Genomic DNA, 57,469 nt, shown 5'->3' with positions numbered 1-57,469 from the left:
ACCAATGGCGGCGTCGTTCTCGATATATTGCACCTCATGCGAACGAGTGGCGGCCTGCTGGGGCTGGATGGGATCGATCCGGACATGGTCGGATCGATCCAGATTTGCGACGGGCTGGCAAAGCCGCCGGTCGATGCGCTTGACGAGGCGCTCAACCGGATGTTGCCGGGAACGGGGGAATTCCCGATCCGGGCCATGCTGGACTGGGCGCCGGCCGATCTGGTGATCGGCGTGGAAGCGCCACAGGCCGCCCTGTTCGGCAAGGTGCCGCCAGAAGAGCGCGCCCTGTCCATGTATGAGGCGGCTGCGCGCGCGGCTTGCGAACCCGGATCATAGTTGACCCGTACATATTGCGGGCTGGTCCGCCGGGCTGATCTGCGTTCAGAAAAGATCGGCCATCTGACGGATCGGATCCTTTCCGTCCCAGCCCCTGGCGGCCCGCTTTATCTGTTCATAGGCGTCGAAAATCTTCGCGGCGGGACCGACCATCTTGTTGGTTTCCAATATCTCCACGAAATGGCCCAGCCGTTCGCGCGCATCGACATAGCAGAAGCGGATACGGTCCTCCCCCGCGAGCGATACGCCCTTATAGGTCGCCATCTCGCCGGCCTGTTCATGACGGGCGACGATCGCATCATAATCCTCGTCACTTTTGACGTAGCTGTGGTGGAACAGTTCGCGTCGCCCGGCGATCCCCTCGGCATAGATGGAATGTCCACCCGCTGGCACCTGGAGCAGTTCGATCTGCAGATCCCCCTTGTACCCGAAGGCGACCTGTATCCTGTCATAATGCGCGGCCTTGCCCTGATAAGTCAGGTCGTAAAGCGGGAATTCGGCGAAATAGAACGGGCCGACGCCGTCCCTGGCGATCATGTCGAGCGCGGTAGCCTTTATGTCCTGCGTCGAATATGCGACTTGGGAAACTTCGGTCATCAATACCTCTCCTTGCTCCAGCAAAGGCAGAGTAGCAGCAGCCGTTCGCCGGTCTTAGTCCGGTGGGACGTTGGCTGCGCGATCCATGGGGATAAACCGGCATGATAGCTTGATGGTTGCGACTGAAGGAGATGAAGGTGTCGAAGAATGTGGGGAGTGTCCTGATCAAGGGCGGTCAGGTCATCGATGGCACGGGTGCGCCTGCATTCGCGGCGGACGTTCGCTTGGCGGACGGCCGCATTGTCGAGGTCGGGCCCGATCTGGCGGCGGGCGCATCCGAGGTGTACGACGCCTCGGGCTGTTATGTCAGCCCCGGCTTTATCGACACACACACCCATTATGACGGTTCGCTGTTCTGGGATCCGTCGTGCGATCCGATCCTGCAGCATGGCGTGACGACCGTCCTGATCGGCAACTGCTCGCTCGGCCTCGCCCCGGTGCGCAAGGAAAGCGTGTCCGATCTCGCCACGCTCTTCAGCTATATCGAGGATCTGCCGAAGGACACGTTCGAACAGGAAATTCCCTGGACCTGGGAAAATTTTGAAGAATATGCCGCCGAGATGCGGAGCCGCCGGTTCGGCGTCAATGTCGCGTCCCTGGTCAGCCACTCGCTGCTGCGCACCTTCGAACTGGGACAGGATGCCTGGACGCGCGCCTCGAACGACGAAGAGATCGGGCGGATCACCGCCAATTTCGATTCCGCCATGGCGGCAGGCGCCTTCGGCATTTCCAGTTCGCGGTTCGACCGCAATCCTGAGGGCGATCTGGTGCCCAGCTTCCATGCGGACAACAGCGAACTGGCTGGCATCTTCGGCATCGCGCAAAAGTACAAGGGCGTGTTCCAGGTGATCCCGGACATGGGGAGCCTGGATCAGCAGGAGAAGGACCTGCGGGAATATTGCGGTTATTCGATCAAGCATGGCGGCGTGCCGGTGCTGTCCAACGGCATCTATCAGCGCCCGGACGACCCCGATTACCATCCCCGGTTGATGAAGATGGCCAGGGAAGAGCGGGCGAAGGGCGCCAACTTCCATTTCCTGGCTTCGCCACGATCGATCGAACTGCTGGTGAACTTCCACCAGGCGATGGTCTTCATCTATGTGCCCAGCTGGAATGCCGTGGTGCAGCCGGGCATGGCGATCGAGGAAAAGCGGCGGCGCCTGGCCGATCCCGAATGGCGGGCGCAGGCGCGCGCGGACTGGGATTCAGTGAAGGAAGGCTTCCCGAGCGGCGGCATGATCCGCGGCTTCCGCATCGTCAAGGTCGGGAAAGCGGAATATGAGAATTATATCGGCAAGACGTTCGACGTCGTCCTGGACGAGCGCGAAGGTCATCCGTCCGACATTCTGGCTGACTGGGTGCTCGAAAATGATTTCGAACCCGAGTTCGTCTATCCCTTCACCAATACGGACGAGCGCATCGTCGGCGAGTTGCTGGCGGCGGACGAAAGCATCATCAGCGCGAGCGATGCCGGTGCGCATATCGGGATGTTCGACGGCGCGGGCGACACCACGCTCGTTCTCACCCGCCACGTGCGTGATCGCCCCGACATGACGCTGGAAAATGCCGTGAAGCGCATGTCGCGCGATCAGGCGCTCATCCTTGGACTGAAGGACCGCGGCGTCATCACGGAAGGCGCGATAGCCGACATCGCCGTCTTCGACCTCGACAAGCTGCACTGGGATGTCGAGAAGAAGGTGCAGGATGTTCCGGGCGGCAAGGCGCGGTTCCGCCGACCGGTGGGCGGCTTCCGCTACACCTTCGTCAATGGCGTCCTGGCGCAGCGGGACGGGGAACTGACCGGCGAACTGGCTGCCCGCTTCCTCGATGCGAGCGATCGCATCGCGGCCTGAACAAGCTGCGATGATGGCGGAACCTGAGCTTCCGCCATCTGCGCTTCGCTGCGCCCTTGGGCCGATGGCTGGCGGAGTCGTCTCTCCAGGCTGAAGAAGGGTGCGGAATGGACACAAGACTGGATGGCCAGGTCGCGATCGTGACGGGGGGCGCCTCCGGCATAGGTTTCGCGACGGTCCGAAGCCTGGCGGCATCCGGCGCTCGGGTCTGGATGGCGGATATCGACGAACCGGGAAGTCTCGGTGCGCAGGCCTCGCTGCGCCGGGATGGCCTGGATTGCGTCGTCAGGCCAGTCGACATGGGCGATCCCGTCAGCATCGCGGCCCTGGCGGGAGAGGTCATCGATGATGAGGGCGGCATCGACCTTGTCGTCAACAACGCCGTGCGGACGGACGGACGGGATGAACAGGTCGCGGATATAGACGCGGCATTATGGCAGGAGTTGCTGGCGGTCAATCTGATCGGGCCAGCGCTGTTGGCGCGCGCTGCCATACCCTCGATGATCAATCGCGGCGGCGGCGCCTTCGTCCATGTCGCGTCGGTTGGCGGCTTGCGCGGGGAAGATACCAGGACCTGTTACGGCACTGCAAAGGCGGGCCTGCTCGGCCTGTCGCGATCGATCGCGGTGCAATATGGCAAGCAGGGCATCAGGAGCAATTGCATCGCGCCCGGACTGGTGATGACGCCGGCGGCACAGACGGCATTTGATCCGGCAATGCTGGACATGCTGCGGCATCATCATATGACGGCGGAGCTTGGGACTGCTGACGGAATTGCTAAGGCGATCACCTTTCTCCTGTCGCCCGCCGCCGCTTTCCTGACCGGCCATGTCCTCGTGATGGACGGCGGCTTTTCGATTGCCACCCCCATTGTGCCGGCCTTCCGAAGCATGGGGCAGGACGGATGACGACCCCTCGCCCCTTTGTCATCGATGTGGAGCAGTCCACGCTCGACCGGATCGACCGCAAGCTCGCCGACAGCCGCATCGGCTATGCGCCACAGGACGACAGGGACTGGCGCTATGGCACCGACGCTTCCAGTCTTTGCGCCTTTGTCGATCATTGGCGCAACGATTATGACTGGCGGGCGCAGGAAGCGATGCTGAATCGCTGGCCGCAGGCGCTGGCCGAGGTGGATGGCGTGCTGCTGCATTTCTATCATATTCCCGCACCCGGCGGCGAGGCCGGACGACTGCCCATTCTGCTGATGCATGGCTGGCCGGGTTCGATCGTCGAGTTTCAGGCTGTCATCCCCCTTCTTCTGGATGCGGGCTATCCGCTCGTCGTGCCCTCCATTCCCGGCTTCGGATGGTCCGGCAAGCCGCCTCGTCCCTTGGGGGAAAAGGCCATGGCCGCGCTGATGCGCAGGCTGATGGTGGATGTTCTGGGATATCCCCACTTCCATGTGCAGGGCGGCGATTTCGGATCGCTGGTCGCGACGCAGCTAGGCATCTGGCATGCCGATGCCGTTGCCGCTCTCCACCTCAACTTCTACCTGCCCGACGGTCCCGGAACATCGGCCGATCCGGAACTGCAAGCCTATTGGCAACAGCTCGCATCGCTCACCTATCCCGAATCGGGCTATCTGCATCAGCAGGGGACGAAGCCGCAGACACTGGCGCTCGCACTGCACGACAATCCCCTCGGTTGGGCGGCCTGGACCCTGGAAAAATTTCATGGATGGAGCGACTGGCGGAGCACGGGAGCGAACGGTTTCCAGACCGATCAGCTGATCACCAACATGATGACCTATCTTGTCACGGACTCGGTGATTTCATCGATCTGGATGTATCACGGCTCGTCCCATGAACAGGGCAAGGAAGGGCGGGTCGAAGTGCCGACCGCGATTGCGCGTTTTCCAGGCGAATTTTACCCGTTGGCCGACCGATCGCTCGCCGCACGGCGCTATAATATCGTGCGCTGGACGGAAATGACTGCCGGCGGGCACTTCGCCGCGATGGAAGCGCCGGAGGCGTTTGCCTCCGATCTCATCGCCTTTCTGGACGGCCAGGATTGCTGACCCGGAATTTTTTTGCAGCTTTCGGGAATCCGGGCTGCGGTATGCTGGTGGCGGCGGCGTCACAGGCAAATGCGCATAGGATTTCTGTTCAACCACGATCAGATTCATCAGATCGCCCACAGCCTGCCCATTGCCATCGCGCTGGCAAAGGGGGGCTTTGCAGGCGAAATCATGGTCGCCACCACCAACGGTCAACTGGCCGCCGAAGTCAGGCGACTGGCCGGGGAATGGCTGGATTCGAAAATCCAGCATGTGGAACTTTCGCTCTCCCCCTCTACGGCCAGGATCAGCCGGCTGCTGGAACATGTCGTCCCGGCCTCCAAATTGCTGGTTTATCGCGACAATCTCGATTTCTTCCGCAGCCTTGATATTCTGGTCGTCGCGGAAAAAACATCGCTGCTGCTCAGGTCGCGCTATCGCCTGGACAATCTGTTCATCGTGCATACCCGCCACGGTGCGGGTGACCGGGCCATTGGTTTCGACAAGGCCAGCGCGCGCTTTGACCATGTCCTTTGTTCGGGCGAGAAGATCCGCCGCCGATTGATAACCGAAGCGCAGGTTGATCCGGACGCCATCAGCATCGTCGGCTATCCCAAGTTCGACATGATCCGCCAGGCTGGACGCAGCTATCATGTGGAGCGCGATCGGCCGACCGTGCTCTACAATCCGCATCCCTCGCCGCACCTTTCGTCCTGGTACAGGCATGGGCGGCAGGTGCTTGACCATTTCCAGCGCCATGACGATCGGGCCCTGCTGTTCGCGCCCCATGTCATGCTGTTTCAACGGCCGTTCGTGGTCACCATCGACAGGCTGACGATCAGCCGGGCGGGCGTGATCGAAAACCGCTATCTGCACGGGGACAACATCCACATCGACCTGGGCAGCCGCGCGTCCACGGACATGAGCTACACGACCGCTGCCGACATCTACCTGGGTGATGCGAGCAGCCAGATCTATGAATTCCTGCTTCGTCCGCGCCCTTGCATCTTCCTGAACAGCCACGCAATCCAATGGGAAGGGAATCCCAACTTCGCCCATTGGCAAGCCGGTGAAGTCATTTCCGATCCCGCAGCGCTGAGTTCCGCGCTCGACCGCGCGGACGCTCTGCACCACGAACGATACCGCGCCGTGCAGGAAAGGCTGTTCGCCGAGAGCTTCGACCTGAATGGCCGTCCCTCGTCCGAAAGGGCGGCGGAGGCGATCGCCATGCTGGCAGAGCGCCGAAGCACCGGTCGTGATCCCCTTTCGGCCGTTCGCGCGGCGTGACGGCGCTGCTGACCATCATCCTTCCCTTCTTCAATGAACAGGGATGGATCGGCCGCACGATCGACAGCCTTGTCGCGCAGAATGACGAGCGCTTCCTGCTGCTGCTGATCGACAACGGTTCGACGGATGGAGGCGCGGCCGAAGCGGCCATCCATATCGCGGCTCTGGGCGACCGCGCGAGAATTCTCTCCTGCCCCACACCGGGGAAAATCAATGCGCTGGCGGCCGGTCTAGCGCAGGTCGATACGCCGCTGGTCGCCACCTGCGACGCGGACACCATTTACCCGTCCGATTATGTAAGGCGCATCATCGCCCTGTTCGGCCATCATGACGGCGCCGCGGCGGTGATGGCGATCGACCTTTATGCGCCGGCAGAGGATATGCGTTCGCAGCGCCGCATCGCCTTCATCCTGCGCAAGGGCCGGCGCTTTGCGACCAAATGCCATGCCGGCGGCTATGCGCAGGCCTTCCGCACCGCGGCGCTGCGCGCCGGCGGCGGCTTCGACGCAGCGCGCTGGCCCTATGTGCTGGAAGATCATGAGATCGTCCATCGCATCATGCGCCATGGCCGCGTGGTCTACCATCCCGACCATGTCTGTTTCCCCTCGGAACGGCGCGTATCACGCGATGCCGTAAGCTGGACCAGGGCAGAGCGATTGCTCTATCGCTATTTGCCCGGCAGGGCGCTAGACTGGTATTTCTATCATTTCCTGGGGCGCCGCCTTGCCGCCCGCAACAGCATGGGCGTCGCCTTGCGGAACAAGGATTGGGCTTCGCCATCGGCATGACGGAACGCGTTGGAATTGCAGGGCGCATATTCAAGGGATTGGGACTTGTGCTCGGCGGAAAGGCGGGCGCGGGTGTCATCAGCCTGATTTACCTCGTCATCGCGGCCCGCGCCCTCGGGCCGCGCGACTATGGTATTCTGGTGCTGGTCCATGCTTATGTGACGGCGGTTTGCGGTATCGTCGAATTTCCTGCCTGGCAGGCGATCATTCGCTATGGCGCGGAGGCGACGGCGGACAATTCGCCCCATCGGCTCGCCAGGCTTCTGCGGTTCGGCACCACGGTCGAACTCGCCGGGGGTGCCGCAGCGATCTTGGTGGCGATGATATTGGCCCCGTTCGTCGGGCCGCATCTTGGCTGGCCACCCCAGACGGTCGCCTTCGCCATTCCCTATAGTTTCGCTGTGCTGGGGTCGGTGCGTTCGGTACCTGCCGGCTATCTGCAACTGATAGGCCGTTTCGACCTTATCGGGGTGCATAATCTGGTTCAGCCGACGATCCGACTGGCCGGCGCGCTGCTGGCGCTATTGACGGGATGGGGCATCGCCGGCTTTCTGGTCGCATGGCTGATCGCCGCGCTGGCCGAATTCGCGGTGCTCTGGGGCATGGGGTGGTGGTGTGCGCGCCGCCGTCTGGGGCCCGTCCTGCATCGTCCCGAAAGCGGCAGCGCGAGGACCGACAATCCCGGCATCTGGCGCTTCCTGGTCGCCAGCAATGCGGATGTCACACTGAACGAACTGGCCGGCCGCATAGCGCCGCTGATCGTCGGCTGGGTGCTTGGACCGGCCATGGCCGGGCTGTTCGCCATCGCCCAGCGCGCCACCGTGATCATCGCCCAACCCGCGCAGATATTGGGTAACACCGCCTATGCCGAACTGGCGCGCATGGTGGCGGCGGGCGAAGGCGGCGCTCCGTTGCGCAGGACATTGGTCCGGGTCGTGGGCATCGCCCTGGCCGCGGCGGCGCCCGTCGTCCTGATCGCCGCACTCTTCCCGACGCCGATCATCACGCTGCTGGGCGGGACGGCGTTCAAGGCGGCGGGCGGCATCATGGTCGTGCTGATCGCCGCGCGCATGATCGCGGTCATTGGGCCGCCGTGCAGCTCGGCCCTGTCCGCTATGGGATATCCCGCCCTGTCGATGAGCGCCAACCTGTTCGCCAGCATGATCTTTCTTCCGATACTGCCATGGTTGCTGAGCGAAGCTGGCCTGATGGGCGCCGGTTTGCAGGCGGTGGGGCAGGCGCTGCTGTCCAGCGCCCTGCTTTCAGGCCTGGTGTGGCGGCGGAGCCAGCTTCATTGAGCCGCCCGCGGATCGCCTATGTCATCAACTCCGTGGAGGGGGGAGGGGCAAGCCAGCCCGTTCCCGCCATAGCCCGCGTGCTCCGCGATGGCGGAGCGCAGGTGCGCCTGTTCGCGCTTACCCCCCGGGATCGCCGGGGCCTTCCCGCCATGGCGGCGGCGGGGCTGGATCCCGCCGTGCGCGAGGGCGGCCTGACGGACCATGTCGCCGCCGCGCTCTGGCTTCGGCGCGAACTGCGGGCCTGGGGCGCGACCCATATCTGGTCGTCGTTGAGCCGCGCGACGATCCTCAGCCTGATCCTTGGTCCGTCCATGGGCCTGCCGGTGATCTGCTGGCAGCATGCGGCCTTCCTCAAGCCCTGGAACCGGCGCCTCATGCGGCTGCTGTTGCGGCGCGCGACGTTGTGGGTAGGGGATTCCCGGTCCGTGACGGACCTGACCGCGGAACGGCTCGGGGTTCCGCTGGAGCGCCTGAGATGCTGGCCTATCTTCGCGGCCGATCCGGCAATGGTCGAGGCGCGGCCGTGGCAGCCGGGCGAATGGCTTCGCATCGGCAGCCTTGGCCGCCTGCATCCAGTTAAAGGCTATGACCTGCTGATCGCTGCGCTGGCCCGGTTGAAGGCTGGCGGCTTCACCCCCGCTACTCCCGTCCAGTTCGTGATTGGAGGCGAGGGCGCGGAACGGCAAAGACTTGAGGCCATGGCAGCGAGCGCGGCGCTCGACACCATCGCCTTTCCGGGCTTCGTTGATCAGCCGCACGCCTTTCTTTCGAACCTGCATGCTTATGTGCAACCCTCCCGGTCGGAGGGATTCTGCATCGCCGCGCATGAGGCATTGACGGCGGGGCTTCCCGTCCTGGCGTCGTCGGTGGGGGAACTGCCCTATTCCATCCGTCAGGATGCGACCGGCCTGATCGTTCCGCCCGGCGATGCCGACGCTCTGGCGCGGGCGCTCCAGACCATGCTGTCGCAGCCGGACGGGCTGCATGCGATGGGGCAGGCCGCGCGGGCCGACATGCTGGATCGCTTTTCCTGGGCGCAGTTTGCGGCTACGGGCGGCGCGATCCTGAACGAAATCGTCCCAGTTGACGCTGAACGTCCAGCGCCAGGCCCCGCAGCGATGCGTCGATCCGCTTGACGTCGAACAGGGTGATGTCGCCGCATGCCGTCAAGCTGTGCATGCCCTGGCTGTAGTCGCCGACGTCGGCGGGGGGTATCAGGGCATCGCCGGCCTCCGCCTCGAACCGCTGCTCATCCAGGCGATTGATCCACAGGGGCCTGAGTGCGCCGCCATAGGTGGCGGTGCAATCCTGCACCGGCAGCATGATCCTGTCGCCGAGCGTGACAGCGGTCCCGCCCGGACGGGAGGAACGGGGGTCGATCCGCACGGGATTGGCCGGGTGGGGAATCCATGGGCCGCACAGCCTGTCCGCCCAGGCGACATGAAGATGGGCCAGCTTCGTGGTTCTGGTCGTCGCTGGTGAATAGAACAGGTACCAGCGTCCGTCCCGCCGGAGGATGGTGGCGTCGACGGGCACGCAATCCAGTGCGATGCGGCATTCGGGCCGCCAGTCCAGAAGACCGCCATGATCGCGATAAAGCGTCAGGGCTCCCGACCGGTGCGCTTCGGGCAGCATCCAGACGGCGCCGTCTGCGGCAAAGACCTGCGGATAGGAGAGATGCCAAGGTTCGCTGAGGCAGGGGTTGCGATCCACAAGCTGCATATGTTCATCGAAAAGCAGCTTTTCTATTGTTCCGTGCCGGGAACGATAATCATATTGCTCAACGAACAGATGCAACCGCCCCTCTTCGTCGCGCAAGCCGAAAGGGTCGGCCAGAAACTGGAAGGACGGTTCCTCGGCAAGCCAGGTGACCGGCCCGTCCATCGCGCCGGTCACCAGAACATGTTCCAACGGGCGGGCGAGTATCCCGCATCTCCATATGTCCTTACGCCGGGGCATGATGGTCCATATCAATTGTATCGGGGGGCGTGAAGCCGACATGCTGGCATGGATTGCCCTGGCTTGGGGGATCACTCCATCGTCAAATGTCTGTTGTCTTGCAAAGTCTTCGGCAGATGTTGAAGCAATAATCGCAATATATGCATAGAGATTTCAGCTATTTATAAGATATAATATCCTATCATAAAATACTCATATCCATCATTGTCATAAATATGCCAAAAATGACGAATTACGCCTATATTAAATTTAGTTTAGATTGATCGACAATCTTGCGGCACGCCTCCCTTCTGATAGATGGGCCAAGTCCATCTTCAGGGAATGTTCAGCCGCCAATGCCGTTTTCCAACGTTGCGCCAGGCTCGCGGTTCGCGAGCCTGGCGGCATGCCTGTTTTGCGCAGCGATTCTGCATCCGCTTCCGGCGATTGCGGCTATTCCCGCGCAAGCAGAGACAGCCGCCGCGCCCATCAGCCTGGATGCCGCCCTGACCCTGGCGGACGAGGCGAATATCGACGTCATCCGTGCCCGTCTTGCGCTGAAAACCGCGCAGGCGAACCTCCGCATGGCCGATACGGCGCCCAATCCGGTGTTCAGCGTCAATTCTACGCAGATCCGGCCGTCGCAAATCGGGGTTGTTCCTTATGACCGGCTGGCCGACACGGTGGCCCGCGTCGACCTTCCGCTTGAGCGGGGGGGCAAGCGGCGCGCGCGAACGGCGGCGGCCAACGCGCTGATCGACGCGGCGCAGGATGATCTGGTCAGTGCGCGCCGTGACATGCGCGAGGCCGTGTATGACGCCTATTTCGACCTCAAGGCGGCCGAAGACCGCGTCCGGATATTGCAGACCATAGCCAGCAGCTATGCCGACAGCCTCGCCATTGCAGGCAAGCAGCAGCACGTCGGGGCTCTCTCCAGCGGGGATCTCGCCCGGCAGACGGTGGAGGCCGCCCGCGCCCGCACCGACGCGGCGCAGAGCGTCACCCAATGGCATGTCGCGCAACTCGCGCTGGGAACGCTGATTGGGCGAGAGGTGCAATCGGACATGCTGGCGACGACCGGCGACTGGCCCGCACCCGGCGGCATGAATGAACAGGCGGCCGATCTGATCGCTCTGCGTCGGCCGGATGTTCTCGCGGCGCAGGCCCGGACCATGGCGGCGAGGCGTGATGTCGATGGCGCGCGTGCGCTGCGCCATCCCGACGTGACGGTCGGGGTCCAGTATGAACGCGCCAGCGGTGCCCTGGGCGTCGGTGACTCGGTTGGTCTGGGCGTGTCCCTGCCCATCCCCGTCCGGAATCGCTATGTCGGAGAGGGAGAGGCTGCCGAGACCGCGCTGGTCCAGGCGGAAGCCGAGGAACGCAAGGCGATCTCGGTCGCCACGGCCGACATCCTGATTGCGCGACAGGCGCTCCAGGAAGCCGTCGATCGCCAGCGCGCGTTCGACACGACGCAGCTCCCCGCGGCCCGCAGGGCGGCGGAGGTGGCTGAGTTCGCCTATGGCCACGGCGCCACATCGTTGATGGAACTGCTGGACGCCCGCCGTTCGCTGCGCGCCGTCGAACTGGGCGCGATCGATGCGCAATCTGATGTGGCCAACGCCATTGCGCGGCTAAGCGCCGCTGAAACTACCGGAGACGATCGCTGATATGACGAGGAGTTTTCCTCTGCGCTCCGGCGCCTCGCTGGCTGTGCTGATGCTGCTTGCAGCCTGTGGCGCCGCCGATGCGCCGCCACCCAAGGCGCCGAAAAAATCGCCGGACATGATCAGCTATGCGCCGGGTTCGCCAGAACTGGATTCGTTGCAACTGGTAACGGCGTCGAGCGGTCCTTTGCCCGTTTCCGCCGATCTCAATGCCCGCATCGTCCTGGATGAAGCGCGCACCAGTCGCGTCGGCGCGCCCGTGGCGGGTCGCGTGACACGGGTGCTGGCGGATATCGGTCAGGCCGTTCGGGCGGGCCAGCCGCTCGCCTATCTCGATGCGCCCGATGTGGGCCAGTCGCGCGCAGACCTGCTGACGGCGCAGGCGCAGCGCAATCTGAAGGCGCGGGAAATGGAACGTTCGCGGATGCTCTTCGCGGGCGGCGCCATAGCTCGCCGCGACGTCGATGCGGCCGAGGCCGATGCTGCCTCCGCATCCGCCGAGTTGGAGCGCGCCAGCCTGCGGCTGCGCAATCTGGGCGGCGGGAGCGGCGATGCCTTGCCGCTCACAAGCTCGGTCGGCGGATATGTCATTGATCGGCAGATCAACCCTGGGCAGCAGATTTCAGCCGGGCAGAGCCCGCTCTACACGGTGTCCGATCCGCGTCATCTCTGGGTCAATGTCGATGTGCCCGAAGATTCCGTCGGCCGCGTGCGTGTTGGCGAACGGATCGAATTCGATGTTCCGGCCTATCCCGACCGCCACTTCAGCGGAACCGTCACCCAGATCGGTCTCGCGGTCGATCCCGCCACCCGCCGCGTCCAGGTACGCGCGGAAGCGGACAATCCCGACCTTGCGCTGAAACCCGAAATGTACGCCCGGGCGCGTCTGACGACGGATGACGGCCGTCGCGCGATCAAGGTGCCCAATGCCGCGATCTTCGAATCAGGGATGAAAAACTATGTCTTCCGTGCCGAAGGTGGGGGCCGCTTCCGACGCGTGGCGGTAGAGGTGGGCGAGCGCGGCGACGCCTATTCCTATGTGATCGCCGGCCTGCGCAACGGCGATCACATCGTGGGCGAGGGCGCCTTGCTGCTGAACGCACAGTTCTCCGGGGACTGAATCGATGCTGGAACGTCTGGCCCGCTTCGTCGTGGAGAAGCGGATATTCGTGATCATGATGGTGGTCGCTCTGATCATCGTTGGCGGCAGCGCCGTGACGACGCTGCCGATCGAGGCCTTTCCGGACGTGCAGGACGTCCAGGTGGTCGTCATCAGCCAGCGGCCGGGGCAGGCGCCGGAGGAGGTCGAGCGCTCCATATCGCTGCCGATCGAGCGTGCGCTGGCCGGGACGCCAGGGGTCAATGACATCCGTTCGGTCTCGATCACCGGCCTCTCCGTCGTCACGCTGATCTTCAACGACGGGACCGACGATTATTTCGCTCGATCCCAGGTGCTTGAAAAGCTGCGCGACGCCGATCTTCCGGACGGCGTCGTGCCCAGCCTGGCGCCCCTTTCCACCGCGGTCGGCGAAGTCTATCGCTATGTTCTCGACAAGCCCAAGGACATGCCGCTGTACGAAGCGCGCGCGATCCAGGACTTCGTGGTGCGTCCGGCGCTTCGCATGGTGCCAGGTGTCGCGGACGTCACCAGCTTTGGCGGCAGCATCAAGCAATATCAGATCCTGATCCGTCCGGATCTGCTCAAACGCTATGGCGTTACGGTCGCCGACATCCAGTCGGCGGTGGGCAACGCCAATTCCAACGTCGGCGGCGGCGTCATTCCGCGCGGCGACGAGGTTGTCGTGGTGCGCGGCATCGGCCTTTATCAGGGCATAGACGATGTCGGGAACACCGTGGTCAAGGCGCAGAACGGCAATACCGTGCGCGTTCGAGACCTGGGTGACGTGAAGATCGGCACGCCCGAACGAAGCGGCATGGTCGCCTATGACCACAAGGACGATGTGAGTGAAGGCATCGTCACCATGGTAAAGGGCCAGAATGCCGCTGTGGTCGTCGCCGGCGTCCGCGAGGCGGTGGACAGGCTGAACGCGCAGTTCCGCCTTGACGCCCAGCGAACGGGGCATGAACCGATCCAGATCAGGGCGACCTATCAGCGCACGAAGCTGCTGGACCGCACGGTCGAGACGGTCGCAGAAAACCTGGTCGTCGGCGCGACGCTCGTGACGGTGCTGCTGCTCGCCTTCCTGCGCAACTGGCGCGCCGCGCTCGTCGTCGCGGCGATCATTCCGCTGGCGCTGCTCGCTGCCTTTTCCGGGCTCAGCTTTGCCAATGTGCCGGCCAATCTGATCTCCATGGGGGCGGTCGATTTCGGCATCATCATCGACTCCGCCGTGGTGCTGGTCGAAGCGCTGATGGTCGCACTGGCGCTGGAGGCAGCGAAACATCAGGGTACCCAGCCCGACAAGATCCGTCGCAAGCAGGTGTTGCGCAATACGGTCACCAGCCTGGCGCGGCCGATCCTTTTTTCAAAGGCCATCATCATCATGGCCTTTGTACCCATCTTCACCTTCCAGCGGGTGGAAGGAAAGATGTTCTCGCCGGTGGCGCTGACGCTGTCCTTCGCGCTGGGCGCCGCATTGGTGCTCACCCTGTCCTTTCTGCCCGCCGTGCTCGGTTTCCTGGTGGAACGCTACGACATGGCTGAAAAGCACATTGCGTGGATGGACCGGCTGAAGGATGGCTATCGGCGGATCATCACCCGGTCGCAGCCGCGCACGAAGGTTCTGTTCGGCGCCTCCGCGCTGGTGCTGCTCATCACGGTCGCGCTGGTGCCCCGTCTGGGTTCGGAATTCCTGCCCAAGCTTGATGAAGGCAATATCTGGCTGACCGTGCAATTGACCCCGTCGGCATCGATGGACACCACCCGCAAGGTGGAAGCGCGCATTCGCGGGATCATGCTGTCCTATCCTGAAGTCGCCCATGTAGGTTCGGAAACCGGGCGCCCTGACGACGGTACCGACCCCAAGGGGCCGTCCAGCATGCAGATGCTGATCGACCTCAAGCCACGGAACACATGGCGTCCGCAATTCCCGACCAAGGCGGCGCTGGAGGACGACATGCGCAGGAAGATCGCCGCCATACCCGGCGTGCCGACCAATTTCAGCCAGGTGATCGAGGACAGTGTCGAGGAAAGCCTGTCCGGCGTGAAGGGCGAAATCTCCATCAAGATCATCGGCACCGACCTCAACATCCTGGAAGCGCTTGGCGAAAAGACAGCGCGCGTGGTTGCGGCCGTGCCGGGCGCTTCGGATGTCGATGCCGTGAAGATCGGCGGCCAGACCGAAGTGCGCGCCGTGCTGGATCGGGATGCCATGGCCCGGTACGGCCTGAATTCCGATGATGCCAACAAGGCGATCGCGACGGCGTTCGGCGGTGCGACGGTCGGCTCAGCCTATGAAGGTGACCGGAATTTCGACATTGTCGTGCGCTTTGCGGCGGACCAGCGCAATGCGATCGACGATGTCGCCCAGCTGCAAATTCCGCTGCCGGCGGGCGGCACCATCTCGCTGGGCGGGGTTGCGCATATCAGCGTTGAAATGGGCGCGTCCCGCATCAGCCGCGAAAATGGCAGTCGCAACGTCGCGGTGAAGGCGAATGTCGACGGTCGCGACCAGGGCGGCTTCGTGGCGGATGCACAAAAGGCGGTGGCCGAGCAGGTGAAGCTGCCCGCCGGCTACCGGATGGTTTGGGGCGGCCAGTTCGAAAATCAGCAGCGCGCCATGAAGCGGCTGGAAATGATCGTTCCCATCGCGCTCTTTGGCATCTTCATCCTGCTTTTCGGAGCGTTCCGTTCGGTGCGATCGGCCCTGCTGATCCTTGCGATGGTTCCTTTCACCGCCATCGGGGGCGTTGCGGCGCTCGCGCTCGCAGGCCTTCATATGTCGGTATCCGCGGCTGTCGGATTCATCGCTGTCGCCGGCATCTCCGTCCAGAATGGCGTGGTGATGCTGGAGCATATTACCCACAGATTTGAAAATGGCGACGCCTTTGGCAAGGCCGTGGTGGAGGGTGCGATCGACCGCCTGCGGCCGATATTGATGACGGCCCTGATGGCGGGGCTGGGCCTGCTGCCGGCGGCGCTGTCGACGGGGATAGGGTCCGAGACGCAGCGTCCCTTTGCGTGCGTCATCGTCGGCGGCATCATCTCCGCAACCTTGTTCATGCTGCTGCTCTTGCCTCTCTCACTGCTGTGGATAGAGCGCGAACGGCAACCGGCCTGACCTGCCGCCTTCTGAACAGCGGTCGAAAGTGCTTGGGACGTCAGTTCATGAGGTCGTGATAGTGCGTCGGCGGCGATGGCAGGGTGGCGCGCGCCATGGCGCCCGAGACGAGAAGAAATGCCATCGTCAGCAAAGCCAGCCTCCTTGCGTGCAGGGCTTTCCCCGGCTGCCAAAGGATGATCCACCCCAGCGCCGTCGCCAGCATGACCCAGAGGTGATAGCGCAGGTCGGACGAAATGCTGATCAGGACGAAGCTCGCCTCCTGAAAGAGCGCGGAGAGGAACAGCGCCGTTGCAAGGTCGCGCCGCGCATCCGCCGGTCGATGCCAGGCGTTCCACAATCCCCAAATGGCAGCCACGGTCCAGAGGATCGGCCACGCCAGGGGAACGTCCGTCATCCATCCTGCGGCCTTCTGCCATTGCATCGCAATGGGCGAGGGGTCGGCGAAACCCAGATCATTGGGTTCCGATCGCATCGGCGGCGCTGCCAGGGGCCAGTGCAATGGCACGAGCCAGCGCTCGGTCGAATTCAGATGCGCGAGCCGATGGGCAGCATAGGCGGCGGGATGTGTCGCCAGCGCTCTGGAAAATTGGCGGAAGAGCTGGCCGAGCGATGCGTGGCTCCAGGGACGGATGGCGGCGGCGCATGTGGCATTTTCGTCGAGAGGATCCCAGAACAGCGGCTTGACGCAATGATGCGCCTGCAGCACCCAGATGGACGGACGCGGAAGGCCGAAGGACGGGTCGTCCGTCCGGACGGCTATCGCGGCAAGGTCATATATCGGCTGGCTGCTGCGCACGCCGCTGTCGCGCGCGCCAAGCAGGACATGATTGACCGGCTGGGACAGAAGCAGCGCGGCCGGGATCGCCACGATCATGGCCGCGATCCATGCAAGGTCATTGCGCGGCCGGGGCAAGAGCAGCATCGCGATGGGTATTGTGGAAAAGGCGCCGTTCGCGCGGACCAGCGTGGCATAGACCAGGCAGACAATGGCGATCGTCGAGGCGGTAAGGGGAACGGGCCTGCCGCGCAATCGATAAGCGCTGACAATGCCGGTGGCCAAGGTCAACGCACCTGCAAGCTGGCTGTCCTTGATCACGACCGCGAGCCAGCCGAGCAGCAGTGGCGACGCACCGACGGCCAGCAGCGCCGCAGCCTTGCGGTTGTTGCCGACCGCCTGTCCTGTCAATCCCAGTCCGATCCAATATGCCGCCATCTGGATGACCAGCAGAACCGCGGCGCTAGGCCCGGCGAAAGCGAACAGGGACCAGAGCCGCGCCATCACCGGCGGATGCCAGTCGGTGTAGCTTTGGCTCAGTATCTCGCGATACTGGACGATAGTGTCATATGCGGCGATGCCTGGCCAGAACAGCGGCAGTGATGCGGCCAGAAGCAAGCATGCAGCGATCATCGGCCAGGTCGGCGCGGAGCCCATCCGCTGTTCTGGGTTGCCCTCCATCGCTTTGCTTGCCTCCATCAGGTGACTTCCCGAATATATTGATATGCGAAGCTTCATCCAGTCAGCATGATGCAATCCTCATGGAGCATGAACTTGCTTTCGCTAAGACCGGACGCTCACGCGCGTCGCGGCGGACTGGCCGGACAGCCGCCCTGTGGAAAGCCATGGCTGGGGGTGCCGTTCAAACCATTTATATGCGGACCAGAGCGAATCCATTCGATCGGAAGCTGTCTTCGGTCAGGAATTCACGCAAAAAATCAATGACGGCAATCTGATTCGACCAGATGGAACCCTCTCTAGTCCGTTCGGCCTAAAATTATGGCGAACGCCGGTGGTAGATTCGTTGCACCATCTCCGGGGTCATGGAGAGGTAGAAATGGGAGGATGAATATGAGGGCCGTAAAACCCGCATTCCACTACACCGTCTCCGCTGCGTGTATTGCGATTGCAATGGCTGGGTCGTCGACTATCGCGCAGGCGCAGTCGGGCAACCAGGCCAGCAATCTTGAAGATATCATCGTGACGGCACGCCGGGTCGAGGAAAATCAACAGAAAATTCCGGTCGCCGTGACGACATTGACGGCGGCGTCCATGGAACGCCGAAACGTGGTTGCAGTGAACGATCTTCAGTTCAGTGTCCCCAATCTGCAGATCAAGCCCAGCAATAACAATCCAAGCCTGCCCGAATTCATCATTCGCGGACAGCGTCAGGTTCTCTATACCGATGAGAACGTCGTGACATATGTCAACGGCGTTGCGCAAAGTACGCGCGGTCTGTCTCTCTATGACCTTGAAAATGTTCAGGCGCTAAAGGGTCCCCAGGGGACGCTCTTCGGCAAGAATTCGATGGGTGGCGCCATGGTCTTCACCACCGCCCGGCCCAAATTCGATCCTGAAGCGCGTTTTGACCTGGAAATGGGCAATTACAATCGCGTCCAGGGCACCGTGATGGGCAACATTCCCCTAATCGACGAAGTGGCGGCGCTCCGCATCGCCGGGCGAATCGAGAGGCAGGATGGATTCTTCAAGAATCTGCGTCCGGGTGGCAAGGATCTCAACGACCGAAACAACGAAAGTTTCCGTGTCTCCCTTCTGGTGAAACCGGGCGATCGTTTTGAAAACCTCACGACATTCGACTATATTCACAAAGACGAAATACCCACGCCGTCCTTGATCGAGGCTGCGCCGCTCGCAAATAATTTCTTCCGCAGCGTCACGCAGCAGGCGGTGACGCAGCAAAGCGCCCTTGGTGGCAGCACTCCTCTTGTGGACACGGCCAACGGTCTTTTGGTGCGCCAAGGCAATCCATTCCGCTCGGTCGCCTTCACGGGCATTGGTAAAACGCTCACCAATGCGCGTTATCCTGCCCTGACAGGCTTCGGGGCACGTTCCGAAGTCTATGGGATCGCCAATACCACCAGCTTCGAACTGAGTGACGCGGTCACGCTGAAGAACATCATCGGCGCCCGCTATGAGGAGGCTCTGGACTTTCAGGATCCTTCGGGAATTACCGGAATGACTTTCGACTTCGGTACGTTGTTCGGCGCGCCTCCAGGGTTTGTGACAGGTCAGGCTACGAACAACGACACATATTATCGAAATCAGTATAAAACATTTTCTGATGAGTTCCAGGTCATCGGAAGATGGGGTAATCTCAATCTGATTACCGGCTTGTACTATGCCCATGTCAAGCATCAGTATAACGTCAATTCATCCTTCGTCGTCGGCCCCGCATCTTTCTACGGTCCGGCCTTTGAGAAGCATGGAGCGATGCGGGATTCGACCGAATCGATGGCTGCGTTTGCTCAGGGCACCTATGATTTCAGTGGTGTCGGGCTGGACGGCCTGCGCCTGACGCTGGGCGCGCGTTATACCCGCGACAAGAAAGAGATGCGGGGGGAAGGTTTCTACTCTACGTCTACGGAGACAGTGCAGTCGTGGAATCCTGCGTTCCCGCAAGGACAATGCAACGAACTGAACGGCACTTTCGGCAATGCTGTCGGCGTGAACAATGGCGCTGAATGCTCTTTGACGAACCATCGGACCTATAAGGCTGTAACCTGGACAGGATCGCTGGAATATCAAGCGACGCCCGACACACTCCTGTATTTCGCCTCGCGCCGGGGCTTCAAGGCAGGCGGCCCGAACCCGACGACCCGAGTTCTTGAATTCAGCATGTTCGGACCGGAGAAGATTACGGACTTCGAATTGGGGCTCAAACATCAGGGGCGCCTGGGCAGCGTTCCCTATCGTCTGAACATTGCCGGATTTATCGGCAAATATCGCGATATCCAGACGTCGGATATCCTTCAATTCTGCACCAACGACAACGTAGGCTGCTCTGGTGGCGGCGTGTTCACCGAACTCATCCTCCTCAATGTCGGCAAGGCCACGATCAAAGGCATCGAAGTGGAAGGTTCGATCAAGCCGGTCCCGCAGCTTGAGTTGAATGCCGGCTATTCCTATCAGGTTGGCCGCTATGGCAGTGGTTCTATCGTGCCTCAGCCTACCGACCCTGCCAATCCGGTCAACGCGGCCAATCCCATCAACTTCGCGGGTGGGGTGGACCTTTCGGGCAAGGAATTCGCGGGTGTTCCACGCCAGACGCTGACGCTCTCTGGGACGTATGAGGCCGACTTCATCCCCGAAAGCTTTGCCAAGACGCGTTTGAGCGTGAATTACTTCTACCGCACGAAAACCAAGGGGCTGGCGGTGCAGGGTAATTTCGGAACGCCTGCTTTCGATACGCTTGGCGCGCGCCTGTCGTTCGATCAACTTTTCGAATCCAACTTCTCCCTTGCCTTGTGGGGATCGAACATCACGAACAATTATTACAAGCTTTACTGCAGCAATAACCTCAACAGCATCGGCTACGCCGCTTGCAAGTGGGGCGATCCGCGCACCTATGGCGCGACGCTGTCAGTCAAGTTCTGATCAACAAGACCACCGGGCGATGCGATTGCATCGCCCGGTTTTTTGCGTCTGTCGCATTCGCCGCCCGGACGTTCGGGTCGCGGTGTTCCTCGCCGAGCGGGACGCGATGTGGAAATGCCCTACATGGTTGGAACGGGTACCGGCGGCTGCAGCCTGCCCAGCGCGAACATGCCAAGCGCGCCCAGACCCATGACCCCCCCCAGGACCAGCAACATCATGTCGTAAGTGCCGGTCCGGTCGTATATCCAGCCGGCGCCGATCGGCCCCATCGTCGCGGCGACCGCGGCGATCGAATTGATGCCGCCAAGCAGTGCGCCAAAGCTGCGCATGCCGAAATATTTCGACACCAGATAGATGACGACGTCATTCTCCGCGCCGACGGTAGCCCCGAAAATGGCCGTCGCGATCACAAGCACGCCAACGCCGGGATCGTGCTGCATCATCAACCCCAGGCCGAACAGGGGCAACAGGAAGATGAGGGTCGCGACGATATGGGTGGGGAAGATGTCGAGCAGATGCCCGACCGAAAGTCGGGCAACCAGGCCGACGATGCCGACAAGCGCCGCGATCTGCGCCGCTGCCCCAAGGCTGATATTCTTGCTCATCAGAAGGGGAACCAGATTGGGCGCGAGCGCCATCGTATATAGTATGAAACTGAACATGCCGCCGACGATCAGCCAATAGGCCGGCTGGCGCATGGCTTCCCGCGCTGTCACGCCGGGGAGGGAAGAGGCCGGATCCATGCCCATCGGCGCAGCTGCGGATCGCGCCGGGCCGGTCGGCCGGGCAAAGAGGCTGACGGAGAAGGGCAGCGTAAGGCCGAGCCAGATGGCGGCTGTACCGATCAACGCTGCGCGCCATTGAAAGGCTTCGATCAGTGCCGTCGCGATGAGCGGCGCGAGGGCCGCCGTCAGGGATGAACCGCTGAGCACGGCGGCAATGGCTAGCCCTCTCCCTTTGTCGAACAGGGCGGCGATGCTTCTGGTCCATACCGGACCCTGCATCATTCCAACAGCCAGTGCCACCAGCGCCCAAAGCGCAATCCAGTTGCCCATGCTTCCGTCCGCCTGGGACAGCAGTGCGAAGGACAAACACAGCAGCAACTGGCCGAAAAGGGCGACGGGCCGCGCACCGAAGCGATCGACCGCGAGTCCGCCCAGCAGGTTGAACAGTATCGCCGCCCCTGACATGACCGTAAAACCGGACATGGTCTGCGCGCGCGACCAGCCAAATTCCTGCTCGATCGCACCCACGAACGGGCCGAAGCAGAAAGTCTGAAGACCTATGCAGGAATAGCCCATCGCGCCGCCCAGCACCACCGGCCAATATCTGCGCCACTCCTCCTTGGCCGATTGGGGGGATCCGCTGAAATGCGTCATGGCTGGCATCCTCTCTGTCGTCGGTCTTCGTGCTTGGCCTATCTTCCCAAAGGGAATTGCAATTCGCTCAAACGGACGAAGCCTGGAGCAGCGAAGGATATTAGGGCGCGATCGAGGGCAGGACTGCCGCTGCCTCTATCGGTCGGAGAGAGGTGCATGAAGTTTCTGGACATTGCGACAGGCGATCGGGATGGCATCGTGCATGTGACCATGAATCGCGGCCCGGTGAATGCCGTGGACCAGGCGATGTATGTCGAGCTCGCGGAGCTGTTCAGAAGTCCCGACGCGTTCTGCAAATCGGTACGGGCCATCATATTGAGCGGCGCTGGCCGGCATTTCTGCGGTGGTAACGACCTGGACGAATTCGCGTCGATGACCCCCGTGAACGCGCGCGAACGCATGTGGCGGGTACGCGAAGCCTTTTTCGCGATCATGGAATGCGCGGTCCCCGTCATAGGCGTGGTGAGGGGTGCCGCCCTGGGCACCGGGCTGGCGATCGCGGCGTCCTGCGACTTTGTACTGGCGGGTGAGGATGCGCTCTTCGGCTTGCCCGAACTGACGGTCGGCGTGATGGGCGGGGCGCGTCACCTCGCCCGCCTTGCGCCACAGCCGCTGGTCCGCCGCATGTATTTCACGGGAGAGGCGATGTCGGCGCCGGACTTCGCCGCGGCAGGCGGCGCGATCAAGGTCTGCGACGGTGAAGCCGTGCTGGCCGAGGCGGAACGCCTGGCAGGACGGATCGCAGGATATAGCCCCACGGCGGTCCGGGTCAGCAAGCGCGTTCTCGATCGTATCGAGTGGATGGACGTTCAAGAGGGCTATGCGTTCGAACAATCGGCGACGGAGAGGATGAGCGGCCATCCCGATTCCAAGGAAGCCCTGGCGGCGTTCCGCGAACGGCGCGATCCGTCCTACCTTCCGCTCGACCGTGATGCCGGCTGGTACGGTCTATGAGCGGGGAGCGGGCAACAGCGCTGCCGGATATGTTCCCCGCCGGCGGCGCTTTCGTGCTCGGCGGAAGCGGCGGACTGGGTTCGGCGATATGCCAGGCGTTCGCGCAAGCCGGCATACCCGTGGCGTTCAGCTATCGCAGCGATGAGGCGGCTGCCCGGCGGGTAGCGGACATGGTCGAAAGCTATGGCGTACAGGCGAGAATCTACGCCGTGGACGCCCGCGACCGGGCTGTTGTCAACGATGCGTTGAGCAGGGCGGCAGAGGACTTAGAAGGGCTTCACAGCATCATATACGCGGCCGGCCCGTCCTTTTCGCCGGAGTTCTTCGGTCGGACATCAGAGGATATGTGGCGCAGCTGGCTGGAAGGCGATGTCCTGGCGGCGATCCATCTGGCGCAGGAATCGATCGTTCACTTGCGGCGCAGCCGTGGCGCTTTCCTGACTCTGAGCAGCTATCAGGGTGACATGATTGAGGTGCGGGGCGGCACCTCGGCGATATCGAAGGCGGCGCTCGATCGCATGATCGCCGTCATCGCCAAGGAGGAAGGCCGATATGGCGTCCGGGCGAACAGCCTGCGCTGCGGCTGGATTTCCAGCAAGACCAATGATCGGCTTCTGGCGGCGATGCCCGGCCTCGCGGAGAGCAAGCGCAGATCGATTCCGCTGGGACGTCTGGGACTGCCAGAAGAAATAGGCCAGACCGCGCTATTCCTTTGTTCTCGTCTGGCCGGCTTCATCACCGGCCAGACCATCACCGCCGATGGCGGGGAGGCGGTTTAGCTGTAGCGTCCGGCCATGGAAGCGGTCGGTATCAGCAAAATCGCCTGCGAAAGCTGCGCTCCCCCCAGCGACGGTTATTCGGTTCCGCCGCGCGACACAGGAATGAGCGCGCCCGATATGCCGCGCGACGCCGGGGAGGCGAGGAACAGGATCAGGTCCGCGATTGCCGCTGGCTGAACGAATTTCGAAAAATCGGCATCGGGCATGTCGGCGCGATTGGTCGGGGTGTCGATCACGTTGGGCAATACGGCATTGACGGTGCAGGATGTGTCGGCAAGCTCGGCGGCCAGAGCTTCGGTGATCTTGTGGACGGCGGTCTTGGAGGCGGCGTAGGTCGCCATTCCGGCCGCAGCCGATGTCGCGGACATCGATCCGATGTTGATGATCCGGGCATTTGGCCGGTTGCGCAACTGGGGAAGCGCGGCCTTGGTCATGTTGAGGCAGGTCATGGCATTCATGGAGAACATGCGAGACCAGCTTTCCATCGTGCTGTCGGAAAGCGTCTCCCAGGTGAAGCCGCCCGCCACGTTCACGAGGATGTCGGGCGGTCCCATTGTTTCGACGATCGCGTCGATCGTCCGATTGGCGCAATCGGCATCCGCCAGGTCGACGCCGCCAAAATCGACACAGCCCGGCAGAGCGGCGCGAGGCTGCGCATAATCGACGCGGGCAACGCGATCGCCATTGGCAAGCAGGGCGGCGCAGACAGCCTCGCCCAATATCCCGAACGCCCCGGTTACGACGGCAATGCGCGGCAACATTTCTTCCTCCTGGATAAATCTCCGTAAGGCCACGGCCATTGCCGCAATCCTCAATGCTGCACACGTTCAAACGGACGAACCGCGCGGCGCGATCTTCCTGCAATAGGCCTTCCGGCCATCCAGTGGAGCATATATGCTATTGAACGAAACTCAGAGCGCGATCAGGGACGCGGTGCGGGCATTCGCACAGGACCGGATCAGGCCCAACAGCTTCGCATTCGAATCGGCCAAAGCCTATCCCGACAGCCTCTTTGAAGAAATGGCGACCCTGGGCCTGATGGGCATGACCGCGCCCGAAGCCGTGGGCGGGGCAGGGGCCGACTATATATCCTATGCACTGGCGCTGATGGAGATCGCTGCGGCTGACGGCGCTCTCTCGACCATCGTCAGCATCCAGAACAGCCTGATCGTCGCGGGTTTGCTGAAGGACGGCACGCCGGCGCAGCAGGCGCGCTTCCTTCCTGACTTGATCGCCGGCCGCCTGATCGGCGCATTTGCCCTCACGGAGACCGACGCGGGTTCCGATGCGTCGGCGATCCGGACGAGGGCCACGAAGGTGGAGGGCGGCTATGTCCTCAACGGCGGGAAACAGTTCATCACGTCCGGCCGCATCGCCGGTATTGCCATGGTCTATGCCGTGACCGATCCGGCGGCGGGCAAGCGCGGCATCACCGCCTTCGTCGTGCCTACGGACAGCAAGGGATATGCGGTCGACAAGGTCGAACATAAATTGGGCCAGGCCGCGTCCGATACATGCGCGATCCGCTTCGATGATCTGTTCGTGCCCGATGACCTGCGGCTGGGTGCGGAAGGCGCGGGCTATGGCATCGCGCTGGCCAATCTGGAAGCGGGCAGGATAGGGATTGCCGCGCAGTGCATAGGCATGGCGCAGGCTGCTCTCGACATCGCGATCGGCTATGCCAAGGAACGCAAGAGTTTCGGCAAGCCGATCATCGATCATCAGGCCGTCGGTTTCAGGCTGGCCGACCTGGCGGCGAAGCTCGAGGCGGCCAGGCAGCTGGTCCTGCATGCCGCGTCGATGAAAGATGGACATCTGCCATGCCTTGCCGAGGCGTCGATGGCGAAACTGGTCGCGTCGGAGACCGCCGAAACCGTCGTTTCCGGCGCGCTCCAGACCCTGGGCGGCTACGGCTATCTTGAGGAATTCGGCGTCGCAAAAATCTATCGCGATGTCCGCGTATGCCAGATTTACGAGGGAACGTCCGATATTCAGCGGATGGTCATCGCCCGCTCACTCTAGGAGGTACAAAACATGACCGACGACCCCGTCGTGATCCTTGGCTATGCGCGCACGCCGATGGGCGGCTTCCAGGGCGCGTTGTCCGGGATGAAGGCCACGGAACTGGGCGCTGCCGCGATCAGGGCTGCGGTCGAGCGATCCGGCATGGAACGCTCCATGATCGATCGGGTCTATATGGGCTGCGTCCTTCCCGCGGGCCTGGGGCAGGCTCCGGCGCGACAGGCGGCGCTTGGCGCCGGATTGCCCCAGTCAGCGGAGGCGACGACAGTCAACAAGATGTGCGGCTCAGGCATGCAGGCGGTCATCATGGCGGCGGAGGCGCTTGCTTCGGGCGCCGCGGCAGCGATCGTTGCGGGCGGCATGGAAAGCATGAGCAACGCGCCCTATGCGCTGCCAAAACATCGCGCCGGTGCGCGCATCGGTCATGATCGCGTCATTGACACGATGATGATGGACGGCCTTGAGGACGCCTATGCGCCGGGCAAGCCCATGGGCGCCTTTGCGGAGGACGCCGTCCGCGAATATCAGTTTTCGCGTGCCGAGCAGGACGAATATGCGCTGCGTTCGCTCAGCCGCGCGACCGATGCCATCGCAAGCGGCGCTTTCGCGCATGAGATCGAGCCCGTCCGCGTGCCCGGCCGGGGCGGCGACGTCATTGTCGATACGGACGAACAGCCCGGCAAGGCACGGCCCGACAAGATTCCTTCGCTGAAGCCCGCATTTCTGGAAGGCGGGACAATTACCGCCGCCAATGCTTCATCCATTTCGGACGGTGCCGCTGCCCTGTTGCTGACGCGCGACAGTGTCGCGCGTCAGCACGGCCTGCCGGTGATCGCCAGGATCGTCGCGACCGCCGCGCATGCCCACGATCCTGCAAAGTTCACCACGGCCCCGGTCCCGGCGATCCGCAAGCTGCTGGAGAAAACGGGCTGGTCCATCGGGGACGTCGACCTGTTCGAGATCAACGAAGCCTTTGCGGTTGTCGCCATGATCGCCGCCAGGGATCTTTCCATTCCCGCAGACAAGCTGAACGTGAACGGCGGCGCGACTGCCCTCGGCCATCCCATCGGCGCATCGGGTTCCCGCATATTGGCGACGCTGCTCGCAGCATTGCAGAATCGCGGGTTGAAGCGTGGCATAGCTTCATTGTGCATTGGTGGGGGTGAAGCTACCGCGATCGCCGTCGAACTGATGTGACCCGAAGCAGATTGAAGGAGTAGGAATATGGATATCACGAACATGCCGGCGATTGTCACTGGTGGCGCTTCGGGCCTCGGCAATGCGACGGCCCGCATGCTGGCAGCAGCAGGCGCGAAGGTCGCCATTTTCGATCTGAATGAGGAGGTCGGCGAGAAAGCGGCGCAGGAACTGGGCGGCGCCTTCTTCAAGGTCAACGTGGCCGAGGACGAAAGCGTCGCCGAAGGGCTGCGCCGGGCTGCCGAGAAGCATGGCACGGCGCGCATCCTGGTCAATTGCGCGGGCATCGCGCCCGCGGTGAAGACCGTCGGCAAGGAAAATGTGCCGCACGCGCTGGATATCTATCGCCGGACGATCGAAGTGAACCTGATCGGCACCTTCAACATGATCTCGAAATTTGCCGCGCAGCTTGCCGCCGCGGAGGAAATCGAGGGCGAGCGCGGCGTGATCGTCAACACGGCGTCGGTTGCGGCCTTTGACGGGCAGATCGGGCAAGCCGCCTATTCGTCGTCCAAGGGCGGCGTTGTTGGCATGACCCTTCCGGTGGCGCGCGATCTCGCCCAGTTCAAGATCCGCGTGATGACGATTGCCCCCGGCATCTTCCTGACGCCGATGCTGGAAGCCTTTCCGCAGAATGTCCAGGATGCCCTGGGCGCGCAGGTGCCCCATCCCAGCCGGCTCGGCAAACCTTCCGAATATGCGCAGCTCGTCGAAAGCATCATCCGCAATCCGATGCTCAATGGCGAAGTCATCCGGCTGGATGGCGCCATCCGCATGGCCCCGCGATGACCGAGACGCACAATGGCCTGCGGGTCGAGCGGGACGGCGCCGTCATGCGCCTCACACTCGACCGGCCGGCGGTCGGCAACGCCATCGATATCCCGATGGCGCGCGCCTTCATGGATGCGGCCATCCTCTGTGATGAGGAGGACGGCGTGCGATGCGTTTTGATCAGCGGGGCAGGCCGGCTGTTCTGCGCCGGCGGCGATGTGGCCGCATTTCACGGGGCGGGCGATGCGCTGCCATCATTCCTGAAGGAAATTACCGCCTATCTGCATTCGGGCATCGCCCGGCTTGCGCGCATGGACAAGCCGGTCGTGACCGCCATCAATGGTCCCGTGGCGGGTGCGGGCGTCGGCCTTGCCCTTCTGGGCGACATTGTCCTGGCGGAGCCCGCAGCGCACATCACCCTGGCCTACACCGCGATCGGCATGGTGCCCGACGGGGGCACGACCTGGCTTCTTCCTCGGCTGGTCGGCCTGCGAAAGGCGCAGGAAATGATGCTGCGCAACCCCAGGATCTCGGCGGAGAATGCCGCGGCGATGAACCTCATCACCCGCGTGGTCGCGGAAGGAACCCTGGCGACTGAGGCCGATGCCATTGCGCAGGAGCTGAGCAATGCCGCGACGGGCGCGATCGGCGCGACGCGCGCGCTGCTGCTCGATGCCTTCACGCGACCTCTGGAAACCCAGATGGAACTGGAAAGCCGCGCGATCGCCGCCCGCGCCCGGACGTTCGAAGGCCGAGAAGGCATTGCCGCGTTCGTCGAAAAACGTCCGCCGAATTTCCATCAGGAGAATAGTAAATGACCGATGCCTTCATTGTCGCAGCGGCGCGAACCGCAGGAGGGCGCCGAAAGGGTGCCTTGGCGGGCGTGCATCCCGCCGATCTGGGCGGCATGGTGCTGGACGCGTTGGTGGAGCGGTCCGGCATTGATCCCGCCGCGATAGAGGATGTGATCGCCGGATGCGTCAGCCAGGCCGGCGAGCAGTCTTTCGCCCTCGGCCGCAACATGGTGCTGGCGTCCGGCCTGCCCGACAGCGTGCCTGCCGTCACGATCGACCGGCAATGCGGCTCCTCCCAACAGGCGCTGCATTTCGCGGCGCAGGCCGTGATGTCAGGCACGCAGGACCTGCTCATCGCCGCTGGTGTCGAGAGCATGACCCGCGTGCCGATGGGATCGAATTATACGCTGCATGCCCAGGCCGGAATGGGCCAGGGGCCCTGGAGCCGCCGGATCCTGGACCGTTACGGCGTATCCGAATTCAGCCAGTTTCATGGGGCCCAGGCGATAGCCGACAAATATGGCTTCAGTCGGGAGGATATGGATCGCTACGCGCTGGAGAGCCACAGGCGGGCGGCAGACGCGATCAAGGCTGGCCTCTTCCGCGAAGAGATCGTGCCCGTGCATGTCGATGGCACGATTTTCGACACGGATGAAGGCGTGCGCTTCGATGCCTCGCCAGAGGGCATGGCCGGGGTGAAGCCGATCATCGAGGGCGGCGCCATCACGGCGGCGAACGCCAGCCAGATGACCGATGGCGCATCGGGGGTTCTGGTGGCGAGCGCGCAGGCGGTGAAGGACCATGGGTTGACCCCTATTGCGCGTATTCATTCCCTGGCGGTCACTGCCGGGGACCCGGTCATCATGCTGGAGGAACCTATTCCCGCGACGCGCAAGGCCCTGGCCAGGGCAGGCATGAAGCTGGAGGATATCGATCTCTTTGAAGTGAACGAAGCATTTGCTTCCATTCCCATGGCCTGGCTCAAGGCGCTGGGCGCCGATCCCGCGAAACTCAATGCCAGGGGTGGCGCGATTGCGCTGGGCCATCCGCTTGGCGCCAGCGGTACCAAGCTCATGACGACGATGATCCACGCCCTGCGACAGCAGGGCAAGCGGTGGGGCCTTCAAACCATGTGCGAAGGCGGCGGCATGGCCAATGTCACCATCGTGGAGGCGTTGTGATCATGCCCCGGACTTATGAGACCATCCTGGTCGAACGACGCGACGCCGTGACGCTGCTGACATTGAACCGGCCCGATGCGCTGAATGCCCTCAACAGCCAGGTTCTGGCCGACTTCACGGATGCGTTCGCCGAATATGAACAGGATCCCGATCAGAGATGCCTGATCGTGACCGGCAGCGCGAAGGCGTTTGCCGCCGGCGCCGACATCAAGGAAATGGTCGAGAAATCCGCCGCCGATTTCTTCCTCCAGGATTTTTTCGCCGGGTGGCAAAATCATGTCGCCGCGGCGCGCAAGCCATGGTTTGCCGCTGTGGCCGGCTTCGCACTGGGCGGCGGATGCGAACTTGCGATGATGGCGGACTTCATCATTGCGGCCGACACGGCGAAATTCGGACAACCGGAAATCAAGCTGGCCGTGGCGCCTGGCATGGGCGGTTCACAGCGTCTGACACGCGCCGTGGGCAAGGCCAAGGCGATGGACATGTGCCTGACAGGCAGGATGATGGACGCGGCGGAAGCGGAAAGGGCGGGTCTGGTCACCCGTGTCGTGCCCGCCGACCAGCTCATCGACGAAGCGTTCAAGACTGCCGCGGCGATCGCGGCGATGCCGCCCATGGCCGCGATGATCAACAAGGAAATGGTCAATCTCGCCTTCGAGACGACCCTGTCCCAGGCGCTGATTACCGAGCGGCGACTTTTTCAGATCCTGACGGCGACCGAGGACAGGCTGGAAGGCATGCAGGCGTTCGTCGAAAAGCGTGCCGGCAAATGGCGCGGCCGCTGAACGGCAGGGGGTAGGGAGAATATATGCGTACACGTTTCACGGACCTGATCGGCGTTCAATATCCGATCGTGCAGGGCGGCATGATGTGGGTCGGGCGGGCCGAACTCGCCTCGGCGGTGTCGAATGCCGGTGGTTTGGGCATGCTGACGGCGCTGACGCAGCCCACGCCCGACGATCTGCGCCGCGAAATCGATCGGTGCCGGGCCATGACCGACAAGCCGTTCGGCGTGAACCTGACCATCCTGCCGTCCGTGTCCCCGCCCCCCTATGCCGAATATCGCAGGGCGATCATCGACAGCGGCGTGAAGATCGTCGAGACGGCAGGATATAAGCCGCAGGAGCATATAGACGATTTCAAGGGGAACGGGATCAAGGTCATCCACAAATGCACGGCCGTCCGTCACGCATTGTCGGCAGAACGCATGGGAGCGGACGTGATCTCGATCGACGGCTTCGAATGTGCCGGCCATCCGGGGGAGGACGACATTCCGGGCCTCATCCTGATCCCTGCCGCCGCCGACAAGGTCAGGATCCCGATGATCGCGAGCGGTGGTTTCGGCGACGGTCGCGGCCTTGTCGCCGCCCTGGCGCTCGGCGCGGAGGGGATCAACATGGGCACGCGTTTCTGCGCCACCGTGGAGGCGCCGATCCATCCGCGGATCAAGCAGTTCATCGTCGATAATGATGAGCGGTCCACCAATCTGATCTTTCGCAAATTCCACAACACCGGCCGCGTCGCAAAGAACAGCGTGTCCGACGAAGTGGTTTCGATCAGCACGCGCGAAGACGCGGTCTTTGAAGATATCCGTCCCTTGGTATCGGGCGCCAAGGGACGTACCGCACTGGAGACCGGAGACGTCGATGCCGGACTCGTCTGGGCCGGGCAGGTTCAGGGGCTGATCCGCGACATTCCGACCTGCGATGCTCTGATCGCCCGTATCGTCGCAGAGGCCGAAGCGATCATCAGGGACAGGCTCGCCGGTTATCTGCGGCCCTGACCGGCTCTGGCAGGGCGCAGAAGGGGGCGAAGAATCCGGATTGGCTTGGGTCCAATCCGGTTGCCCCCTAGTCTCTCCCTAGGCGTCCTTAAGCAAGCCCGCGACCATCGGCGCGATCTTGCCGACGATGATGGTCACCCCGGCGGGATTGGGGTGGATCGAATCGGCCTGCATCAGCTTCGGATCACCGATCACGCCATCCAGGAAGAAGGGGTAGAGCGGCAGGTCGTAATCCTTCGCCAGCCGGGGATAGATGGCATCGAACTTCGCGCCATAATCCTTGCCCATATTGGGCGCGGCCATCATGCCGGTCAGCAGCACAGGAATATGCCGCTGCTTGAGCTGGTCCAATATGGCGCGCAGATTCTTCTCGCTGTCCTCCGGCGGCAAGCCGCGCAGCATGTCGTTGCCGCCCAGGTCGAGCAGCAGCAGGTCGGGCTTGCGCGGCAGCCCGTCCAGCGTGAAGGCAAGGCGCTGCATGCCGCCCAGGGATGTTTCACCGGACACGCCCGCATTGTGGACCTGAACCGCCAGCCCCCCGGCTTTCAGCGCCTGTTCGAGGCGGAAGGGAAAGCTCTCATTCTGGGCCACGCCATAGCCGGCATAGAGGCTGTCTCCGAAGGCGACGAGCAGCTTGCCGTCGGCAACCGGGGCAGCGGTGTTCCGGACCTCCGCCGTCTGTGCCGTGCCTTGGTTTCCCGTGGGCTGACCCGAACAGGCGGTGAGCAATTGCACAATCGCCATGGCGCCCACATATATCGACCATCTTCCCGCCTTCATGGGGTTCCTTTCGCTGATGCACGGCTCGTCCACCCATGTCCATATTGCGATTGAAGCGCGCAATGTCACCCTTTCGCTCGGCACCCGCGAAGCGCCGACCCTGATCTTGAAGGGCGTGGACCTGTCCATTCCCCAGGGCGAAAGCCTGGCGATCCTGGGACCGTCAGGGTCGGGCAAGTCGTCGTTGATGGCGATCCTGTCCGGGCTGGAGCGTGCCAGCGGCGGCGAGGTACGGGTTGCCGGGATCGATTATGGCCCGCTGGATGAAGACGCGCTGGCGCGGGCGAGGCGCGGGCGCGTGGGCATCGTGTTGCAGAGCTTCCACCTGCTGCCGACGATGACGGCGGTGGAAAATGTCGCCGTGCCGCTGGAACTGGCGGGATTCACGAGCGCCTTCCCTCGCGCGGCGAGCGAATTGGAGGCTGTGGGGCTGGGGCACCGGCTGCATCACTATCCGGCCCAGCTTTCCGGCGGCGAGCAGCAGCGGGTGGCCATCGCCCGCGCCGTCGCGCCGGCGCCGGACATCATCTTCGCCGATGAACCGACCGGCAATCTGGATGGTGTGACCAGCGCCGCCATCGTCGACCTGCTGTTTGCCCGGCGGGCGGCGAACGGCGCCACGCTGGTGATCATCACCCATGATCCGGCGCTGGCGGAGCGGTGCGACCGCATCGTGGAGATGCGCGACGGGCGCATCGTCGCGGATCGGCGCCCATGACGGATTTGGGTTGGGGCGCCTGCTGGCGGATAGCGCGACGCGACCTGCATCGCGGTTTCCGGGGATTGCGGTTGCTGTTCGTCTGCCTGTTTCTGGGCGTGGCGACGCTGGCGACGATCGGCGGCCTGACCGCCGCGATCACCGGCGAGATCGCGAGCAAGGGACAGCTGCTGCTGGGTGGCGACATTGAGGTGGCGATGTCGCAACGCGAGGCGAGCAGGGCGGAGAAGGCGGCCTTCCGGCGTGACGGGGTGGTGAGCGAAACGATCAGGCTGCGCGCCATGGCGCAGCGCGCGGGAGCGCAACGGGCGGAAGGCGCGGGCCCGTCCGCCGTGCTGACCGAACTCAAGGGCGTGGACGCGGCCTATCCTCTTTACGGCGCGCTGATGCTGAAAGGCGGACGGGCCGGGCCGATGCGCGCCGGTGAACTGGTCATCGGACAGGCGCTGGCCGACCGGCTGGACGTTAGGCCGGGCGACCGCCTGCGCTATGGCACGGCGACCTTCCGCATCCGCGACATCATCTCGGACGAGCCGGACCGGGTGGGGGAGGGCTTCACCCTGGGGCCGGTCGCGCTGACGTCGATGGAGGGCATCAGGCGCACTGGACTGATCCAGCCGGGCAGCCTGTATGAGAGCAAATATCGCATCCGCATGGCGCCCGGCGGCGATGCCGGCGCCGCGGCCGACAGGTTGAAGCGCGTCTTCCCCTCTGCCGGGTTCGAGATCAAGGATCGCGACGGCGCGGCGCCGGGAACCAACCGTTTCCTGGAACGGATGGGGCAATTCCTGTCGCTGATCGGACTTGCCGCGCTCGCTATAGCCGGGATCGGCGTCGGCAATGGTGTCGCGTCCTATCTGGCGATCAAACGGGACGGCATTGCAACGTTGAAGATCCTGGGCGCATCGTCCACCGACATCGCCCGCATCTACCTGATGCAGGTGGGCGCGGTTGCGCTGCTTGCCATCGCGTGCGGACTGGCGACGGGCATTGTGCTGCCGCTGGCGCTGACAACGGCGATGCGGGACATATTGCCGGTGCAGCCCGGTTTTGCCGTAGCGCCCTGGCCTTTGATCAGCAGCGCGCTTTACGGGTTGCTGATCGCCTTCATCTTCACCGTTCCGCCGCTGGCGCGAGCGCGGACCCTGCCGGCTGCCGCCCTGTTCCGGGATGTGGTGGACCGGCGGCGCGGCCTGGATCGCGCGAGCATGGTTGCGGTTGGCGCGGCGGGGGCTGCGCTCGTTGCGCTGGCCCTCGGCACGGCGAAGGAGCCGTGGTTCGCGGCGGCGATGCTGGGCGCGGTCGCCGCCGTGCTGATGCTGCTGACCGGCATCGGGCTGCTGGTGCGGCGGATCGCCCGCCGCCTGCCCTCGCCACGCCGCCCGCTGGCACGGCTGGCCGTCGCCAATCTGCACAGGCCGGGCGCGCAGACTTCAGCGCTGGTGGTGGCGCTGGGCCTGGGCCTGACGCTGTTCGTGACGCTGGCGGCGATCCAGTCGAGCCTCAGCGCGGAGATACGCAACACCGTTCCCCGGACCGCACCCGACCAGTTCGTGCTCGACATTCCGATCGCGGCCAGGGATCGGTTCCTGACGCTGGTCGGCAAGGAGGCGCCCGGCGCCAGGGTCAACATGGTGCCGACATTGAGAGGGACCATCGTCGCCTATGGCGGACGGCGGGTCGCGGACCTCAAGCAGTTGCCGGAGGGCGCCTGGTTCCTGCGCGGTGAGCGCGGCGTCACCTATAGCGAGACCTTGCCGGAGGGTTCAGAGCTGGTGAAGGGCGAATGGTGGCCGCGCGATTATGCCGGGTCGCCGCTTGTCTCGCTGGACCGTCAGGCGGCGGAGGTGATGGGCGTCGGCATTGGCGACATGCTCACCGTCTCGGTGCTGGGGCGCGAGATAGAGGCGCGCATCGCCTCCCTGCGGCAGGTCAATTGGCAGACGATGGGTTTCAATTACATCATGGTCTTCTCGCCCCATACACTGCAAAGCTCACCGCACAGCCTGTCCGCGACGATCACGATGAAGGGCGGATCGCAAGGCGTGATGACGCGCGCCTTGCTGGCGGCCTTCCCCTCCATATCCATCATCGCGGTGAGCGAGGTGGTGACGCAGGTCACTCTCCTGTTGGGACAGATGTCGGCGGCTATCGTGCTGGCGGGATCGGTCGCGATCCTGGCGGGGATCGCCGTGCTGATCGGCGCCATCGCGGCTTCGCGTCAGGCGCGCGCCTATGATGGCGTGATCTTGAAGACGCTGGGCGCGACGCGCTGGCAGATATTGGGCGCACAGGGGATCGAATATGCGCTGCTGGCCGGGACCGTGGCTCTGCTGGCCCTGGCGCTGGGCCTGGCGGCGGGGTGGTTCGTGATCGTGCGGGTATTCGACTTCCACTGGGCGCCGGACTGGTTGCTGATACTCTCCACGCTGGGCGCGGGCGCAATGCTGACGCTGGGCATCGGGTTGCTGGGATCGATCCCGCTGATGTCGGTGCGGCCGGCAAGAGCGCTGCGGGCGCTGTGAGCTTTGGGTCCGGGTACAGCCGCCGCTCCAGCCCCGTGATCGTTCCTCCCTGCCACGGGGTCTTCACAGGGTGGCGAGGCTCCGGGCCAGATCAACCTGCCTGAAGGGCTTGGTCAGCCGCGGCAGCCCTGGTGAGATGCCGGCATTCTCCGCATAGCCCGAAATCAGCAGGGCGCGGATTTCGGGCTTCAGCGCTCGCGCCTGTTCGATAAGGTCGGTGCCGGTGGTGCCCGGCATCAGATGGTCGGTGACCAGTATGTCGATGTCCGTATCGGTCTTCATGATCGCCAGCGCATGTTCGGCCGAACTCGCCTCGAGCACGTCATAGCCCAGTTCGCGCAGCATGTGCACGGTGCTTGCGCGCACCAGATCCTCGTCATCGACCACCAGAGCGGTCCCATGATCGAGCTTGACCGGATCGACGTCGGGACCGGCGATATTCCTGGTCGCCGCGCTCTCGCTGGTCGGCAGCCACAGGCTGACCGTCGTGCCCTGGCCAACGGTGCTGTCGATGGTCAGGCCGCCGCCCAGCTGCGCGGCGAGGCCGTGCACCATCGACAGGCCAAGGCCGGTCCCCTGGCCCACGCCCTTGGTCGTGAAAAAGGGTTCGATCGCCTTTTCGGCGGTCCGCTGATCCATGCCGACGCCCGTATCCTTCACCGACAGCCTGACATATCTTCCTTCCCTGAAGCGGCTGTCGGCGGCGATGCTGTCGCAGCTTACCTCTATGCGAAGCTGCCCCCCATCGGGCATGGCGTCGCGCGCATTCACCGTAAGATTCAGCAAAGCCATCTCGATCTGGTTGGCGTCGGCATGGGCCGCCGGCAGATCGTCCGCCACCGCCAGTTCGACCTGCACGCGCGGGCCGGACGTGCTGACGATCAGGTCGCGCATGTCCCGCACCAGCTCGCCTATGTCGATGGCGGTGGGCTGCAAAGGCTGCCGGCGCGCGAAGGCCAGCAGCCTTTGCACCAGCATCTTCGCCCGGTCGGCCGATTGCAGCGCCCCCTCGATCAGTCGCCGCTCCCGCTCCGTGCCCAGTCCTCGCCGGTGGAGCAGGTCGAGGCTGCCCACGATCGGCGTCAACAGATTGTTGAAGTCATGGGCGACTCCGCCGGTAAGCTGGCCCATGGATTCCAGCTTCTGCGACTGGCGCAGTGCCTCCTGCGCCAGTTCCAGCTCATGCGAGCGCTGCTGCACGCGCTCTTCCAATGTCTCGTTGAGCGCGCGCAACCGCTCTTCGCTCCGCCGCACGGCGGCCTCCATGCGGCGCCGTTCGGTGATGTCGTTGAACAGCACGGCGACAACGGGTGCCTTGGGGTCGCCCACGCGGAATGCGTAGACATCGTACCAATAGCCCCCTAACGCGTCCGCCCCGTCCTCGAAACGTACGGCCTCTCCGGTGCGGGCGACCCGGCCGTAAATGTCGAACCAATGCTGTTCGTGATCGGGCACCAGCGAGCGCATCCTCTTGCCCACCGCGTCGTTTAGGCCGGTCTGGCGCGCAAAGGCGGGATTGGTTTCGATAAAGAGATAGTCGACGGGCTTTCCCGCCTCGTCGAAGATCATCTCTATGATGCAGAAGCCCGCTTCGATCGAATTGAAGAGGGAACGATATTTCTCCGCGCCGCGATGCAGTTCCTCCAGCCGCGCACGGGCATCATATTGCCGGCGCCGGCCGCGCAATGCCGATCGGGCAAGGCTGATCAGCGTGGTGGGGTGAAAGGGTCTCTCCAGGAAATTGACGTTGCCCAGCACCTCCAGATAGCGCGCCGCCGATGGGTTGCGCTCCAGCCCGCCGCCGCGGCGGGTCAGCAGGATGAACGGGAAATCCGACCATTTGGGCTGGTTCTGCAACCAGCCGACCAGGGGATGCAGGTCGCGATTGTGCAACGCCTCCTCCGTCACCAGCGCGAAGCCGGCGCCATTGTCGATGCCGCTCAACAATGCGCAAAGATCCTGGCAGATCTGGGTCCGCAATCCCGCCTCGGCCAGCACCGAGGCCGCAATGTCGGCGTCACGCCCGACCGGAGCGAGAATGAGCGCCCGTTCGGACAGATGCGGTATCACGCCTTGTCGTCTTCCAGCAGCGCGGGCGCACTGCCGACGAAATGCGGAACCCCGCGCAGCACGCCCTGAAAGCCCACCAGCGGTTCGCCCAGACGGATGCCGTAGGAGCCGATGCGAAATTCGCGGATCGTGTCCTCATGCGACCCGGTGCGCTTCTTGATGATCGACATGGCGCGGCGCACACGTCCCAGCGCTTCGAAATAGCGCAGCAGGATGACCGTGTCGGCCAGATAGGTGACATCGACTGGCGTCTTCATGTCGCCCACCAGCCCGTGCTGCGCGACCGTCAGGAAGGTCGTCGCCCCCTGCCGGTTGAGATATTGCAGCAGCTCGTGCATGTGCAGCACGAGCGCATTTTCCTCCGGCATGGCGGACTGATAGCCGTTCAGGCTGTCGAGGACGACGGTCATCACCCCATGTCGTTCCACGCAATTGCGCACGCGTTGGGAGAATTCGCCGGGGGACAGTTCAGCCGCGTCCACCTGCTCGACGATCAGGTCGCCGCTTTCGACCATGGACCGCATGTCGATGCCAAGGCCGAGCGCGCGGTCGAAGAGCAGGCTCAGCTCCTCGTCGAAGACGAACATCGCCGCCTTTTCCCCCCGCGCGACCGCTGCCGTGACGAAGGTGAGGGCGAGCAGCGACTTGCCCGTGCCCGCCGGGCCGAGGACGAGTACGCTCGAACCGCGTTCTATCCCGCCGCCCAGCAGGGCATCGAGCTCGCCGGAATCGCTTTTCAACATGTCCCGGCGGAAGCTGGTCTTGTGCTCAGCCGACACCAGCCGGGGAAAGACGCGGACGCCGCCCTGCGCAATGACGAAATCATGGAAGCCGCCGCGAAAATGCCGACCGCGATATTTGATGACGCGCAACCGACGGCGTTCCGGGCCATAGCCGGGGGACAGTTCCTCCAGCCGGATGACGCCATGGGCGACGCTGTGCACGGTCTTGTCGGAAACCTCCGCCGTCAGGTCGTCCAGCATCAGCACGGTCGCATTCTGCTTGGAGAAGAAATGCTTGAGCGCGAGGATCTGGCGGCGGTAGCGCAGCGAGCTTTGCGCCAGCAGCCGGATTTCCGACAGGCTGTCCAGCACGACGCGGTCGGGTCGGATCCGTTCGAACGCTTCGAAGATCCGGCGGGTCGTTTCGCCCAGTTCCAGGTCCGATGAATAGAGCAGGCTTTGCCGCTGCTGTTCATCCAGCAGGCTTTCGGGCGGCACCAGCTCGAACAGGTCCACCCCTTCCAGCGTCCAGCCGTGGGATGCGGCGCTGTCGCGCATTTCATCCTCTGTTTCGGACAAGGTGATGTAAAGGCAACGTTCGCCATGCCGCGCGCCTTCGATCAGGAACTGCATCGCGATGGTGGTCTTGCCCGTACCTGGACTGCCTTCCAGCAGGAAGACGCGCCCGCGGGTCAGTCCGCCCGAAAGGATGTCGTCAAAGCCATCCACGCCGGAAAGAGCCTGTTCGGTCGAATGGGTCTTCACGTCATCTCCTTTCAGATCAGGAGCATCGGCGATTATCACGGGACGCGGCGGCCCTGAATGCGTTGCAGATTGATTTCGATCAAGTCGATCCGTCCGAATCCTCTCATCCGCCGGGCGTGCCGCTCTCCATCTCGCCGATCTGCTCTCGCGCCTCCGATGCTGCGCGAATAAGTTCATGCCCCGTCTCGTCCGCGGCGTCGGGCGTCATGCTGATCGCGACCCCGTCAGGGCCGTCCAGCATCACCTGTCCTTCCTCGGCATAGGCCTTGCCGGATTCATCAAATACGCCGTCGCGGGGCATGCACCATCCTCTTCCTGTTCGGCAGTTCAGGACGCTTCGCAGGCGGATGTTGTTCCCTCAACCGCCTATGAACAGATAGGATGGATCATAATCGCAAAGCCGCCGCAGCGCGGCGAGATCGAAGATCGTGACCTTGCCGCGTTGCATCTGGAGCAGTTTTCGTTCCCTCAATTCGCGCAGCATCCGGTTGATGTGCACCGATGTCATGCCGCAGGCCTCGCCCAGATCGGCCTGCGTCAGCGGCAGGGTGAACCGGCACCCGTCGCTCAGGCCCACCGCGCGCAGCTTCGCTTCCATCTCGCAGAAGAAATGGCCGATCCGCGCCACGGCGTCGAGCCTGCCAAGGCGGAATATCCACTCCCTGTGCATGGCTGCGTCCAGCAGGGTGCTGAACCACAAAAGCTTGGTCAGATTGGGCCGTTCGGGCAGCAGGCGGTCGAGTGTTTCATGCGGCACCAGAGCGATCCTGCAGGCGCCGAGTGTCGCGACATCATGGTCGAGCCGCCTGAGCGGATAGCCATGCAGGTCGACGAAATCGCCGGGTACATGGACGGCGACGAGTTGGCGCAGGCCATTCCTGTCGTCCATATAGCGGCAGATGAAGCCGTCCATCAGATAGGTGCTGCAGGAGATCGGCTCGCCGGCCTGGGCAATGATCTGTCGCGCATGGGTTTTCCGGACCTGGCTCACGCTGGCCTCCAGCGCCGCGAGATCCTGGTCCGATAACTGCTCGCGGCGACGATTGCGAAGGAAGTCGGCGAAGATCATCCGGCATGTCCCAAGGCATGAGGTCGGCCTCAAGACTTAACAGCAGCCAATGTCGGCGGCCAGCTTCTTCTCTTGCGAACAATGGCTCGCTCTAGCAGCGCGCCGCGGCGTACCGCTATCGGTGAGGGAAGAAGGCGCTAGAGCGTTTTCACTATGAGCGGAAACGCTCTGGTCCTTTGATGCCGCATTTTCCGAACCGTCGACCGTAAAGGGTCAACTTGAAAATGCTCTAAAAAGGCTCGTTGAGCCGCTTCAGCGCGCCTTCGAGCATCTGCGCGTGAACCTGGGGATCGCCATGTTCAAGTTGCAGCTTGCCCAGGGCGATGCTGGTTTCGATCACATCGCGGCAACGATCGAACCGCCGTTCCTGATAGGCGTGGAGTGCGGTTTCGACATCGTCGGTCCGCGCCAGTTCCTCGGCCAGGACGATGCCGCTCTCCACCGCCATGCCCGCTCCCGATGCAAGGTGCGGCGTGGTGGCGTGGACAGCGTCCCCCACCAGCACAATGCGGCCGCTGAACCAGTCCCTGGGCTGCAATGCAGCGGCGAGCGGGCGGTAGTTGATCCAGTCGTCGCTGGTCATGTTGTCGCGGATCCACCCTGCATTGCCGCCGAAATCATGCAGCAGGCCGGTGAGCGTCACGAACAGTTCCTCTTTGTCCATGAACCTGTCCCGCTCCATATGGGGCGTCAGCATCCACATGTAGACGCGGTCGGGCGCGCAGGCCGTGATGCCGCAGGGATTGGCGTGGCCAAGGAAGAATTCGCCCATCTGCAGTTCGGGTGGTTTGCGGATCGAAATGCGCCAGCACCCCTGGCCGGTCATCTTCGCCGGTCCCATGTGCGGGAAGGCGATGTCTCGCACGGCGGAAAATATGCTGTCCGCGCCCACGACCAGATCATAGCGGCCCTCGCTCCCGTCGGAGAAGCGGACATTGACCCCACTGCCGTCGTTCTCAAGCGCCGTCACCGTCAGCCCGAGGCGGACCGGGATGCCAAGCTCACCCACGCGCTTTTGCATGATCTGGTGCAGCACCGGACGCATGATACCGCCGGTCGCGGGCAGCCCTTCCTCGATCACTGGTTCGTCGAGATCGAGGATATGCGTTCCGTCATAGCGGAACAGGCGCGTCTTGCTGGTGATCGCTCCCTTCTGCTTGATCTGGTCGAGCAGGCCGAGGCGCTTGTAGGCGCGCAAAGTGGGGCCGGTGATCGTGATCCCCGCGCCATAGACGCGCCAGTCGGGATCCAGATCGATCAGCTCTGCCTTCACGCCGCGTTCGGCAAGGCTGATCGCGCTTGCCATTCCGCCGATACCCCCGCCCACGACAAGCGCCGTTGCGATGCTTTTGATTGCCGCTTCAGTCATGCCCTCTGCATGAACGGAGCATGGGCAACAGGCAAATTGGAACAATGGATAGGAACCCATCCACGCGAACGGTGCGAGAGGGAGGTTGAAGGTGCAAGGGCACCCTTCTCCGCCACGGTCGGCAAATGACCCGCGTCCAATCCTACCAGGCGGTCGCCCCGGCATCGACCGAAAAGTCGGCCCCGGTGACGTAGCGCGCCTCGTTGCTGGCAAGCCAGGTGGCGCACCAGCCGATGTCGGAGGGCTCTCCGATCAACTTGAGCATGTTCTTGGACAGCACGATGTCGAGGAATTCGGGATGCGCGTCGAGATGGCGCCCGGTTGCTTCGGTCCGGATAAAACCGGGGGCGATGGTGTTGGCGCGGATGTTGTGTGGGGCGCCTTCCATCGCCAACTGGCGCGTCATGGCCAGGACTCCGCCCTTGCCGGCGCAATGGGCGAGGGCGGGCGAGCCTTCGAGCGCCTTCCACGCATTTGCGCTGGCGAAGTTGATCACGCTCGCCGCCCCGCTGGCCTTGAGCCATGGCCAGGCCGCACGGGTGGGAAGAAAGACGATGTCCAGTTCGGCGTCGAGCGTCTTCCTCCAGTCTGCATAGGTCAGGTCCTCGATCCAGGCGAAGACGGCAAAGGCCGCCGCGTTGAGGAGGATGTCTACCTTGCCGAATTCCGACCCGATATCGGCGAACAGCGCGTTGGTTGCCGCTTCGTCGAGAAGGTTGCAGGCGCGATCGGCATCTTTAAGATCGACGCCGATCACCGTCGCGCCTTCCGCGGCGAAGATTTCCGCGCAACCCTTGCCGATGCCGTTGCCGGCGCCCGTGACCACGGCCACCTTGCCTGCCAGACGGTTTGCCAATGTCCTCTCCCTCGATCTGTTCCGCGCCCGTGACGCCCTGATACCATCTGGGTAGCCTAATAGGCTGCAGCTCCGGGGGAAAATTCGAATTGTCGATGGAAAACCATCCATGCGCAAGGTTCGTGCAACCTTCGCCGTGCCGTCGCGGCGCATACATTCGAACCATGGATAGGAATGCATTGATACAAATGGCGGGAGTTTCGGCCTGAAAGCCTCTATCCCGTCTCCAAGCAAAATATCGTGAAAGGGGAGGGGAATCCTTATGCGCACAGCATTTCTTATCACCACGGCAATGACGGCGATCGCCCTTGCTTCGCCCGCATTCGCCCAGGAGGCGCAATCGGCGGCATCGGACAATGGCGGCATCAGCGAGATCATTGTCACCGCGCAGCGCAAGGAAGAATCGCTGCAGAAGGCCGCTCTGGCGATCGACGCGGTCTCGGGCGACGATCTGGCCCAGCGCGGCATCGCCAGCGCGACCGACATCACCAAGGCTGTTCCGGCAATCTCCTTGCCATCGCCGGGCGGCAACATCTCGTCCATCTTCATTCGCGGCGTCGGCAATGTCACGACCAGCAGCTATAATGATCCGGCAGTGACGCCAAGCTATGACGGCGTGGTGCTGGGTCGCGGCGCCGGCGTTTTCGGCGCGGCCTTCTATGATCTTGCGCGGGTCGAGGTGCTCAAGGGGCCGCAAGGCATTCTCTATGGCCGCAATGCCACCGGCGGCGCGGTGAACATCATCCCGAACCGGCCGGTCATAGGCCGCAATGGCGCCGGGTTCAACGTGAGCGCTGGCAACTACGATGCGGTCGATGCCGATGCCTATGTGAACCTTGGCGTCAGCGATATCAGCGCGCTGCGCCTGGGCGCGGCTTATGCGGTGCGCGACGGTTACAATCGCGATGGAACCGATGACCTGCGCCGCGGATCGCTGCGCGCGCAATTCCTCATCGAGCCTTCCAACGATCTCTCGCTTCGCATCGGTGCGGATTATACGCATCTGGGCGGCAGGGGCGTGGGCGGATCCTATGTCGGCGGCTATGCGCCCGACGGCGCGGGCGGCTATGCCTTCTTCCCGTCGGGTCTGGATGCCAGCGAAGGGTTCAATACGCCCGCCGCCAATGCCTTCCGCAACCAGAATCTTGGCGCCCCGGCATTTGCCTTCCTCAGCGCGATGAACAGCGACCAGCGGCAGGACAGCACCTATTGGGGCGTGAATGCAGAGCTCAACTGGACGACTGGCATCGGCAAGGTCACGATCATCCCCGCCTATCGCGAGAGTGAGGACCACTCGCTGTTCTACGGTCCTGCCTTCAATACGGCGATGACGAACGAAAAAATCCGCCAGACCAGCCTGGAGGCGCGGCTCGCCGGCAAGACCGGCATGTTCGACTATGTGGTGGGCGGGTTCTTCTTCAATGAGAAGATCGATGCCAACAACCAGTATAATCAGGAGTTCGTTCTCCCGATCGTCAATTATCGGCACAAGACCGACAGCTATGCCGGATTTGGCCAGCTGACCGCCAATATATCAGACCGCTTCCGGTTGATCGGCGGCGCGCGCTATACGCATGACAAGAAGTCGATCAATGGCCTGATCAACAACTTCATCACCTTCTGCGGCGGTCCGCCCCCGGCGTTGGTGACGCCGCCTGCCTCCTTCGGCATCGGCTGCGCCACGCCCGGCAACATGCCCTATTATCCGAACTTCCTGAACACCACGGATACGATAAACTGGCTGAGGACCAACAACTGGATCGCGTCGGGCAGCACGGATCAGGCGGGCTATCAGGTCTTCCCGTTGCTGACGGGCGCGGGCGCCATTTTGAAGACCTACAATCCAGTGGTGGACAGCAAGGGTTTCTCGCGCGTGACCTGGAAGGGTTCGGCCGAGTTCGACCTCAGCCCACAGAATCTGCTCTATGCAACGGTCGAGAGCGGCTACCGTGCCGGCGGCCTGCAGATGACGGAAAGCAAGACCAGCTACAAGCCGGAGTTCATCACCGCCTACACGATCGGTTCGAAGAACAGGTTCTTTGACAATCACGTCCAGCTCAACCTCGAAGGCTTCATCTGGAAATATCGTGATCAGCAGATCACCTATTTCACCGTCGATACTTCGGGCACGCTGATCAATTCGAACGAAAATGCCGGTCGGGCCACGATCAAGGGCTTCGACGTGGATCTACTCATAAAGCCGACGGGTCGCACCACACTTGATGCCAAGGTACAGTATCTCGATAGCAGATATGATGACCTTCACCTCTACACTGCCGCGCCGCGTGACAACTTCAATTGCCCGTACACCTTCACCGGCGGCACGGCCGGCGGCGCGCCGGTCAAGGACTTCAACTGTTCGGGCAACCCTCTACTGTTCTCGCCCAAATGGACGGTCAATCTTGGCGCGGAACAGATCGTGCCGCTGGGCGAAAAACTGGAACTGGTCGCCAATGTCGATACGGCATGGCGCGACCGCCAGTGGGGAGGATTTGAATATCTCGCGTTCGAGAATATTCCCGCCTACTGGACGACGGATGCAGCGCTGACCCTGCGTGATCCCAGCGGTGGATGGTCGCTGACGGCATATGTCCGCAATCTCGAGGACAAGCGCCGCAACCTCGCTCCGCAGGCGTCCCCTCTGGGCATGGCGGTCGGCCACTTCTCGGCACCGCGCACCTACGGCCTGCGTCTTTCCGGCAATTTCTAGGGGCATGCCGACGTGAATATCCTGCTGACCGGGGCCGGCGGATTTGTCGGGCGGGAACTTGGCCGCCTGCTGGTGGGCGCCGGTCACGCGCTTGTCGGGATCGACACGGATGCCGGGGGGATTCCCGCCGGCATCCGTGCCGTTGAGGGGGATCTTGCCGATCCTGCGGTTCGGGCCGAAGCGCTCGGCACCGGCTGCGACGCGCTGATCCACCTGGCCACGGTGCCGGGCGGCGCGGCGGAGGCCGACCCGTCCGCTTCGCGCCGCATCAATGTCGACGCGATGTACGACCTGCTGGTCGAGGCTTCGGCGCTGAAGCCCGGTCTTCGCGTGGTCTATGCCAGCTCGATCGCGGTGTTCGGCGATCCGCTGCCAGCCCAGGTCGATGATGCCACGCCGCTTTCACCCAGGATGATCTATGGCGGGCATAAGGCGATGATGGAACATGCCGTGGCCATGTTTTCCAATCGAGGCCTGATCGATGGGGTGACCGTGCGACTGCCCGGTATTCTCGCCCGGCCAAAGGGACCGTCGGGCATGAAGTCGGCCTTCATGTCGGACCTGTTCCATGCGCTGCGGGCGGGGGAGGGGTTTACCTGTCCCGTTTCCGCCGCTGGCAGCATCTGGGCGCAGTCGGTGCGGCAATGCGCGCGCAACTTCCTTCATGCGCTGACGCTGGATTCCAGGCTGATGCCGCCGACCCGCGCCGTAACGCTGCCTGCTCTGCGCATCAGCATGGCGGACCTTGTCGCGGAAATCGCGCGGCAATGCGCCGTGTCGCCGGACCTTGTGCGCTATGCGCCGGACGCGGCACTTGAAGCGGCTTTTGCCGCGCAGCCGCCGCTCGCCACGCCTGCGGCCGAACGCGCCGGCTTTGCGCATGACGGAGACCTTGCTACACTTGTCTCCAACGCCCTCGCAACGATCTGAGGGCGATTGGAGATGGCGATGCGATTCGGACGGCTCGACCTCAACCTGCTGGTGGCGCTCGACGCGTTGCTGACCGAGCGCAGCGTCAGCCTGGCGGCAGATCGCCTGTGCCTGTCGCAGTCGGCCACGTCCAGCGCGCTTGGGCGATTGCGCGAATATTTCGGCGACGAACTGCTGGTGGTCAAGGGACGCAACATGATCCTGACGGCCCGCGCGGAGGAGTTGATCGACCCCGTTCGCGCCGTGCTGGAACAGATCCGGACCACGGTTGCGGTCGCGCCGCCCTTCGACCCGATGACGACGGACCGCATGATCCGCATCATGGCCTCGGATTATTCGACCGAGGTGCTGTTGGCCGGCGCTCTGGCCGAGCTGGAGAAGGAAGCGCCACAGATGCGTTTCGAAATTCAGCCGATGAACGACAGTCCGATCGAGGCGATCGAGCGGGGCTATGTCGATCTGCTGCTGACGATCGACTATGCCATTTCGCCCGACCATCCCAGCCAGCTATTGTTCGAGGACGATTATGTCGTGGTCGGTGATCGCAGCAATCCGGCGATGAACGAACCGATGACGCGCGATCTCTATTTCCGGCTTGGCCATGTTTCGCCCCGCTTCGGCAAACAACGGGTTCCGGCATTTGAGGACTGGTTCGTGCGTCGCCAGAAGCAGCAGCGCCGTATCGAGGTGATCGCGCCCACTTTCCTCTCGCTGCCCGGCCTGATCGTCGGCACCAACCGCATCGCGACGATGCATCGGCGCATGGCGGATATCGTCGTGCGGTCGAGGCCGCTGGTCATGCGCGAAATCCCATTTGCCATCCCACCGATCCGCGAAAGCGTGCAGTGGAACATCGCAAACAGCAACGACCGCGCCCTGCGCTGGGTTACCGAGCGGCTTCAGGCCGCGGCAATGCGAGAGGTGCCGGCGCCGGAGGGCAATGTCGTGACCCTCAATGCCGTCAATGAGATTGATCTCAACGAGATCGAGGCCGAATACCGCATGAACCACCCCCAGCGTTAAGCCCGTACGGACTTCCGCGCTGATCCATCTGTAACGTCGATAGCTTGGGTCCGGAAACTTGCGTTTCCGGACTTGCCTCTGCTTGGGCATGAATATGTCCTGAAACAAATTCGGGAGAAACCATGTCCCATCATCTTACCCCCGCGGTGCTAGGCGTCGAAGCCGTCGTCTTCGGTGTCGCCGATCTTGCCGAACACACCCGCTTCTGGACCGATTTCGGCCTGCCATTGGAATCGGCAAGCGAAAGCGAGACCGTGTTCCGGCTGCAGTCGGGCAGCCGCATCATCCTGTTGCAGCATGGCGATGAGCGGTTGCCGTCACCTGACCCGTTCCCCGGCGATGGCGTGAAGGAGACCGTGTGGGGAGTGGACACGGCCGAGAATCTCGACCGGATCGCGGCAAGCCTTGCCAACGAGGTGACGGTCACGTGCGATCCGGACGGCACGGTCCGTTGCGTCTGTCCCGACGGCCAGCCGATCGCGCTGCGCCTGTGGGACAAGCGCCCCGTGGTATCGGAGGCGAGTCCCGTCAACACGCCCTCCAACTGGCCGCGCTTCAACCAGCACCGTATATGGCGCAAACGCGCGATCCCAAAGACCATCAACCATGTCGTGTTCTTCAGCCCGGACTATGTGGGAAGCTTTGAATTCTACGAACGGCACCTGGGCTTCCGCTATGTCGACCATTCGAAGGGGACTGGCATCTTTGCGCGCGCGGGCGGCACGTTCGAGCATCACTCGATCTTCTGGGTCAATTGCGACCTGCCGATCGCGCCGGATCATTTCAGGTTCATGCACATCGCCTTCGGCTGCGACGACATTGACGAGGTCATGCTGGGCGCCAACATCATGGACAACAAGGGCTGGAAGAACACCACGATGAACACTTCCGGCGGCATTTCGCGCCATCGGATTTCCAGCGCCATCTATTATTATTGCGAGATGCCCGGCCATGCGGGCGAGGCTGAATATCATGCCGACACCGACTATCTGGACGATAGCTGGGTACCGCGGGCGTGGGACTTCAAGTTCGGTTCGCTGCTGTGGTCGCATAATGCGCCGGCCATTTTCCGCGGCGACAACATTCCCTGGGACATGACCTTCGACGCCGATCGCAGCAGCTTCGAACCGTTTCGCCGTGCACGGCAGGGCAAGCAGCCAATCGAGGGGGATCTCTCCCGCCTCACGGCCGATGACGAGCACGCGATCTGAATGGCAGGAGGGCAACAGCGGCGATCAGCGCCGCCGTTGCCCTCCTGCTTGTGGACCTCAATCCGCTTGTCCTGACCGGCAATCGGTACCGAGCCAGGAAATAGCTCCCGTCTTTTGATGCCGCATTTTCCGAGCCGTTGACCGTAAACGGTCAAGTTGGAAAATGCCCTAGCGCATCTCGGCGAAAGTCTGTGCACACCAGTCGGCGATATAGTCGCGCATGCCGGTGCCGTTGTCGGCGCCGCAATGCTCCACCTCGAAATCATCCTTGGTGAATATCCGCAATGTTCGCTTGGGGCTGTTCACCGCCTGATCGTAGCTCATCTCAGCATTGTAGGCCGGAATCTGCCGGTCGTTTTCGCCATGGGTGATCAGGAACGGAACCTTGATCTTCGCAACCTGCCCGTCCAGCGTGATCTGGTCGGCATATTCCAGGAAGGCATCGCGATCATCGATGCCGAATACCCACATCACATGATCCCAATAATGCGGCACCGGGTTCTCGCCCTCATTGGCGACGCGCTCGCGCTGGCGCTGGCCCCAGACATGGTTCGCGCCCATGACCGCGCACAGGGCATAGCGTGGGTCGTTGGCGGCGATGCGCGGCGCGTGATAACCGCCGAAGGACAGGCCGAAAATGCCGATCCTTGAATGGATCACATCGTCGCGGGTCAGCAGATAGTCGAAGGCGGGGCTGCCCCAGCGTTCGGCATCGTAGACGGCGGCCAGATTCCGCTTGCGGATCGCCTCGCCTGTGCCCGGCTGGTCCACGAACAAGGTGTTCATTCCGCGTGCGAGATTGACCGCGCCGTGGCCAGCCATATTGACCTGCTCTTTCATGGAGTCCAGGCCATTGACCGAAACCAGCGCCGGACGTGGCGTGCCCGATCCATCGTGCACGAAGATCGCCGGATAGCTTGTTCCCTCATAGGGGATTTCGACCTTGTCGACATGCAGGCCGCTGAGCGCGCTGCCCCTGTGATAGAGCTCAAGGCCCTTGTTATAGGCTGCCCAGCGTGGGGCATAATCGCGGCTCTGCAGGCGCTCGGCGCCAAGATAATAGCCGGACGCGCGCAGATATTTGGCCCCTGCGGAAAGCAGGAAGCCCTCGGCCTCGTCCCTTTCGGCATTGCGCGCAACCTGATCGGCCACGACGATCCAACTGTCGAAAAGTTGGGACGATCCGGCATCGGCCCCGGCCTTTGCCGCCTCCCGCACGGGACGGCATACTTCGTCCAGTTCGCCGTGATTGCCCCCGGCGATCAGGGCAAGGTTGATGCCAAGGTTCCAGATGTAATTTCCGGGAAAGGGTTCGAACATTGCGATAAGTCCTGTGCTGTGCTCAGACGGCGGGGGCTAGGATGGCGGTTCCGGTCATCCGGCATGACAACGCCGGTAATCCTGGTGATCGGGCGGCATGTTCACTGAGCTGCGGCAGCATCGGCCGCTTCGCCAGATCGCCATGAATCTCCCCGCGCGGTTGTTTGCAATCATGCTGCCCTTGCAACAGGTCACGGCGCGCGACCATCGCATTATATCGATGGCAGGCTATCGACCAAATGCCTTTGTCCTGTGCACGCAGGCTGCATGACGGTGGTGTTCAGCATCATGTTCCGTCGCTGATCAATGTCCCGCCATCCACCACCAGATTCTGTCCGGTGACGAAAGCGCCGGCGGCCGAAGCCAGGAAAAGGGCTGCCCCGGCAACCTCATGAACTTCCCCCGGTCGGCGCAGCGGGGTCATGGCCATGCGCCGCTGCACGAAGGCAGCGTCGGCCAGCAGCGGCGCCGACAATTCGGTGCGGATGAAGCCCGGTGAGATTGCGTTGACGCGTACGTTGCGCGGCCCCCACTCGACCGCAAGATTGCGGGCCAGTTGCGCCACACCCGCCTTGGCGAGCGCATAGGCGTTGATGGCGCTGTTACCGCGCAGGCTCGAGAGGCTGGAAATAAGGATGGTGCTGCCGCCGCCCCGCGCCGCAATATGAGGCAAGGCAAGGTTGCACAGCGTCACCTGGCTCCGCAGGTTTATCGCCATGACCTGGTCGAAATCGTCCATGTCGACCGTGGCGAAAGGGCCGGGGCGACCCGTGATCCCGGCGTTGCAGACCAGAATGTCGATTCCGCCATGATGATCGGCCGTGCCATGGACCAGCTTCTCAAGCTGCCTTGCATCGGTGACATCGGCGGGAATGGCCAGCGTGCCCATCTCCCGGCCGACACGGTCGCAATCGTCAGCATTTTCGCTGGAGATCACTACCTGCGCGCCTTGATCCTGAAGGGCCCGGGCTATCGCCAAGCCAATGCCGCGCGTTGACCCGGTGATGATCGCGACCTTGCCGTGCAGGTCGAAGAGGTTCAATGCGCCGCTTCCGGCTTGTCTTCCGGCAAAGGCCGGCCGTCATGAAGATAGGCGGGCGCCTCGATCAGGACGAAGGCGATCCGGCACGGCTTGTCCGAAACGTTGCGCCAAAGATGATTGGTCCCGCGCTGGATGATGATGCCACCTTCGCCTATGCGCGTTTTCCGGCCGTCATCCAGTTCCAGCTCGACCTCGCCCGACATGACGATGCCATAGTCGATGCTGTTGGTGCGATGCATGGGGGACTGCTTTCCGGGCAGCATGTCGACGATGCGGATCACCGACCCCCTGTTCAATGTCAGGCCAGCATCGCGTTCGCGGCCGTCCGTCTCGTCATTATTGTCGGCCGGGACTGTTTCGGTCGTCCAGAGCAGGAGGAAGGCTGCGTCGCCCGATGGAATCATCCGCGTCGGGGTCATGTCCTCGGACTTGAAGATGGCGCGCCCCTGCGCATCATGGCCCGTGACGACGCGTTGCACCAGGGGCAGGCCGGAGTCGCTCAATTCAGTCATCGGGGCTTCTCTTCCTTGTGCCATGCGGCAAGCGATGGGGCAGGTGGACCGTGATGGTCAAAGCCAATATATGGATAGTCGGCCTCCATAAATTCGATTTGACCTGCACGTCGGCAACCTCAGCCGACAACGGCCTCCTTGCGTCCGGCCTGGCGCATCGGACCCTTCGCGCGTCCCGTTCGTATAGTGGGTTCCATAATCAGGAGATGATCATGACCGATGCGCAGAAGCTGAAGGAACATCTGTGGGCCCGCATGTCGGACAGCCCGTTCATGATGATGGGCCTGACGGGCGGCGGGCAGCATAGCGAGCCGCTCACCGTTCAGTTGGACAGGGATCAGGTGGACACGCTCTGGTTCTTCATCGGCAAGGATAACCGTCTTGCCGGCGGCGGCGCGGCCATGGGCCAGTTCGTGTCCAAGGGGCACGATTTCTTCGCCTGCCTTGCTGGACGCGCGCGTATCGACAATGACCCGGCGATGATCGACAAGCTGTGGTCGACGACGGCGGAAGCCTGGTTCCCCGGCGGCAAGTCCGATCCCAATCTTGCCCTGTTGCGTTTTGACATTGACGAGGCTGAGCTGTGGGAAGCGGATGTGTCGCTGACCGGAAAGCTGAAGATGCTGTTCGGCGGCAAGATCCGCCCGAGCGAGGAGGGCAGCCACGCCCGCGTCGAGACGACAGCGACCTGAATTTCGCACCGGCGGGCCGTGGCGATATTCGGCAGGGCGGTTCTCCCGACGCGCTCGAAGGAGGGACGCGACGGTGGTGTCGCGGCCCTCCTTTCCTTCATGCTGCCCTCATGCTGCGTCCACCAGGACAATCTCGCTGTCCTCGATGGCGGTGACGCGGATGACGTCCATATCGCTGATGGCCGCGCCGTCGCGGGCGTTGATCCGGACATCGTCGATCTGGATCGCGCCGGTCGCCGGCACCAGATAAGCCTTGCGATCACGACCGATGGGATAATCCGCGCTCTCCCCGGCCTTCAGCGTCGCGGCAACCACCCGCGCATCCGTGCGGATCGGAAGGGCGTCATGATCATTGTCATAGCCTGAAGCCAGCGTGACGAACTGACCGGTGCGATCGCCCTTGGGAAAGGGCCGGGCGCCCCAACTCGGCGCTTCGCCGTTGCGGGTGGGCATGATCCAGATCTGGAAAATCCGGGTCGTCACATCCTCCAGATTATATTCCGAATGACGGATGCCCGTACCGGCGCTCATCACCTGCACGTCGCCCGCTTCGGTGCGGCCCTTGTTGCCAAGGCTGTCCTGATGCGTGATCGCGCCTTCCCGGACATAGGTGATGATTTCCATGTCGCGGTGCGGATGCGGCGGAAAGCCGGTCTGGGGGGCGATGGTGTCGTCGTTCCAGACGCGCAGATTGCCCCAGTGCATGCGGGCCGGATCATGATAGTCGGCGAAGGAAAAATGGTGCTTGGCGTTCAGCCAGCCGTGATTGGCGCTGCCGAGGCTGTCGAAAGGACGCAGTTCGATCATGTCTTGTCTCCTGATCGGGTGGGGGCCGGAAATGGCCTCGCCCTGTTGAACATCTCTTTACAGCGGACCGGCTTTCCCGTTCAGTGGGATAAATTGCATCGAACCATTCGAGAAAATGGAAGATTTGATCATGCTCCTGCGTTGGCGATCCGGATTGAAATCCAGCCATCGCGGCCGGCGCTTCAGGATGAGGGGGCGTGATTTTCCGCCTGCACGAACGCCATCACCTCCTCCGGCGTCATTTGCGGGCCGGTGCGGTAACCGACATTGGCCGGATCACGACGGTCCCTTGACCGGGACCGGGCTGAGCGGCTTGACCTCGCGAATGATCACCAGCGTCTTGAACGTGCGGATGCCATCATTGGCGGCGAACAGGCGCTGCGCGAGATTGTCATAGCCCTCCATGTCGCGGGCCACGATACGTAGCGCAAAGTCATGATCCCCCGTGACGTTCCAGGCCTCCAGTATCTCAGGCTCGTTGCGAAATATCTCCATCATCTCGTTCATCGTGCGCGCGCTTTCGCGTTCCAGCGAGACGAGGACGATCATCGACAGGGGCCAGCCCAGATTTCGCGGGCGTACGATGGCGACCTCGCGTTCGATGATGCCGATTGCGCGAAGGCGGCGTATGCGCCGGTAACAGGCGGGAGGCGACAGGCCGACGGATTCCGCCAGTGCGGAGACCGGCCGCTGCGCATCGGCCTGCAACAATTCGATCAGCTTCCTGTCGAACGAATCAAGGGGATCATTTTTCATCGCTCGTGCAGGATATGCGATAAATTTTATCGAAAAAGGGACAAAAAAGAACGCACTTATCCGGCCCCTTGCGCTAGCAGGCTGGCAATCGTCCACAAATTTCGAGTGCTGCATGTCCTGTGTTGCTGCGCTGCGGCCCACCACCGCGCGCGTCGATCCCGTCGCGCTGGGAGCGCTTTCTCTATCCCTTCTGTCGGTGACCTGCGGCGCCTCCTTGGCCAAGCGGCTGTTTCCGCTGGTCGGGCCCGAAGGCGCGACGACGCTGCGCCTCATCGTGGGTGCGGTCATCCTTTCGCTGGTGTTCAGGCCGTGGCGGCTGGACTGGCGCGCGGGTTGGCGCCCCCTGCTGGCTTATGGCGTGGTGCTGGGCGTCATGAATCTGTCCTTCTACAATGCCCTGGCCCATATTCCGCTGGGCCTTGCCATAGCGATCGAATTCACAGGCCCCCTGGCCGTGGCCTTGCTCACCTCGCGGCGGAAGCTGGACTTTCTCTGGATCAGTCTTGCGGTGGCGGGCCTGGCCAGCCTGCTGCCGCTATGGGGCGCATCGTCCCGGATGGACGGGCGTGGTATCGCTCTGGCGCTTCTGGCCGGGGCATGCTGGGCCGGCTATATATTGATCGGGCGGCATGCCGGGCGCATCCATGGCGCGGCGGCCTCGGCCGGAGGCATGATCGTTGCAGCCTTGCTGGTCGCCCCGGTCGGGCTGGTCCATGCCGGCTCTGCGCTGTTGAGGCCGGAGGTGCTTCTGCTTGGCGTAGCCGTGGGCATCGTCTCCAGCGCCATTCCCTATTCGCTGGAGATGGTCGCGCTACCCCGGCTACCCGCCAACACATTCGGTATTTTGATGAGCGCCGAGCCCGCCGTCGGCGCCATCATGGCGCTGGTCCTGCTGGGCGAGGTACTGACGCTGTCCCAATGGATGGCGATCGGCCTCATCATCTGCGCTTCCATCGGCACTGCCGTCACCGGCCGATCGGGTGAGGTGATGGAACAGCCCTGATACCCTGCGGATCGGCCGCGAAGGTCCATCACACACATGGTGTTTTGGCGCGAAGGGGCGGTTGGATTGACCGGCCGACGTCTTTCTGGAACCCCATTGCCCCAAACGGCCATGATGCCGGGGAGAACCGATGATGGGCGAGAGGAATGAAGGCGCCGTGCTGCCAAAGATAGGGGTGGCGGCTTTGCTGGCCTGCGGCCTGTTTCCAACCATCGGCCTGTTTTCGCCCGGCCTGGTGCTGCCGCAGATTGAGCGCGCGTTCATCGACACGCCCAATGTGAAGCTGTTGACCGAACTGGTCGGGACGCTGGCCGGCTTCGCCTTCGCCATAGGCGCGCCGATAGCAGGCGCACTGATCGCGCGCCTTGGCTGTCGGCGTGTTCTCTTGCCCGCCCTGTTGCTGTTTGCCGTTGCAGGCACCGCCCCGGCGTTGCTGCAGGATCTCTGGAGCATATTGGCCGCCCGTCTCGTGCTCGGCTTTGCCTTGTCCGGAGTCTTCACCAGTGCATTGGCCGGCATCGGCGCCTTGCCGGAGGGTCTGAAGATGCGGCTGTTCGGCTTGTTTTCCGTGGTCGGCGGGGCGACGGCGATCATCCTGTTCCCGTTGATCGGCGCGATCGGGCATTTCGGGTGGCAACCGGCCTTTCTGGTGAACCTTATGGCTCTGGCGGCCGTGCCCCTGGCGATGACATTGCCCCGGACGCTCGGCATGGCGGCGCCGCAGGACGCGGCCATCCGGCTGGACGCGGCGCGGGATCGCGGTCTGCTCAATGCGGCGATGATCGGCCTTCTCGTCCTGGCGGCCATGGCGGGCATGGGCATGTTGATCGGGCCGATCTATGCGCCGCTCTATCTGGTGCAACTGGGGATCAGCGATACCCGGTTGTTCGCCGTCCCGGCGACATGTGGTTCGATCGCCGCCGTCTGCGCATCGGCCCTCTATGGCCGGATGCACGCCGTGCTGGGCATTCGCGGCCTATGGGCGGTCGCCATGCTTGCGATGGGGGCCGGGCTGGTCTTGGCCGGCATCAGCACCAACATGATGCTGTTCACTGTCGCTGTCGTCGCCAACAGCGCGATGGTTGCGCTCATGGCGCCCAATGTCAGCGCCTCGGCTGTCGCATTCAGTCCGCCTCATCTCGCCGCACAGGCCATCGGCCTCGCCAATGGCGTGATGTTCGGCGCGCAACTGGCCTTTCCGTTACTGGCGGCATGGCTGCGATCCGTGGCTGGTCTGGGCGGCGTGTTCCTGCTGTTCGGCGCGCTTGTCGGGTTGATCGGGGCCGGCATCGCGTTCGGAATGGTGCTGGCTCGCCGGCAGGTGGCGGAGCCGGTTTCGTCCTGACTTGCGGCACCACGCATGATCCGAAGTGCTCGCGAGTGAAGGCCGGTATCAAGCGAAGCCTCCACTCGCGATCGGACCTCAGAATTCGAACCGTGCGGAAACCCCATACATGCGCGGATCACCGCGAAGGCCCGTGGCATATCCGCTGGAAGCCGTCAGGTTGGTCGCGTAGGCGAAATAGGCCTTGTTGAACAGATTGTTGACATAGGCCGACAGGCCGATCCCGCTGCCGCCGATATTATTGTAATCCAGGCGTAGATTGACCAGATCCCACCCATTGATATAGCCTCCCACGGGTACGACAACATCCGCTGAATAATAGCGGCTTTGATATCTGTATCCCGCCGTACCGACAATTTCGCCGCCCTTGTCATCGGCTGGCAAGGTATAGCTGACCTGGGCGTTCGCCGTATATTTGGGAATATAACCGAAGGGCGTGATGGCCGCGACGTCGACGCCATTATTGATGAAGCTCTTATATTTCGGGTCGGTATAGCTGAAACTACCCGACAAGCTGAGACCCGTCACCGGCTGGAGCGTCGCCTCTACTTCCACACCACGGATGCGGGACCGCGCCGCATTGAAGATGGAGGACACCAATGTGCCGCTGGTCGGCGAAACGAAGCTGACCTGTCGCTGGATATCCTTGTACCAGGCCTCATAAGCCGCCACGTTGAACCGCAGCTTTGCTCCGCCGCCCAGATCGGTGTCCAACTTCAGGCCAAGTTCGACGTCGTTGACCTTCTCAGGGTCATAGGGGATCGCCGCTGCCTCCGTAGTGGCGCGGGACTGCAATCCGCCGGCGCGATAACCGTGACGGTGCGCGGCATAGATCATCAGTTCGTCGTTGAACTTGTAGTTGAGACTGGCAAGCCAGCTCGGTTCGTTGAACGAAACTTCCTGATGGAACAGGCAAGGGGGTGCGATGACCGTCCCGTCGAGCAGCCTGAAAGTGCAGTTGCTGCCGGTCATCTGCAGGCCGTCGCTGGCTTTCTTGTCATGGGTGTAGCGAAGGCCGAGGTTGAGCGAAAGCCCCGTTTCGCCAAAGCGGTATGTGCCCGACGCAAAGGCCGAGTAGCTGATATTCTTCGCATAGACACCGGATGGGCGATCGACGGTCGGCGCAGATGGAAGATTGCTGGTGGCGATGTCGCTGCCTTTCTCGTTGAAATAGAACAAGCCGACAATCCAGTCGAAGGCGCGGCTGTTGCCCTGCAACTGCAATTCATCGCTAAATTGCCGAATGTGCGATTCACCCTTGAACCGCAGCAGAAACAGGGATGATCCGTCAATATCCCATTTCGAGAAGGTATTGATCTTCCGATACCCTGCAACATTCTTGAGAGTCAGGGAATCGGATAGATTGATGGTCGAGATGTTGGAGAAGTCATAGGTTTTGGCGGTTTCCAGCGGGGCGTCATTATTGTTGAAGCTCCACGGATCCGCCTTGTTTGCCGCCACCTGCGCATTCAGCGTCGGGAGAACGGGGGCCAGCGACGCAATGGCAGGATTGACGGCATAGATGACGTTGGCCGTGCCATGATCCTTGGACTGGAAATAATTGGCGTAGAAGGTGCTGGTAACGCCTGCCGCAGGTTCCAGCTTCAGCGTGGCCCGCACCGCCTTGTAGTTCTGGCTATTGGCATCAAATCCGGTCTGCCGATCGTGCATGAACCCGTCGCGCGTGCGGATCGTCCCGGCGATACGGAGCGCGGCGCCCTCGGCAAGCGGGATGTTGAAAGCACCCTTGGCGTCGAGCAGCCCCAGATTGCCCATCGTTGTTTCGAAATTGCCTTCCATTGCATTGCTGGGCTGGACGGTCGTCACCAGCACCGCACCGCCCGTTGTATTTCGGCCGAACAGCGTTCCCTGCGGCCCGCGCAGCACCTGCACCGACTGGATGTCGAACAGCGCCGCATTCAAACCCTGAGGCCGCATGAAGGGGACCTCGTTGAAATAATTGACGACCACGGGATCCAGCACCAGCGAG

General features: G+C 63.0%; 49 protein-coding genes (2 of these 49 running past the window's edge). 31 read left to right on the top strand and 18 right to left on the bottom strand.

All coding sequences use genetic code 11. From position 1 onward, the window contains the following. On the top strand, positions 1 to 336 hold the final stretch of the coding sequence (locus tag MRBLSP13_RS02160) for a sugar phosphate isomerase/epimerase family protein (protein ID WP_363752394.1). Its footprint begins 477 nt before the window's first position; 336 of the gene's 813 nt are visible here — the last part of the coding sequence; its start codon lies beyond the left edge, outside the window; its stop codon occupies positions 334 to 336. Between the two features lie 45 nt (positions 337 to 381). Here the strand turns inward: MRBLSP13_RS02160 and MRBLSP13_RS02155 are convergent, their stop codons facing one another. After that, a complete protein-coding gene (locus MRBLSP13_RS02155; protein ID WP_363736434.1) occupies positions 382 to 933 on the bottom strand; it encodes a hypothetical protein in 552 nt (183 codons plus the stop codon). A gap of 137 nt (positions 934 to 1,070) precedes the next feature. Between MRBLSP13_RS02155 and MRBLSP13_RS02150 the strand changes: the two genes are divergently transcribed. The 7 genes from MRBLSP13_RS02150 to MRBLSP13_RS02120 all read left to right on the top strand — a co-directional run bounded on the left by MRBLSP13_RS02150 (position 1,071) and on the right by MRBLSP13_RS02120 (position 9,294). Then, positions 1,071 to 2,786, top strand: coding sequence for an N-acyl-D-amino-acid deacylase family protein (locus MRBLSP13_RS02150; RefSeq protein WP_363736432.1), 1,716 nt, complete (start codon positions 1,071 to 1,073; stop codon positions 2,784 to 2,786). Positions 2,787 to 2,893: 107 nt separating this feature from the next. Continuing rightward, positions 2,894 to 3,694 (top strand): SDR family NAD(P)-dependent oxidoreductase, encoded by an 801-nt coding sequence (locus MRBLSP13_RS02145; protein WP_363736431.1) that lies wholly within the window; start codon positions 2,894 to 2,896, stop codon positions 3,692 to 3,694. Beyond that, the gene (locus MRBLSP13_RS02140) at positions 3,691 to 4,806 is read left to right on the top strand and encodes an epoxide hydrolase family protein (protein ID WP_363736429.1); all 1,116 of its coding nucleotides are present in this window, start codon (positions 3,691 to 3,693) and stop codon (positions 4,804 to 4,806) included. The genes MRBLSP13_RS02145 and MRBLSP13_RS02140 overlap by 4 nt, the downstream gene beginning before the upstream one ends. A gap of 69 nt (positions 4,807 to 4,875) precedes the next feature. After that, positions 4,876 to 6,072 (top strand): hypothetical protein, encoded by a 1,197-nt coding sequence (locus MRBLSP13_RS02135; protein WP_363752392.1) that lies wholly within the window; start codon positions 4,876 to 4,878, stop codon positions 6,070 to 6,072. Next, positions 6,069 to 6,860: a glycosyltransferase family 2 protein gene (locus MRBLSP13_RS02130; protein ID WP_363752389.1), complete on the top strand. Its 792-nt coding sequence runs from the start codon at positions 6,069 to 6,071 to the stop codon at positions 6,858 to 6,860. Before MRBLSP13_RS02135 ends, MRBLSP13_RS02130 begins: the two co-directional genes overlap by 4 nt. Then, positions 6,857 to 8,158 carry a lipopolysaccharide biosynthesis protein gene (locus tag MRBLSP13_RS02125; protein WP_363752387.1) on the top strand — a complete coding sequence of 434 codons (1,302 nt, stop codon included), beginning with the start codon at positions 6,857 to 6,859 and terminating at the stop codon, positions 8,156 to 8,158. The genes MRBLSP13_RS02130 and MRBLSP13_RS02125 overlap by 4 nt, the downstream gene beginning before the upstream one ends. Further along, a complete protein-coding gene (locus tag MRBLSP13_RS02120) occupies positions 8,155 to 9,294 on the top strand; it encodes a glycosyltransferase family 4 protein (RefSeq protein WP_363752384.1) in 1,140 nt (379 codons plus the stop codon). The genes MRBLSP13_RS02125 and MRBLSP13_RS02120 overlap by 4 nt, the downstream gene beginning before the upstream one ends. Here the strand turns inward: MRBLSP13_RS02120 and MRBLSP13_RS02115 are convergent. Next, positions 9,206 to 10,117 carry a glucosamine inositolphosphorylceramide transferase family protein gene (locus MRBLSP13_RS02115; protein ID WP_363752382.1) on the bottom strand — a complete coding sequence of 304 codons (912 nt, stop codon included), beginning with the start codon at positions 10,115 to 10,117 and terminating at the stop codon, positions 9,206 to 9,208. The genes MRBLSP13_RS02120 and MRBLSP13_RS02115 overlap by 89 nt on opposite strands. Positions 10,118 to 10,452: 335 nt before the next feature. Between MRBLSP13_RS02115 and MRBLSP13_RS02110 the strand changes: the two genes are divergently transcribed. The 3 genes from MRBLSP13_RS02110 to MRBLSP13_RS02100 are packed head-to-tail and all read left to right on the top strand — an operon-like array spanning position 10,453 to position 16,001. Then, complete coding sequence (locus tag MRBLSP13_RS02110) at positions 10,453 to 11,763, top strand: TolC family protein (RefSeq protein ID WP_363752379.1); 1,311 nt, start codon at positions 10,453 to 10,455, stop codon at positions 11,761 to 11,763. Between the two features lies 1 nt (position 11,764). Next, positions 11,765 to 12,880, top strand: coding sequence for an efflux RND transporter periplasmic adaptor subunit (locus MRBLSP13_RS02105; RefSeq protein WP_363752376.1), 1,116 nt, complete (start codon positions 11,765 to 11,767; stop codon positions 12,878 to 12,880). A gap of 4 nt (positions 12,881 to 12,884) precedes the next feature. After that, positions 12,885 to 16,001 (top strand): efflux RND transporter permease subunit, encoded by a 3,117-nt coding sequence (locus tag MRBLSP13_RS02100; protein WP_363736417.1) that lies wholly within the window; start codon positions 12,885 to 12,887, stop codon positions 15,999 to 16,001. 40 nt (positions 16,002 to 16,041) lie between these two features. On the opposite strand, the gene MRBLSP13_RS02095 is transcribed toward MRBLSP13_RS02100, so the two are convergent. Continuing rightward, positions 16,042 to 17,478 (bottom strand): hypothetical protein, encoded by a 1,437-nt coding sequence (locus MRBLSP13_RS02095; protein WP_363736416.1) that lies wholly within the window; start codon positions 17,476 to 17,478, stop codon positions 16,042 to 16,044. Positions 17,479 to 17,850: 372 nt separating this feature from the next. Between MRBLSP13_RS02095 and MRBLSP13_RS02090 the strand changes: the two genes are divergently transcribed. Then, entirely contained in the window at positions 17,851 to 20,394 is a 2,544-nt protein-coding gene (locus MRBLSP13_RS02090; RefSeq protein ID WP_363752374.1) for a TonB-dependent receptor, read from the top strand. Between the two features lie 119 nt (positions 20,395 to 20,513). Here the strand turns inward: MRBLSP13_RS02090 and MRBLSP13_RS02085 are convergent, their stop codons facing one another. Further along, the gene (locus MRBLSP13_RS02085; protein WP_363736414.1) at positions 20,514 to 21,773 is read right to left on the bottom strand and encodes an MFS transporter; all 1,260 of its coding nucleotides are present in this window, start codon (positions 21,771 to 21,773) and stop codon (positions 20,514 to 20,516) included. 156 nt (positions 21,774 to 21,929) lie between these two features. On the opposite strand from MRBLSP13_RS02085, the gene MRBLSP13_RS02080 reads away from it, so the two are divergent. Together MRBLSP13_RS02080 and MRBLSP13_RS02075 are read left to right on the top strand one after the other, a co-directional pair. Further along, positions 21,930 to 22,727: an enoyl-CoA hydratase-related protein gene (locus tag MRBLSP13_RS02080; RefSeq protein ID WP_363752371.1), complete on the top strand. Its 798-nt coding sequence runs from the start codon at positions 21,930 to 21,932 to the stop codon at positions 22,725 to 22,727. 29 nt (positions 22,728 to 22,756) lie between these two features. Next, entirely contained in the window at positions 22,757 to 23,506 is a 750-nt protein-coding gene (locus MRBLSP13_RS02075) for an SDR family NAD(P)-dependent oxidoreductase (RefSeq protein ID WP_363752369.1), read from the top strand. 74 nt (positions 23,507 to 23,580) lie between these two features. Here the strand turns inward: MRBLSP13_RS02075 and MRBLSP13_RS02070 are convergent, their stop codons facing one another. Beyond that, the gene (locus MRBLSP13_RS02070; protein ID WP_363752367.1) at positions 23,581 to 24,267 is read right to left on the bottom strand and encodes an SDR family NAD(P)-dependent oxidoreductase; all 687 of its coding nucleotides are present in this window, start codon (positions 24,265 to 24,267) and stop codon (positions 23,581 to 23,583) included. A 133-nt stretch (positions 24,268 to 24,400) separates the two neighbouring features. Here MRBLSP13_RS02070 and MRBLSP13_RS02065 point away from each other — a divergent pair, with 133 nt between their 5' ends. From MRBLSP13_RS02065 to MRBLSP13_RS02035, 7 genes are read left to right on the top strand one after another with little or no spacing between them, the layout of a single operon-like run. Continuing rightward, complete coding sequence (locus MRBLSP13_RS02065) at positions 24,401 to 25,528, top strand: acyl-CoA dehydrogenase family protein (RefSeq protein WP_363736409.1); 1,128 nt, start codon at positions 24,401 to 24,403, stop codon at positions 25,526 to 25,528. A gap of 12 nt (positions 25,529 to 25,540) precedes the next feature. Then, on the top strand, positions 25,541 to 26,725 hold the full coding sequence (locus tag MRBLSP13_RS02060) for a thiolase family protein (RefSeq protein WP_363752364.1): 1,185 nt from the start codon (positions 25,541 to 25,543) through the stop codon (positions 26,723 to 26,725). 27 nt (positions 26,726 to 26,752) lie between these two features. Continuing rightward, positions 26,753 to 27,514: a 3-hydroxyacyl-CoA dehydrogenase gene (locus MRBLSP13_RS02055; protein WP_363752361.1), complete on the top strand. Its 762-nt coding sequence runs from the start codon at positions 26,753 to 26,755 to the stop codon at positions 27,512 to 27,514. Then, positions 27,511 to 28,314: an enoyl-CoA hydratase/isomerase family protein gene (locus MRBLSP13_RS02050; protein ID WP_363736405.1), complete on the top strand. Its 804-nt coding sequence runs from the start codon at positions 27,511 to 27,513 to the stop codon at positions 28,312 to 28,314. The genes MRBLSP13_RS02055 and MRBLSP13_RS02050 overlap by 4 nt, the downstream gene beginning before the upstream one ends. After that, positions 28,311 to 29,471 carry an acetyl-CoA C-acetyltransferase gene (locus MRBLSP13_RS02045; RefSeq protein WP_363752358.1) on the top strand — a complete coding sequence of 387 codons (1,161 nt, stop codon included), beginning with the start codon at positions 28,311 to 28,313 and terminating at the stop codon, positions 29,469 to 29,471. Before MRBLSP13_RS02050 ends, MRBLSP13_RS02045 begins: the two co-directional genes overlap by 4 nt. Positions 29,472 to 29,473: 2 nt before the next feature. Next, the gene (locus tag MRBLSP13_RS02040; protein ID WP_363736402.1) at positions 29,474 to 30,256 is read left to right on the top strand and encodes an enoyl-CoA hydratase-related protein; all 783 of its coding nucleotides are present in this window, start codon (positions 29,474 to 29,476) and stop codon (positions 30,254 to 30,256) included. A gap of 23 nt (positions 30,257 to 30,279) precedes the next feature. Continuing rightward, positions 30,280 to 31,254 (top strand): NAD(P)H-dependent flavin oxidoreductase, encoded by a 975-nt coding sequence (locus MRBLSP13_RS02035; RefSeq protein ID WP_363736400.1) that lies wholly within the window; start codon positions 30,280 to 30,282, stop codon positions 31,252 to 31,254. Positions 31,255 to 31,332: 78 nt separating this feature from the next. Here MRBLSP13_RS02035 and MRBLSP13_RS02030 read toward each other — a convergent pair whose 3' ends face one another. Further along, positions 31,333 to 32,034, bottom strand: a complete 702-nt coding sequence (locus MRBLSP13_RS02030; RefSeq protein ID WP_363752355.1) for an arylesterase — start codon at positions 32,032 to 32,034, stop codon at positions 31,333 to 31,335. On the opposite strand from MRBLSP13_RS02030, the gene MRBLSP13_RS02025 reads away from it, so the two are divergent. Then, positions 32,033 to 32,752, top strand: coding sequence for an ABC transporter ATP-binding protein (locus MRBLSP13_RS02025; protein WP_414714646.1), 720 nt, complete (start codon positions 32,033 to 32,035; stop codon positions 32,750 to 32,752). The genes MRBLSP13_RS02030 and MRBLSP13_RS02025 overlap by 2 nt on opposite strands. After that, positions 32,749 to 35,277 carry an ABC transporter permease gene (locus MRBLSP13_RS02020; protein WP_363752352.1) on the top strand — a complete coding sequence of 843 codons (2,529 nt, stop codon included), beginning with the start codon at positions 32,749 to 32,751 and terminating at the stop codon, positions 35,275 to 35,277. The genes MRBLSP13_RS02025 and MRBLSP13_RS02020 overlap by 4 nt, the downstream gene beginning before the upstream one ends. A gap of 63 nt (positions 35,278 to 35,340) precedes the next feature. On the opposite strand, the gene MRBLSP13_RS02015 is transcribed toward MRBLSP13_RS02020, so the two are convergent. From MRBLSP13_RS02015 to MRBLSP13_RS01990, 6 genes are all read right to left on the bottom strand, one after another. Next, complete coding sequence (locus tag MRBLSP13_RS02015; RefSeq protein WP_363752348.1) at positions 35,341 to 37,347, bottom strand: hybrid sensor histidine kinase/response regulator; 2,007 nt, start codon at positions 37,345 to 37,347, stop codon at positions 35,341 to 35,343. Further along, entirely contained in the window at positions 37,344 to 38,834 is a 1,491-nt protein-coding gene (locus MRBLSP13_RS02010; RefSeq protein ID WP_363752345.1) for an ATPase domain-containing protein, read from the bottom strand. The genes MRBLSP13_RS02015 and MRBLSP13_RS02010 overlap by 4 nt, the downstream gene beginning before the upstream one ends. Before the next feature lie 103 nt (positions 38,835 to 38,937). Next, positions 38,938 to 39,135 (bottom strand): hypothetical protein, encoded by a 198-nt coding sequence (locus MRBLSP13_RS02005; RefSeq protein WP_363752342.1) that lies wholly within the window; start codon positions 39,133 to 39,135, stop codon positions 38,938 to 38,940. Between the two features lie 57 nt (positions 39,136 to 39,192). After that, positions 39,193 to 39,903: a Crp/Fnr family transcriptional regulator gene (locus MRBLSP13_RS02000; RefSeq protein ID WP_363752339.1), complete on the bottom strand. Its 711-nt coding sequence runs from the start codon at positions 39,901 to 39,903 to the stop codon at positions 39,193 to 39,195. 229 nt (positions 39,904 to 40,132) lie between these two features. Beyond that, positions 40,133 to 41,272, bottom strand: a complete 1,140-nt coding sequence (locus MRBLSP13_RS01995; protein ID WP_363736390.1) for an FAD-dependent monooxygenase — start codon at positions 41,270 to 41,272, stop codon at positions 40,133 to 40,135. A gap of 142 nt (positions 41,273 to 41,414) precedes the next feature. Beyond that, positions 41,415 to 42,128 carry an SDR family NAD(P)-dependent oxidoreductase gene (locus MRBLSP13_RS01990; protein WP_363736389.1) on the bottom strand — a complete coding sequence of 238 codons (714 nt, stop codon included), beginning with the start codon at positions 42,126 to 42,128 and terminating at the stop codon, positions 41,415 to 41,417. Between the two features lie 262 nt (positions 42,129 to 42,390). On the opposite strand from MRBLSP13_RS01990, the gene MRBLSP13_RS01985 reads away from it, so the two are divergent. The 4 genes from MRBLSP13_RS01985 (at position 42,391) to MRBLSP13_RS01970 (ending at position 48,002) form a co-directional block, all read left to right on the top strand. Continuing rightward, entirely contained in the window at positions 42,391 to 44,838 is a 2,448-nt protein-coding gene (locus MRBLSP13_RS01985; protein ID WP_363752337.1) for a TonB-dependent receptor, read from the top strand. 12 nt (positions 44,839 to 44,850) lie between these two features. Continuing rightward, complete coding sequence (locus MRBLSP13_RS01980) at positions 44,851 to 45,768, top strand: NAD-dependent epimerase/dehydratase family protein (RefSeq protein ID WP_363736387.1); 918 nt, start codon at positions 44,851 to 44,853, stop codon at positions 45,766 to 45,768. 12 nt (positions 45,769 to 45,780) lie between these two features. Then, positions 45,781 to 46,791 (top strand): LysR family transcriptional regulator, encoded by a 1,011-nt coding sequence (locus tag MRBLSP13_RS01975; RefSeq protein WP_363736385.1) that lies wholly within the window; start codon positions 45,781 to 45,783, stop codon positions 46,789 to 46,791. Positions 46,792 to 46,913: 122 nt separating this feature from the next. Next, on the top strand, positions 46,914 to 48,002 hold the full coding sequence (locus tag MRBLSP13_RS01970; protein WP_363736384.1) for a VOC family protein: 1,089 nt from the start codon (positions 46,914 to 46,916) through the stop codon (positions 48,000 to 48,002). A gap of 168 nt (positions 48,003 to 48,170) precedes the next feature. Here MRBLSP13_RS01970 and MRBLSP13_RS01965 read toward each other — a convergent pair whose 3' ends face one another. Beyond that, positions 48,171 to 49,322, bottom strand: a complete 1,152-nt coding sequence (locus MRBLSP13_RS01965; protein ID WP_363752334.1) for an alpha/beta hydrolase family protein — start codon at positions 49,320 to 49,322, stop codon at positions 48,171 to 48,173. Between the two features lie 97 nt (positions 49,323 to 49,419). Between MRBLSP13_RS01965 and MRBLSP13_RS01960 the strand changes: the two genes are divergently transcribed. Beyond that, on the top strand, positions 49,420 to 49,593 hold the full coding sequence (locus MRBLSP13_RS01960; protein WP_363752331.1) for a hypothetical protein: 174 nt from the start codon (positions 49,420 to 49,422) through the stop codon (positions 49,591 to 49,593). A gap of 15 nt (positions 49,594 to 49,608) precedes the next feature. Here the strand turns inward: MRBLSP13_RS01960 and MRBLSP13_RS01955 are convergent, their stop codons facing one another. Both MRBLSP13_RS01955 and MRBLSP13_RS01950 read right to left on the bottom strand, forming a co-directional pair. Next, complete coding sequence (locus MRBLSP13_RS01955) at positions 49,609 to 50,364, bottom strand: SDR family NAD(P)-dependent oxidoreductase (RefSeq protein WP_363752328.1); 756 nt, start codon at positions 50,362 to 50,364, stop codon at positions 49,609 to 49,611. Further along, positions 50,361 to 50,876: a cupin domain-containing protein gene (locus tag MRBLSP13_RS01950; RefSeq protein ID WP_363736380.1), complete on the bottom strand. Its 516-nt coding sequence runs from the start codon at positions 50,874 to 50,876 to the stop codon at positions 50,361 to 50,363. Before MRBLSP13_RS01950 ends, MRBLSP13_RS01955 begins: the two co-directional genes overlap by 4 nt. 212 nt (positions 50,877 to 51,088) lie before the next feature. On the opposite strand from MRBLSP13_RS01950, the gene MRBLSP13_RS01945 reads away from it, so the two are divergent. After that, complete coding sequence (locus MRBLSP13_RS01945; RefSeq protein ID WP_363752325.1) at positions 51,089 to 51,568, top strand: pyridoxamine 5'-phosphate oxidase family protein; 480 nt, start codon at positions 51,089 to 51,091, stop codon at positions 51,566 to 51,568. Positions 51,569 to 51,676: 108 nt separating this feature from the next. On the opposite strand, the gene MRBLSP13_RS01940 is transcribed toward MRBLSP13_RS01945, so the two are convergent. Beyond that, positions 51,677 to 52,375, bottom strand: a complete 699-nt coding sequence (locus tag MRBLSP13_RS01940) for a pirin family protein (RefSeq protein WP_363736377.1) — start codon at positions 52,373 to 52,375, stop codon at positions 51,677 to 51,679. A 276-nt stretch (positions 52,376 to 52,651) separates the two neighbouring features. Then, positions 52,652 to 53,131, bottom strand: a complete 480-nt coding sequence (locus tag MRBLSP13_RS01935) for an Lrp/AsnC family transcriptional regulator (protein WP_133651393.1) — start codon at positions 53,129 to 53,131, stop codon at positions 52,652 to 52,654. Between the two features lie 112 nt (positions 53,132 to 53,243). Between MRBLSP13_RS01935 and MRBLSP13_RS01930 the strand changes: the two genes are divergently transcribed. Continuing rightward, complete coding sequence (locus tag MRBLSP13_RS01930) at positions 53,244 to 54,134, top strand: EamA family transporter (protein ID WP_363736376.1); 891 nt, start codon at positions 53,244 to 53,246, stop codon at positions 54,132 to 54,134. 130 nt (positions 54,135 to 54,264) lie between these two features. Then, positions 54,265 to 55,479 carry an MFS transporter gene (locus MRBLSP13_RS01925; protein ID WP_363752322.1) on the top strand — a complete coding sequence of 405 codons (1,215 nt, stop codon included), beginning with the start codon at positions 54,265 to 54,267 and terminating at the stop codon, positions 55,477 to 55,479. Between the two features lie 78 nt (positions 55,480 to 55,557). Here MRBLSP13_RS01925 and MRBLSP13_RS01920 read toward each other — a convergent pair whose 3' ends face one another. Beyond that, on the bottom strand, positions 55,558 to 57,469 hold the 3' portion of the coding sequence (locus MRBLSP13_RS01920) for a TonB-dependent receptor (RefSeq protein ID WP_363736374.1). Its footprint extends 332 nt past the window's final position; only the last 1,912 of its 2,244 coding nucleotides appear in the window; the start codon falls outside the window, past its right edge; the stop codon is at positions 55,558 to 55,560.

Source organism: Sphingobium sp. LSP13-1-1.1 (assembly GCF_040676415.1).
Classification (GTDB): domain Bacteria; phylum Pseudomonadota; class Alphaproteobacteria; order Sphingomonadales; family Sphingomonadaceae; genus Sphingobium.
The sequence above is the reverse complement of the archived record's forward strand: the minus strand, read 5'-3'. Positions and strand labels throughout refer to the sequence as shown.

Bases quoted from the DNA above. Each gene is read 5' to 3' on its own strand.
- MRBLSP13_RS02155 (WP_363736434.1), bottom strand. From the start codon at position 933: ATGACCGAAGTTTCCCAAGTCGCATATTCGACGCAGGACATAAAGGCT.
- MRBLSP13_RS02145 (WP_363736431.1), top strand. From the start codon at position 2,894: ATGGACACAAGACTGGATGGCCAGGTCGCGATCGTGACGGGGGGCGCC.
- MRBLSP13_RS02140 (WP_363736429.1), top strand. From the start codon at position 3,691: ATGACGACCCCTCGCCCCTTTGTCATCGATGTGGAGCAGTCCACGCTC.
- MRBLSP13_RS02135 (WP_363752392.1), top strand. From the start codon at position 4,876: ATGCGCATAGGATTTCTGTTCAACCACGATCAGATTCATCAGATCGCC.
- MRBLSP13_RS02125 (WP_363752387.1), top strand. From the start codon at position 6,857: ATGACGGAACGCGTTGGAATTGCAGGGCGCATATTCAAGGGATTGGGA.
- MRBLSP13_RS02115 (WP_363752382.1), bottom strand. From the start codon at position 10,117: ATGCCCCGGCGTAAGGACATATGGAGATGCGGGATACTCGCCCGCCCG.
- MRBLSP13_RS02110 (WP_363752379.1), top strand. From the start codon at position 10,453: ATGCCGTTTTCCAACGTTGCGCCAGGCTCGCGGTTCGCGAGCCTGGCG.
- MRBLSP13_RS02105 (WP_363752376.1), top strand. From the start codon at position 11,765: ATGACGAGGAGTTTTCCTCTGCGCTCCGGCGCCTCGCTGGCTGTGCTG.
- MRBLSP13_RS02100 (WP_363736417.1), top strand. From the start codon at position 12,885: ATGCTGGAACGTCTGGCCCGCTTCGTCGTGGAGAAGCGGATATTCGTG.
- MRBLSP13_RS02095 (WP_363736416.1), bottom strand. From the start codon at position 17,478: ATGGAGGCAAGCAAAGCGATGGAGGGCAACCCAGAACAGCGGATGGGC.
- MRBLSP13_RS02090 (WP_363752374.1), top strand. From the start codon at position 17,851: ATGAGGGCCGTAAAACCCGCATTCCACTACACCGTCTCCGCTGCGTGT.
- MRBLSP13_RS02085 (WP_363736414.1), bottom strand. From the start codon at position 21,773: ATGACGCATTTCAGCGGATCCCCCCAATCGGCCAAGGAGGAGTGGCGC.
- MRBLSP13_RS02080 (WP_363752371.1), top strand. From the start codon at position 21,930: ATGAAGTTTCTGGACATTGCGACAGGCGATCGGGATGGCATCGTGCAT.
- MRBLSP13_RS02075 (WP_363752369.1), top strand. From the start codon at position 22,757: ATGTTCCCCGCCGGCGGCGCTTTCGTGCTCGGCGGAAGCGGCGGACTG.
- MRBLSP13_RS02070 (WP_363752367.1), bottom strand. From the start codon at position 24,267: ATGTTGCCGCGCATTGCCGTCGTAACCGGGGCGTTCGGGATATTGGGC.
- MRBLSP13_RS02065 (WP_363736409.1), top strand. From the start codon at position 24,401: ATGCTATTGAACGAAACTCAGAGCGCGATCAGGGACGCGGTGCGGGCA.
- MRBLSP13_RS02060 (WP_363752364.1), top strand. From the start codon at position 25,541: ATGACCGACGACCCCGTCGTGATCCTTGGCTATGCGCGCACGCCGATG.
- MRBLSP13_RS02055 (WP_363752361.1), top strand. From the start codon at position 26,753: ATGGATATCACGAACATGCCGGCGATTGTCACTGGTGGCGCTTCGGGC.
- MRBLSP13_RS02050 (WP_363736405.1), top strand. From the start codon at position 27,511: ATGACCGAGACGCACAATGGCCTGCGGGTCGAGCGGGACGGCGCCGTC.
- MRBLSP13_RS02045 (WP_363752358.1), top strand. From the start codon at position 28,311: ATGACCGATGCCTTCATTGTCGCAGCGGCGCGAACCGCAGGAGGGCGC.
- MRBLSP13_RS02040 (WP_363736402.1), top strand. From the start codon at position 29,474: ATGCCCCGGACTTATGAGACCATCCTGGTCGAACGACGCGACGCCGTG.
- MRBLSP13_RS02035 (WP_363736400.1), top strand. From the start codon at position 30,280: ATGCGTACACGTTTCACGGACCTGATCGGCGTTCAATATCCGATCGTG.
- MRBLSP13_RS02025 (WP_414714646.1), top strand. From the start codon at position 32,033: ATGGGGTTCCTTTCGCTGATGCACGGCTCGTCCACCCATGTCCATATT.
- MRBLSP13_RS02030 (WP_363752355.1), bottom strand. From the start codon at position 32,034: ATGAAGGCGGGAAGATGGTCGATATATGTGGGCGCCATGGCGATTGTG.
- MRBLSP13_RS02020 (WP_363752352.1), top strand. From the start codon at position 32,749: ATGACGGATTTGGGTTGGGGCGCCTGCTGGCGGATAGCGCGACGCGAC.
- MRBLSP13_RS02005 (WP_363752342.1), bottom strand. From the start codon at position 39,135: ATGCCCCGCGACGGCGTATTTGATGAATCCGGCAAGGCCTATGCCGAG.
- MRBLSP13_RS02000 (WP_363752339.1), bottom strand. From the start codon at position 39,903: ATGATCTTCGCCGACTTCCTTCGCAATCGTCGCCGCGAGCAGTTATCG.
- MRBLSP13_RS01995 (WP_363736390.1), bottom strand. From the start codon at position 41,272: ATGACTGAAGCGGCAATCAAAAGCATCGCAACGGCGCTTGTCGTGGGC.
- MRBLSP13_RS01985 (WP_363752337.1), top strand. From the start codon at position 42,391: ATGCGCACAGCATTTCTTATCACCACGGCAATGACGGCGATCGCCCTT.
- MRBLSP13_RS01975 (WP_363736385.1), top strand. From the start codon at position 45,781: ATGGCGATGCGATTCGGACGGCTCGACCTCAACCTGCTGGTGGCGCTC.
- MRBLSP13_RS01970 (WP_363736384.1), top strand. From the start codon at position 46,914: ATGTCCCATCATCTTACCCCCGCGGTGCTAGGCGTCGAAGCCGTCGTC.
- MRBLSP13_RS01965 (WP_363752334.1), bottom strand. From the start codon at position 49,322: ATGTTCGAACCCTTTCCCGGAAATTACATCTGGAACCTTGGCATCAAC.
- MRBLSP13_RS01960 (WP_363752331.1), top strand. From the start codon at position 49,420: ATGTTCACTGAGCTGCGGCAGCATCGGCCGCTTCGCCAGATCGCCATG.
- MRBLSP13_RS01950 (WP_363736380.1), bottom strand. From the start codon at position 50,876: ATGACTGAATTGAGCGACTCCGGCCTGCCCCTGGTGCAACGCGTCGTC.
- MRBLSP13_RS01945 (WP_363752325.1), top strand. From the start codon at position 51,089: ATGACCGATGCGCAGAAGCTGAAGGAACATCTGTGGGCCCGCATGTCG.
- MRBLSP13_RS01940 (WP_363736377.1), bottom strand. From the start codon at position 52,375: ATGATCGAACTGCGTCCTTTCGACAGCCTCGGCAGCGCCAATCACGGC.
- MRBLSP13_RS01935 (WP_133651393.1), bottom strand. From the start codon at position 53,131: ATGAAAAATGATCCCCTTGATTCGTTCGACAGGAAGCTGATCGAATTG.
- MRBLSP13_RS01930 (WP_363736376.1), top strand. From the start codon at position 53,244: ATGTCCTGTGTTGCTGCGCTGCGGCCCACCACCGCGCGCGTCGATCCC.
- MRBLSP13_RS01925 (WP_363752322.1), top strand. From the start codon at position 54,265: ATGATGGGCGAGAGGAATGAAGGCGCCGTGCTGCCAAAGATAGGGGTG.